The 56,372-nt window shown below is 60.0% G+C and carries 52 protein-coding genes; 20 read left to right on the top strand and 32 right to left on the bottom strand.

Features of this window, described 5'->3' with window-relative positions:
* Nucleotides 1–20: 20 nt before the first annotated feature.
* Nucleotides 21–3,137: a transglycosylase domain-containing protein gene (locus CKW29_RS05245; RefSeq protein WP_095145141.1), complete on the bottom strand. Its 3,117-nt coding sequence runs from the start codon at nucleotides 3,135–3,137 to the stop codon at nucleotides 21–23.
* Between the two features lie 657 nt (nucleotides 3,138–3,794).
* Between CKW29_RS05245 and CKW29_RS05240 the strand changes: the two genes are divergently transcribed.
* The 4 genes from CKW29_RS05240 to CKW29_RS05225 all read left to right on the top strand — a co-directional run bounded on the left by CKW29_RS05240 (nucleotide 3,795) and on the right by CKW29_RS05225 (nucleotide 8,245).
* On the top strand, nucleotides 3,795–5,216 hold the full coding sequence (locus tag CKW29_RS05240) for an amino acid permease (protein WP_095145142.1): 1,422 nt from the start codon (nucleotides 3,795–3,797) through the stop codon (nucleotides 5,214–5,216).
* 182 nt (nucleotides 5,217–5,398) lie between these two features.
* Nucleotides 5,399–5,779: a GtrA family protein gene (locus tag CKW29_RS05235; protein WP_095145337.1), complete on the top strand. Its 381-nt coding sequence runs from the start codon at nucleotides 5,399–5,401 to the stop codon at nucleotides 5,777–5,779.
* Nucleotides 5,776–6,729 (top strand): glycosyltransferase family 2 protein, encoded by a 954-nt coding sequence (locus tag CKW29_RS05230; RefSeq protein ID WP_095145143.1) that lies wholly within the window; start codon nucleotides 5,776–5,778, stop codon nucleotides 6,727–6,729. The genes CKW29_RS05235 and CKW29_RS05230 overlap by 4 nt, the downstream gene beginning before the upstream one ends.
* 25 nt (nucleotides 6,730–6,754) lie before the next feature.
* Nucleotides 6,755–8,245 (top strand): glucosyltransferase domain-containing protein, encoded by a 1,491-nt coding sequence (locus CKW29_RS05225; RefSeq protein WP_095145144.1) that lies wholly within the window; start codon nucleotides 6,755–6,757, stop codon nucleotides 8,243–8,245.
* Here CKW29_RS05225 and CKW29_RS05220 read toward each other — a convergent pair.
* Genes CKW29_RS05220 through CKW29_RS05210 form a run of 3 tightly spaced genes read right to left on the bottom strand, consistent with a single transcriptional unit; the run spans nucleotide 8,220 to nucleotide 11,033 of the window.
* Nucleotides 8,220–8,525 carry a putative quinol monooxygenase gene (locus tag CKW29_RS05220; RefSeq protein ID WP_095148014.1) on the bottom strand — a complete coding sequence of 102 codons (306 nt, stop codon included), beginning with the start codon at nucleotides 8,523–8,525 and terminating at the stop codon, nucleotides 8,220–8,222. The genes CKW29_RS05225 and CKW29_RS05220 overlap by 26 nt on opposite strands.
* Nucleotides 8,526–8,581: 56 nt before the next feature.
* A complete protein-coding gene (locus tag CKW29_RS05215; protein ID WP_095145146.1) occupies nucleotides 8,582–10,198 on the bottom strand; it encodes an FMN-binding glutamate synthase family protein in 1,617 nt (538 codons plus the stop codon).
* A gap of 34 nt (nucleotides 10,199–10,232) precedes the next feature.
* Complete coding sequence (locus CKW29_RS05210; RefSeq protein WP_095145147.1) at nucleotides 10,233–11,033, bottom strand: helix-turn-helix transcriptional regulator; 801 nt, start codon at nucleotides 11,031–11,033, stop codon at nucleotides 10,233–10,235.
* A gap of 148 nt (nucleotides 11,034–11,181) precedes the next feature.
* Between CKW29_RS05210 and CKW29_RS05205 the strand changes: the two genes are divergently transcribed.
* On the top strand, nucleotides 11,182–11,616 hold the full coding sequence (locus CKW29_RS05205; RefSeq protein ID WP_095145148.1) for an NUDIX domain-containing protein: 435 nt from the start codon (nucleotides 11,182–11,184) through the stop codon (nucleotides 11,614–11,616).
* A 24-nt stretch (nucleotides 11,617–11,640) separates the two neighbouring features.
* Entirely contained in the window at nucleotides 11,641–12,279 is a 639-nt protein-coding gene (locus tag CKW29_RS05200) for a LysE family translocator (protein ID WP_095145149.1), read from the top strand.
* A 29-nt stretch (nucleotides 12,280–12,308) separates the two neighbouring features.
* Here the strand turns inward: CKW29_RS05200 and metR are convergent, their stop codons facing one another.
* Nucleotides 12,309–13,226 carry a transcriptional regulator MetR gene (metR, locus tag CKW29_RS05195; protein WP_095145150.1) on the bottom strand — a complete coding sequence of 306 codons (918 nt, stop codon included), beginning with the start codon at nucleotides 13,224–13,226 and terminating at the stop codon, nucleotides 12,309–12,311.
* A 108-nt stretch (nucleotides 13,227–13,334) separates the two neighbouring features.
* Between metR and metE the strand changes: the two genes are divergently transcribed.
* Both metE and CKW29_RS05185 read left to right on the top strand, forming a co-directional pair.
* Complete coding sequence (gene metE, locus CKW29_RS05190; RefSeq protein WP_095148013.1) at nucleotides 13,335–15,644, top strand: 5-methyltetrahydropteroyltriglutamate--homocysteine S-methyltransferase; 2,310 nt, start codon at nucleotides 13,335–13,337, stop codon at nucleotides 15,642–15,644.
* Between the two features lie 199 nt (nucleotides 15,645–15,843).
* On the top strand, nucleotides 15,844–16,863 hold the full coding sequence (locus tag CKW29_RS05185) for an alpha/beta fold hydrolase (protein WP_095145152.1): 1,020 nt from the start codon (nucleotides 15,844–15,846) through the stop codon (nucleotides 16,861–16,863).
* Nucleotides 16,864–16,994: 131 nt separating this feature from the next.
* On the opposite strand, the gene CKW29_RS05180 is transcribed toward CKW29_RS05185, so the two are convergent.
* The 11 genes from CKW29_RS05180 to CKW29_RS05130 form a co-directional block, all read right to left on the bottom strand.
* On the bottom strand, nucleotides 16,995–17,324 hold the full coding sequence (locus CKW29_RS05180) for a GlpM family protein (RefSeq protein ID WP_172736522.1): 330 nt from the start codon (nucleotides 17,322–17,324) through the stop codon (nucleotides 16,995–16,997).
* 28 nt (nucleotides 17,325–17,352) lie between these two features.
* Complete coding sequence (locus CKW29_RS05175) at nucleotides 17,353–18,678, bottom strand: sigma-54 dependent transcriptional regulator (protein WP_095148012.1); 1,326 nt, start codon at nucleotides 18,676–18,678, stop codon at nucleotides 17,353–17,355.
* The gene (locus CKW29_RS05170) at nucleotides 18,675–20,576 is read right to left on the bottom strand and encodes a sensor histidine kinase (protein ID WP_095148011.1); all 1,902 of its coding nucleotides are present in this window, start codon (nucleotides 20,574–20,576) and stop codon (nucleotides 18,675–18,677) included. Before CKW29_RS05170 ends, CKW29_RS05175 begins: the two co-directional genes overlap by 4 nt.
* A 238-nt stretch (nucleotides 20,577–20,814) precedes the next feature.
* Nucleotides 20,815–21,549 (bottom strand): amino acid ABC transporter ATP-binding protein, encoded by a 735-nt coding sequence (locus CKW29_RS05165; RefSeq protein WP_095145155.1) that lies wholly within the window; start codon nucleotides 21,547–21,549, stop codon nucleotides 20,815–20,817.
* Nucleotides 21,546–22,217 carry an amino acid ABC transporter permease gene (locus CKW29_RS05160; protein ID WP_095145156.1) on the bottom strand — a complete coding sequence of 224 codons (672 nt, stop codon included), beginning with the start codon at nucleotides 22,215–22,217 and terminating at the stop codon, nucleotides 21,546–21,548. Before CKW29_RS05160 ends, CKW29_RS05165 begins: the two co-directional genes overlap by 4 nt.
* Nucleotides 22,217–22,963, bottom strand: coding sequence for an amino acid ABC transporter permease (locus CKW29_RS05155; protein ID WP_095145157.1), 747 nt, complete (start codon nucleotides 22,961–22,963; stop codon nucleotides 22,217–22,219). Before CKW29_RS05155 ends, CKW29_RS05160 begins: the two co-directional genes overlap by 1 nt.
* A 355-nt stretch (nucleotides 22,964–23,318) precedes the next feature.
* Nucleotides 23,319–24,233: a glutamate/aspartate ABC transporter substrate-binding protein gene (locus CKW29_RS05150; protein WP_046041277.1), complete on the bottom strand. Its 915-nt coding sequence runs from the start codon at nucleotides 24,231–24,233 to the stop codon at nucleotides 23,319–23,321.
* A gap of 365 nt (nucleotides 24,234–24,598) precedes the next feature.
* Nucleotides 24,599–26,134: a glycerol-3-phosphate dehydrogenase gene (gene glpD / locus CKW29_RS05145; RefSeq protein WP_095145158.1), complete on the bottom strand. Its 1,536-nt coding sequence runs from the start codon at nucleotides 26,132–26,134 to the stop codon at nucleotides 24,599–24,601.
* A 346-nt stretch (nucleotides 26,135–26,480) separates the two neighbouring features.
* Complete coding sequence (locus tag CKW29_RS05140) at nucleotides 26,481–27,236, bottom strand: DeoR/GlpR family transcriptional regulator (RefSeq protein ID WP_095145159.1); 756 nt, start codon at nucleotides 27,234–27,236, stop codon at nucleotides 26,481–26,483.
* 275 nt (nucleotides 27,237–27,511) lie between these two features.
* Nucleotides 27,512–29,017, bottom strand: a complete 1,506-nt coding sequence (gene glpK / locus CKW29_RS05135) for a glycerol kinase GlpK (protein ID WP_095148010.1) — start codon at nucleotides 29,015–29,017, stop codon at nucleotides 27,512–27,514.
* Nucleotides 29,018–29,095: 78 nt separating this feature from the next.
* Nucleotides 29,096–29,947 carry an MIP/aquaporin family protein gene (locus CKW29_RS05130; protein ID WP_095145161.1) on the bottom strand — a complete coding sequence of 284 codons (852 nt, stop codon included), beginning with the start codon at nucleotides 29,945–29,947 and terminating at the stop codon, nucleotides 29,096–29,098.
* Nucleotides 29,948–30,315: 368 nt separating this feature from the next.
* On the opposite strand from CKW29_RS05130, the gene ybaK reads away from it, so the two are divergent.
* Nucleotides 30,316–30,786 carry a Cys-tRNA(Pro) deacylase gene (gene ybaK / locus CKW29_RS05125; protein WP_095145162.1) on the top strand — a complete coding sequence of 157 codons (471 nt, stop codon included), beginning with the start codon at nucleotides 30,316–30,318 and terminating at the stop codon, nucleotides 30,784–30,786.
* 100 nt (nucleotides 30,787–30,886) lie between these two features.
* Nucleotides 30,887–31,669, top strand: a complete 783-nt coding sequence (locus CKW29_RS05120; protein ID WP_095145163.1) for a PhzF family phenazine biosynthesis protein — start codon at nucleotides 30,887–30,889, stop codon at nucleotides 31,667–31,669.
* Nucleotides 31,670–31,779: 110 nt separating this feature from the next.
* Here CKW29_RS05120 and CKW29_RS05115 read toward each other — a convergent pair whose 3' ends face one another.
* Nucleotides 31,780–32,889 carry an ABC transporter ATP-binding protein gene (locus tag CKW29_RS05115; protein ID WP_095145164.1) on the bottom strand — a complete coding sequence of 370 codons (1,110 nt, stop codon included), beginning with the start codon at nucleotides 32,887–32,889 and terminating at the stop codon, nucleotides 31,780–31,782.
* Nucleotides 32,886–33,806 (bottom strand): ornithine carbamoyltransferase, encoded by a 921-nt coding sequence (argF, locus tag CKW29_RS05110; RefSeq protein WP_095145165.1) that lies wholly within the window; start codon nucleotides 33,804–33,806, stop codon nucleotides 32,886–32,888. The genes CKW29_RS05115 and argF overlap by 4 nt, the downstream gene beginning before the upstream one ends.
* A 452-nt stretch (nucleotides 33,807–34,258) precedes the next feature.
* Between argF and CKW29_RS05105 the strand changes: the two genes are divergently transcribed.
* The gene (locus CKW29_RS05105; RefSeq protein WP_095145166.1) at nucleotides 34,259–36,367 is read left to right on the top strand and encodes a molybdopterin oxidoreductase family protein; all 2,109 of its coding nucleotides are present in this window, start codon (nucleotides 34,259–34,261) and stop codon (nucleotides 36,365–36,367) included.
* 97 nt (nucleotides 36,368–36,464) lie between these two features.
* Nucleotides 36,465–36,806, top strand: coding sequence for a Grx4 family monothiol glutaredoxin (grxD, locus tag CKW29_RS05100; RefSeq protein WP_095080024.1), 342 nt, complete (start codon nucleotides 36,465–36,467; stop codon nucleotides 36,804–36,806).
* 98 nt (nucleotides 36,807–36,904) lie between these two features.
* On the opposite strand, the gene bfr is transcribed toward grxD, so the two are convergent.
* On the bottom strand, nucleotides 36,905–37,378 hold the full coding sequence (bfr, locus tag CKW29_RS05095) for a bacterioferritin (RefSeq protein WP_095080025.1): 474 nt from the start codon (nucleotides 37,376–37,378) through the stop codon (nucleotides 36,905–36,907).
* A 200-nt stretch (nucleotides 37,379–37,578) separates the two neighbouring features.
* Nucleotides 37,579–37,797 carry a bacterioferritin-associated ferredoxin gene (locus CKW29_RS05090; protein ID WP_093423249.1) on the bottom strand — a complete coding sequence of 73 codons (219 nt, stop codon included), beginning with the start codon at nucleotides 37,795–37,797 and terminating at the stop codon, nucleotides 37,579–37,581.
* A 316-nt stretch (nucleotides 37,798–38,113) separates the two neighbouring features.
* Here CKW29_RS05090 and CKW29_RS05085 point away from each other — a divergent pair, with 316 nt between their 5' ends.
* Complete coding sequence (locus tag CKW29_RS05085) at nucleotides 38,114–38,716, top strand: peroxiredoxin (RefSeq protein WP_095145167.1); 603 nt, start codon at nucleotides 38,114–38,116, stop codon at nucleotides 38,714–38,716.
* 72 nt (nucleotides 38,717–38,788) lie between these two features.
* Here CKW29_RS05085 and rnt read toward each other — a convergent pair whose 3' ends face one another.
* Together rnt and pyrC are read right to left on the bottom strand one after the other, a co-directional pair.
* Entirely contained in the window at nucleotides 38,789–39,460 is a 672-nt protein-coding gene (gene rnt / locus CKW29_RS05080; RefSeq protein WP_095145168.1) for a ribonuclease T, read from the bottom strand.
* Complete coding sequence (gene pyrC / locus CKW29_RS05075) at nucleotides 39,457–40,503, bottom strand: dihydroorotase (RefSeq protein WP_095145169.1); 1,047 nt, start codon at nucleotides 40,501–40,503, stop codon at nucleotides 39,457–39,459. The genes rnt and pyrC overlap by 4 nt, the downstream gene beginning before the upstream one ends.
* 156 nt (nucleotides 40,504–40,659) lie before the next feature.
* Between pyrC and CKW29_RS05070 the strand changes: the two genes are divergently transcribed.
* Nucleotides 40,660–41,568: an OmpA family protein gene (locus CKW29_RS05070; protein WP_095145170.1), complete on the top strand. Its 909-nt coding sequence runs from the start codon at nucleotides 40,660–40,662 to the stop codon at nucleotides 41,566–41,568.
* 128 nt (nucleotides 41,569–41,696) lie between these two features.
* Entirely contained in the window at nucleotides 41,697–42,914 is a 1,218-nt protein-coding gene (locus tag CKW29_RS05065) for an argininosuccinate synthase (protein WP_095145171.1), read from the top strand.
* A gap of 112 nt (nucleotides 42,915–43,026) precedes the next feature.
* Here the strand turns inward: CKW29_RS05065 and CKW29_RS25980 are convergent, their stop codons facing one another.
* A complete protein-coding gene (locus tag CKW29_RS25980) occupies nucleotides 43,027–43,842 on the bottom strand; it encodes a hypothetical protein (protein ID WP_256577047.1) in 816 nt (271 codons plus the stop codon).
* A 392-nt stretch (nucleotides 43,843–44,234) separates the two neighbouring features.
* Between CKW29_RS25980 and CKW29_RS05055 the strand changes: the two genes are divergently transcribed.
* Nucleotides 44,235–44,861, top strand: coding sequence for a response regulator transcription factor (locus CKW29_RS05055; RefSeq protein ID WP_095145172.1), 627 nt, complete (start codon nucleotides 44,235–44,237; stop codon nucleotides 44,859–44,861).
* Between the two features lie 164 nt (nucleotides 44,862–45,025).
* Here CKW29_RS05055 and CKW29_RS05050 read toward each other — a convergent pair whose 3' ends face one another.
* From CKW29_RS05050 to metG, 8 genes are all read right to left on the bottom strand, one after another.
* A complete protein-coding gene (locus CKW29_RS05050; protein ID WP_095080031.1) occupies nucleotides 45,026–45,205 on the bottom strand; it encodes a PA3496 family putative envelope integrity protein in 180 nt (59 codons plus the stop codon).
* Between the two features lie 107 nt (nucleotides 45,206–45,312).
* Entirely contained in the window at nucleotides 45,313–45,951 is a 639-nt protein-coding gene (nth, locus tag CKW29_RS05045; RefSeq protein ID WP_095148009.1) for an endonuclease III, read from the bottom strand.
* Between the two features lie 25 nt (nucleotides 45,952–45,976).
* Nucleotides 45,977–46,567 (bottom strand): Rnf-Nqr domain containing protein, encoded by a 591-nt coding sequence (locus CKW29_RS05040; protein ID WP_095145174.1) that lies wholly within the window; start codon nucleotides 46,565–46,567, stop codon nucleotides 45,977–45,979.
* A complete protein-coding gene (locus CKW29_RS05035) occupies nucleotides 46,564–47,169 on the bottom strand; it encodes an RnfABCDGE type electron transport complex subunit G (RefSeq protein ID WP_095145175.1) in 606 nt (201 codons plus the stop codon). The genes CKW29_RS05040 and CKW29_RS05035 overlap by 4 nt, the downstream gene beginning before the upstream one ends.
* Complete coding sequence (locus CKW29_RS05030; RefSeq protein WP_095145176.1) at nucleotides 47,166–48,164, bottom strand: RnfABCDGE type electron transport complex subunit D; 999 nt, start codon at nucleotides 48,162–48,164, stop codon at nucleotides 47,166–47,168. Before CKW29_RS05030 ends, CKW29_RS05035 begins: the two co-directional genes overlap by 4 nt.
* On the bottom strand, nucleotides 48,151–49,365 hold the full coding sequence (gene rsxB, locus CKW29_RS05025; protein ID WP_095145177.1) for an electron transport complex subunit RsxB: 1,215 nt from the start codon (nucleotides 49,363–49,365) through the stop codon (nucleotides 48,151–48,153). Before rsxB ends, CKW29_RS05030 begins: the two co-directional genes overlap by 14 nt.
* Nucleotides 49,362–49,949, bottom strand: a complete 588-nt coding sequence (locus CKW29_RS05020; RefSeq protein ID WP_095145178.1) for an Rnf-Nqr domain containing protein — start codon at nucleotides 49,947–49,949, stop codon at nucleotides 49,362–49,364. The genes rsxB and CKW29_RS05020 overlap by 4 nt, the downstream gene beginning before the upstream one ends.
* Nucleotides 49,950–50,068: 119 nt before the next feature.
* Complete coding sequence (metG, locus tag CKW29_RS05015) at nucleotides 50,069–52,120, bottom strand: methionine--tRNA ligase (RefSeq protein ID WP_095145179.1); 2,052 nt, start codon at nucleotides 52,118–52,120, stop codon at nucleotides 50,069–50,071.
* A gap of 333 nt (nucleotides 52,121–52,453) precedes the next feature.
* Between metG and apbC the strand changes: the two genes are divergently transcribed.
* Nucleotides 52,454–53,548, top strand: a complete 1,095-nt coding sequence (gene apbC, locus CKW29_RS05010) for an iron-sulfur cluster carrier protein ApbC (RefSeq protein WP_095080039.1) — start codon at nucleotides 52,454–52,456, stop codon at nucleotides 53,546–53,548.
* A 70-nt stretch (nucleotides 53,549–53,618) separates the two neighbouring features.
* Here apbC and CKW29_RS05005 read toward each other — a convergent pair whose 3' ends face one another.
* Nucleotides 53,619–54,377: an SDR family oxidoreductase gene (locus CKW29_RS05005; RefSeq protein WP_095145181.1), complete on the bottom strand. Its 759-nt coding sequence runs from the start codon at nucleotides 54,375–54,377 to the stop codon at nucleotides 53,619–53,621.
* A 164-nt stretch (nucleotides 54,378–54,541) separates the two neighbouring features.
* Between CKW29_RS05005 and CKW29_RS05000 the strand changes: the two genes are divergently transcribed.
* From CKW29_RS05000 to CKW29_RS04990, 3 genes are all read left to right on the top strand, one after another.
* Entirely contained in the window at nucleotides 54,542–55,273 is a 732-nt protein-coding gene (locus tag CKW29_RS05000) for a HugZ family protein (RefSeq protein WP_095148008.1), read from the top strand.
* 66 nt (nucleotides 55,274–55,339) lie between these two features.
* Nucleotides 55,340–55,816, top strand: coding sequence for an FxsA family protein (locus CKW29_RS04995; RefSeq protein WP_095145183.1), 477 nt, complete (start codon nucleotides 55,340–55,342; stop codon nucleotides 55,814–55,816).
* A gap of 245 nt (nucleotides 55,817–56,061) precedes the next feature.
* A complete protein-coding gene (locus tag CKW29_RS04990; RefSeq protein ID WP_019827816.1) occupies nucleotides 56,062–56,355 on the top strand; it encodes a co-chaperone GroES in 294 nt (97 codons plus the stop codon).
* Nucleotides 56,356–56,372: the final 17 nt, after the last annotated feature.

Genomic DNA, 56,372 nt, shown 5'->3' with positions numbered 1-56,372 from the left:
GAGGCGGTGTTTTTGTCTGCTCAGGGCTTGGCACTGGCCATCGTTGGCTGACACTGTGTATTGCTTCCCGGTTGCAGGTAAGGGTTGAGAATGGGTGCCATCCCCTTGAGCACCTGCACCGGCAGTGCCGAGGTGAACTTGAAGTCCTGGGCCGATGCACCCGGGACGTAGGCGGTCAGGGTGCCGAAGTGGTGGTCGCCGATGTAGAACACAAAGGTCGCCGTGCGGTTGATCGCCTTGGAGCTGAGAATCCGCCCGCCAGAGCCGACGGCTTCGATGCGGTTGTCGCCGGTGCCGGTCTTGCCGCCCATGGCCAGCGGTGTGCCGTCAGCCAGCTTGAAACTGCCCGCCACGCGTCTTGCCGTACCGGCGTCGACCACTTGCGAGAGCGCATCGCGCAGGGCGGTCGCGACTTCCGAGGGCATGACTCGCTTGCCCTTGTCAGGGTCGTTGATCAATCTGGTTTCATAGGGTGTGTCGACGGCGAAATGCAGGGTGTCGATACGCAAGGTTGGCATGCGTACGCCATCGTTGAGAATGGTCCCGACCAACTCAGCCAGAGCGGCGGGACGGTCGCCGGAACTGCCAATGGCCGTGGCCAGTGACGGCACCAGGTGATCGAAGGGGTAACCCACTTGTTGCCAGCGCTGGTGGATGTCCAGGAACGCTTCGATCTCCAGCATGGTGCGGATACGGCTGTCGCGAGCGCTTTTGTGCCGGCTCTTGAACAGCCAGCTGTAAACCTCCTGGCGCTCGAATTGGCTGGCTTTGACGATCTGGCTGAACTTGGCGTCGGGGTTGTCGATCAGGTAGCCAATCAGCCACAGGTCCAGTGGGTGAACCTTGGCGATGAAGCCTTGGTCGGGCAAGTCATAGGAGCCGGGGCCATAGCTGTTGTAGAGCCGTTCCAGGCGTTCGTCGGTGAGACTTTCCTTGGTCTTGGCGGTTTTCAGGTGGGAGCGCACGAAGCTGTTGAAACTCTCCTGAGTGGCTTCGGGCAGCAGGTAGCGGTGCACGGCGGCCAAGCGAATCGGGGTCGGGTGCATGCTGTCCAGGAAGGTATCAAGGCGAGCCTGGGTATCCTTTTTCTGGTACTTCTTCCAGAACTTGAGCAGGAACGAAGTGCCCTCGCGGTCGGCGAACTGGGCCAGGTATTCCTGGCGCCGCGGGTTCACGTCATCCTTGAGCAACTGGCCGCTGTTGTCAGGCCCCGAATAGGTGGTGTAACGCACCAGGTCGCGCATCAGCCGGATAAAGGGCAGGTTGATCGACTCGCGAAGCGCATCGCGCAGGGTCGGCAGGCGGCCGTTGTCCTCTTTGCGGAAGTTGTGGAAGGTGTGCAATCCGCCCCCTGTGAAAAAGGCTTCGCCGGGGCTGGCCGAGTATTTGCGGTCCAGCGCGGCGCTGAGCATTAGCGGCAGGCTGCGGTCGGTGTTCTGGATCAGGTAGTCGACGGCCCAACGGCTCAGCCGGTCCTGCTCGGCGACTTCGACCGTTTTCAGTTCGGCCGGGGTCTTGGTTGCGTAACGGTCATGCAGCTCGGCCATGATTTGCAGGTAAGTGGTCAGCACGCGCAGCTTGGCGGTGGACCCCAGTTCCAGTTTGCTGCCTTCGTTGATGTCGAAGGGCTGGTCGGTGCTATCGGTCTGCACCCGCACCCGCGATCCGTCGGGGGTCAGTTCCAGCAAGGTAAAGCTGTAGCGCACTTGTGCGGTGCTGGTGGGGGTGAGCAGGCGTTCGCCGAACAGGCCGATTTCGGCGGCAAAGGTCGGGTCGGCGAGGCGCTTGAGGTAGGCGCTTGCCTGGGTTTGCAGATCGCCCTGCAAGGTGCTGGTGGCGGACAGATCGAGACGGTCCAGGTCATACAGCGGGCGGTTGAGTATCGAGGCCAGGCGACTGCGCGCAACGCTGATGCCTTTGTTGGTTTCAATCGGCTGGATGGTCGGTTGTTGCAACCAGTCACGGTAGCTCACCTTGCTGGCGAGCGCCGCGGTGGTCAGCGCGCTGTCGATCACGCCGTTCTGGGCCAGCAGGCGGATATGGCTATCGGTGAGGTCTGCCAATTCTTCTCGCCCCTTGGTCAGGTAGTACGATGGCCGGCGCTGGGCGATCATCAACGACAACACCTGACGCAGGGCCAGACCGCGTTGCGCCAGGCCTGCCGAGTCAGCGGCATCGCTGGCCAGGGCCTGGTTGACTTGATTGAAGTCGGCGCCGTACCAGACCCGCAATCCTTCGGCCATGCCATGCACTTCGCCATGGCCAGGCACGGCCGACAATGGCACGCTGTTGAGGTAGTCGCGCACGATGTTCTGCCGGGCTACCAGGGTCTGCGGGCCACCTTGATAGGCGCGCACGCTGGCGGAAATCATCTGGCGGATTTTTTCGCCGCCCGACACGGTCAGGCCGTCAGGCGAGTGGCGGTATTTTTCCAGCTGGGTGGCCAGGGTACTGCCGCCGGCTGTCTGGCCGGGCAAGTGAAGCATTTTGGCAACCTGCGACCAGGCGGCCTTGGCAAAGCGCGGCCAGTCTACGGCGGGGTTGGCCTTGGGCTGTTTAGGGTCCAGCAGTTCACGGTTTTCGATGAACAGCAGGCTATGGGTCACCAGCGGCGGGATCGTCGCGAAGCTCGAGTACAACTGTTGCGGGTACTTGAATTGATAGAGCGGGGCAGCGGTGCAATCGGTGATCGACAAGCCGGCCTGGATTTTCTCGGCATAGGGCACGAAAAAGCCGTTGAGGCTGTACTTGAGCAACTGGGGTGAAAAGCGGGTTTGCGCGGTTATCACGTAGTCACGCTTGAGCAGGCGGGGCAAAAACTCGCCCAGGGCGCTGTAGCCCAGGCGTTTGTCGAAAGGGCCGGCACCGGGGTAGAGAATCGAGTTGCTGGGGCCTGGCTGCATCGAATAACTCAACGAGGCTGCAAACCGGCTGAACTCGCGAGCCTGGAACCTGGAGGTGCGGACCTCCTTTTCGATGGCAAAGCCGAGCACGATCAGAATGATCACCAGCAATAGCCAGAATGACCCCCAGGCATAATGGCGGCGGGGTGATTTTTTCGGCGGTAAAGGCGCTTCGTCCACGCTGTCAGTTGGCACCACAGTTTTACTCGAATCGGTTTGCCACAAAGCGCCCATAGTCGACTGATCCATTCACGCAGATTTATCGGACTTGCCTGAAGCTTAGACGCTGGTTGGCGCGGGTGAAAAATTTGTGAAGGGATAAAGTGTGATGGCAGGTATTGGCCTCTGCGTGGTCAGCGAGCTTACTCGCGCTGGACGGCGCAGCCGTCCCGATACAGCCATTGAAGCGTGCCAGGTAATCCGCATTCAGCTGCATTGCGGTGGTTGCGCCACCGAGCGGGAGCAAGCTCCCTCGCCACGGGGGTAAGTGCTGCCTGAAAGTAGTGAGCCTGAGCCACAGGGATAGTCCTAGCCTGAAAGTACTGAGATAGAGCCATCAATCTGGTAAATACGGCCTAGGTAGGGGCATGACGTTGCACCATGGCTGTGCAATACTCGGCGCCGCTTTGCTGGCGAGTTAATGCCAGTTTCCAGGTAATGCACCTCCGTAAATGCCGCTTTCGCCGAGATTTCTTTCTGAATATTGGTTTTTATTGAGTGAAAACACCTGTTGATGGCTCTTTATACTGCACGTCCCGCTGATCTTGCAGGATTTGTCCTACAAGAAGGCTCTGCTCACGAAGTGGATCCGGTATCACGGCGCACAGGCTTACCGGTCTGTACGTCGACGCTCGGTGGTCATATCCAATAACAAGACGAGGATGTCCCCCTATGCCTGTTGGCAATCACCAGCCCCACGGCGAGACCGCTCAAGGCGGCCCGCTCAAACGCGAACTCGGCGAACGGCATATTCGCTTGATGGCGCTCGGCGCCTGTATCGGTGTCGGCCTGTTCCTCGGTTCGGCCAAGGCCATTGAGATGGCGGGCCCGGCAATCATGCTGTCTTACATCATCGGCGGTCTGGCGATCCTGGTGATCATGCGCGCCCTGGGCGAGATGGCGGTGCACAACCCGGTGGCGGGTTCGTTCAGTCGTTACGCCCAAGACTACCTTGGCCCGTTGGCGGGCTTTCTCACCGGCTGGAACTACTGGTTCCTGTGGCTGGTGACCTGCGTCGCGGAAATTACCGCGGTGGCGGTGTACATGGGCATCTGGTTCCCCGATGTGCCGCGCTGGATCTGGGCGTTGGCGGCGTTGGTGAGCATGGGTTCGATCAACCTGATCGCCGTGAAGGCGTTCGGTGAGTTCGAGTTCTGGTTCGCCCTGATCAAGATTGTCACCATTATCGCCATGGTGCTTGGCGGTATCGGCATCATCGCCTTCGGCTTCGGCAACGACGGCGTCGCGCTGGGGATTTCCAACCTGTGGGCCCACGGTGGCTTCATGCCTAATGGTGTGCAGGGCGTGCTGATGTCCCTGCAAATGGTGATGTTCGCCTACCTGGGTGTGGAGATGATCGGCCTGACCGCCGGTGAAGCGAAGAACCCGCAGAAGACCATCCCGAATGCGATCGGCTCGGTGTTCTGGCGCATTCTGCTGTTCTACGTTGGCGCGCTGTTCGTGATCCTGTCGATCTACCCATGGAACGAAATCGGCACCCAGGGCAGCCCGTTCGTGATGACCTTTGAACGCCTGGGCATCAAGACCGCTGCCGGCATCATCAACTTCGTGGTGATCACGGCCGCACTGTCGTCCTGCAATGGCGGTATCTTCAGCACCGGGCGCATGCTCTACAGCCTGGCGCAAAATGGCCAGGCCCCGGCCGGTTTCGCCAAGACCTCGAGCAACGGCGTACCTCGTCGTGCCTTGCTGCTGTCGATCGGCGCACTGCTGCTGGGTGTGCTGCTGAACTACCTGGTGCCGGAAAAAGTCTTTGTCTGGGTCACTGCCATCGCGACCTTCGGTGCGATCTGGACCTGGGTCATGATCCTGCTGGCACAACTCAAGTTCCGCCAGGGCCTGAGCCCGTCCGAGCGTGCCGCCCTCAAGTACCGCATGTGGCTGTACCCGGTAAGTTCCTACCTGGCGCTGGCGTTCCTGGTGCTGGTAGTCGGCCTGATGGCGTACTTCCCGGACACCCGCATCGCGCTGTACGTAGGGCCTGCGTTCCTGGTGCTGCTGACCGTGCTGTTCTATGCGTTCAAGCTGCAACCCACGAACCTGTCGCAAGGTGCAGTGCGCTCGGCTTCCTGAGTCGCTGACACGCTGTCCTGACCTGTTTCGCCCAAACGCCCGGTGCACTGCATCGGGCGTTTTTGTTTGCAACGAAGGGATGTCCGCCGGTCTGTTTGCCGCCGGGAAAGTAGACAAGCCGGGAAGCAGTGCCAAGCTGGATGAACTATCCGGTGCCGGCAGGCAGGTTGGAAACCAACGTCATGCTCAGAACGCCTGCGTTTCGCGGCTTTTCCAGGTTCGCTTCCATTGGCCTGCTCAATACGCTGATTCACTGGACGGTTTTTTTCGTCCTGTACGGGCTGCTGGGGCTGCGCCAGGCACCCAGTAATCTGGCGGCTTTTTGCCTGGCGGTGACGTTCTCTTTTTACGCCAATGCCCGATACACCTTTCAGCGCCGGGCAACCCTCCCGCGTTATCTACTGTTTGTGACCTTCATGGGGGCGCTGAGCTTTGGCGTGGGCTACGGCGCGGACCACTGGCGGTTGCCCGGGCTGCTGACCCTGATGGTGTTTTCGGCCATCAGCCTGGTCTGCGGTTTTCTCTTTTCCAGGTTCCTGGTCTTTCGGGAGCCCGAGGCATGAAAATCTCGTTGATCGTCCCGGTGTTCAACGAGGAGCAGGCGATCAACCTGTTCTATCAGGCCGTTCGTCAGCAATTGGTACTGGCCGATGGCGTGGTCGAGATCGTGTTTATCAACGACGGCAGTTCGGACCGCACCGCGGAGCATGCCAAAGCGCTCGCGCTGGCGGACGAGCATGTGTTGCTGATCAACTTCTCGCGTAACTTCGGCAAGGAACCGGCGCTGTTTGCCGGGTTGGAATACGCCACTGGTGATGCGGTGATTCCAATGGATGTGGACCTGCAGGACCCCATCAGTGTGATCCCCTTGTTGATAGCCGAATGGAAGAAGGGGGCGGATGTGGTGCTCGCCAAACGTCACGGGCGCGCCGCCGACAGTTATCTGAGACGCCACAGTGCGGCGTTGTTCTATCATCTGCTGAACCGGATTGCGTACACCCGGATTGAAGAGAACGTCGGCGATTTTCGCCTGATGGACCGCAAGGTGGTGAACGTGATCCGTACGCTGCCGGAGCACCGATTGTTCATGAAGGGAATCTTGTCGTGGGCGGGGTTCAACACGGTGGTGGTCGAGTATGAACGGGCCGGGCGTGTGGCGGGGACCACCAAGTTCAACTTCTGGAAGTTGTGGAACCTGGCACTGGAAGGCATTACCTCGTTCAGTACCGTCCCGTTGCAGTTGTGGACCTACGTGGGCAGTGCGGTTTCCCTGTTCGCCCTGGTCTATGCGCTGTACATGGTTCTGGACAAGATTTTCTTTGGCAACAGCGTGCCCGGCTACCCGTCGCTGATGACCGCTATTCTGTTTCTGGGCGGTGTTCAGCTGATTGGCATTGGCATATTGGGTGAGTACATCGGCCGGATTTATATCGAATCCAAGCATCGTCCGCGTTATGTGATCAAGGACATTGTCGGCCGCCCGGGCAACGTGAGCCCTGCGGAGCGTCAGTGAGGTCCGGGCCAGGACAGGAGCGCGAATGAACGTGGCCAACATTGCGAACAAGGAACTGCCCTGGCGTGATGTGTTGGCGTTCTTTGTGTTGGCTGCGTTTATGTACATCTTGCCGTTGATCCTGGCGGACTATTACTACATCGACGACAACTGGCGATCATTGTCCGCCGGTACGGCCTGGGCAGAACAGGGCCGCTGGGTGGCCGAGTTGTTCTACCGCGGCCTGACGTTTTCCTCGGGTGCTCCCCATGTCTTCCCGTTGCCCCTGCTGATAGCCGTCATTGCCATTGCCCTGGCCATGACTCGCCTGACATTTCACTACTACCCCCGGCCCACGTTGTCGTGCTGCCTGGTGGTACTGCCGCTCTGGTACAACCCGTTTTTTCTACAGAACCTGTCCTATCAATACGATGGTCCGACCATGGCGTTGAGCCTGGTGGCCATGGTCTACGCCATTACCGTTAGTGCGAAATCGGTGCTGTGGCGGGTGTTGGTTCCTGGCGTCCTGGTCACCCTTGGCATGGGGTTTTATCAGCTCAGCATCAACGTGTTCCTGGGGCTGTGCTGCATAGAACTGGTCAGGGCGGCCAGTGAAGGCCGCTCATGGCAGGACATTCGTGGGTTGTGCCTGATGAAGGGCGCACAGTTGATCTGTGGGGTGTTTTTTTACTCTGTGACGACGCATCAGTCGATCATTGCCGAGCGCTTGCCGATGCAGTCCCTGAGCGCCAACGGACTCGTTCAGGTGGGCGTGAATATCAACACCGTGGCGGACAAGGTTGTGCTGTTGTTCGAGGGTGGCAATCGCGGGTGGCTGTGGGCGGTGCTGCTGTGTGCGGCGCTCGGCGCGGTGCAGGTCACGGTTGCGTTGTGCAAGCGACCAGACCGCCTGTGGCGCAAGGGATGTCTGGGCCTGCTGTGCCTGCTGACACTGCCGCTGCTGCTATTGCTGGTGTGTGGTGCAACGCTGTTGTTCAGGGACTTCAATGAAGGCGCCAGGACCCTGTTGGGCTTTGGTGTCTTGTGGGTGTTTGTCTACTACTTGAGCCGGCGCGGGCTGGAGGCTGTCGACTCACGGCTGGGGTTGTTGCTGGCCATTCCCTTGCTCAGCATGTTGGTACTGTCCTTTGCCTACGGGCGAGTACTGACGGTGCAGAAGGAGTTCGCCACCAGTGCGCTGTTTTCACTGGGCCATGACATCGCTTCCAACCGCCCGTTGCGCGAGGCCAAGCGCATCTACATGGCGATCAATTATTCCGACCGTTGGCTGGCGAAGGCGAGCGGATCATTCAAGGTCATGCCGGTGCTGGGGTACATCCTGAATGTCGACTTCTACATGTTGGCCGAGAACCTGCCCAGGGTCGGCATCAACAATGTGTTTCCCGAGAAGGAGCGACTCAACGCGACCCTCGTGGGATACCAAGGGTTCGCGCCGGTGGTCGACAGCCAGTTTTACAATATGTATCTGGTGGGCGATTACGGCTTCATTGTCATGAAGGAACCGCCACGTCCGTAAACGCGTCCATCAGCACCACGATGCAGTCCCAGGCCTGATAACGATTGATCTGCGGTACCAGCCGGCGGAAGTGCTCCGACTGGCAATGGGCATCCAGGGCGGCCTGATTCGGCCATTGTTCGATGAAGATGAAATGCCCAGGGTCTTTCTGATCGACGAACAGATCGTAGGCGATGCAATCCGCTTCCTGACGGGTTTTCTCCACCAGTTCGGCGTACCACGGGCGGACGGTTTCGAGGTGTTCGGGTTTGATGAAGTCCTGGGCAATCACTTTGAGCATGGGTTCTTCCTTGATGCTGGGCCCGTCCTCTGGGAGGACGGGCGTTGGGTGAGGTTTCAGGCCGCCACGTCATTGGCCTCGAAGCTGTCGGCCCGTGCCATTTGCCACATCCGCGAATAGAACTCGCCGTTCACTTCGCCAGTGAGCAACTCACCGGGTTTGAGGAACACGTGCAGCTGGGAAAACAGTTTGATCTCGGTGGCGGACATACGTCGCACCAGGTGCTTGGCTGACAATTGCGAGGGGTGTTCGAGCCCGGCGGCGGCGAGCATTTCGGCCAGTGCCTTGAGGGTGCTGCGGTGGAAGTTGAAGACCCGCTCGGCCTTGTCCGGTACCACCAGGGCGCGCTGGCGCAGGGTGTCCTGGGTGGCGACACCGGTTGGGCATTTGTTGGTGTGGCAGCTTTGCGACTGAATGCAGCCGATGGCGAACATGAAGCCACGGGCTGAGTTGGCCCAGTCGGCGCCGATGGCCAGGACGCTGGCAATGTCGAAGGCGCTGACGATCTTGCCGCTGGCACCGAGCTTGATCTTGTCCCGCAGGTTCAGGCCCACCAGGGTGTTGTGCACGAACAGCAGGCCTTCGCGCATCGGCACGCCGATGTGGTCGGTGAACTCCACCGGTGCGGCGCCCGTGCCGCCCTCCTTGCCGTCGACCACGATGAAGTCCGGCAGGATGCCGGTTTCCAGCATGGCCTTGGCGATGCCCATGAACTCCCACGGGTGGCCCAGGCAGAACTTGAAGCCCACCGGTTTGCCGCCGGAGAGTTCACGCAGTTGCTGGATGAAGTGCATCATTTCGATCGGCGTAGAAAACGCGCTGTGGCGCGACGGTGATACGCAGTCCTGACCCATGGGGACGCCACGGGTGTCGGAGATTTCCCGGGTGACCTTGTGCTTGGGCAGGATGCCGCCGTGGCCGGGCTTGGCGCCTTGGCTCATCTTGATTTCGATCATCCGCACTTGCGGGTCCTGTGCCTGGGCGGCGAAGCGCTCCGGGTCGAAACGTCCGTCGGCGGTGCGGCAGCCGAAATAGCCGCTGCCCAATTCCCAGGTCAGGTCGCCGCCGTGTTCGCGGTGATAGGGGCTAATGCTGCCTTCACCGGTGTCATGGGCGAAGTTGCCGAGTTTGGCGCCCTGGTTCAATGCCCGAATGGCGTTGGCGCTCAGCGAGCCGAAACTCATCGCCGAGATGTTGAACAGCGACGCCGAGTACGGCTGGCGGCACTGCGGGCCGCCGACGGTCACCCGGAAACCGCTAGGGTCGCTCAGGGGCGCGGGGCGCATGGAGTGGCCAATGAACTCGAAACCGGACTGGTACACATCGACCAGCGTGCCGAAAGGTTTGTCGGCACTTTCATTTTTGGCGCGCGAGTAGACCAGTGAACGCTGGGCCCGGGAGAAGGGCAGGGCGTCGCTGTCGGATTCGAGCAAGTACTGGCGGATTTCCGGGCGAATGCCTTCCACCAGGTAGCGGATATTGCCCAGGATCGGGTAGTTGCGGCGCACCGCGTGGGGGCTTTGCAACAGGTCGAAGATACCCAGCAGGCTCAGCAGGCCGGTGACGATGGAGATCGGCCACACCCAGTCGTGTTCAAGAAACGGCAGGCTGGCGAGGGTGAAGATCACGCAGAGGGCAAAGAAGGCGTAGCGGCTCAGGAGTGACAGGCTCATACGGGTTCCTTGGGTTCGGAATCATCAGGTTTCGTCAGGCATTTTGTGCCTGGAGAAAGATCGAAAACAGCTCGGACTGGGATTTGATCCCCAGCTTGCTGTAGATGTGTTTCTTATGGACTTTCACGGTTTCAGCGGAGATTTCCAGCTTACGGGCGATTTCCTTGCTGGAGCAACCGCTGAGCATCCAGCGGCCGACATCCAGTTCCCGGGCCGTCAGTTGTGCGCCCTTGATCTGTTTGAGCGAGTCTTCGAGACGGATGCGCCAGTCACCCTGGCGGGCCGTTGGATCAGGGACCGATGCCGCTGCGGATTCGTAGGGCAGGCGCTGGCGCAGCAGGCTCAGGACCCATGGCTGGATCAGCGACAGCAGGGCAATCTGCTCGCTGCCAAAGCGCTGTTTGCTGCCCAGGGAAAGGCACAGCGTGCGGTCTCCCTCCAGCTGGCAATTGAACTGGATTTCATCGGCCACCACATTCAAGCGGAAGTAGCGCTGGTAGTACTCGGTCAGTTCGAAGTGCTCCGGCGCTACTTCGGCCAAGCGATAGAGGCCGGTGCGCGATTGCTCGCGGCAGGCGATGTAGAACGGGTCCAGCAGGAACAACCCCATGAGGTAGTCCTGAAACAGCGGGTCGGGGCGGCCGTCCTCGCTTGGGCATTCGGCGAAGACCCGGGGGCGTTGGTCGCCGTCGTACAACAGCACCACCCAGCTGTCGAAGCTCACGTACTGATCCAGCAAGCGCAGCAGTTGAGTCCAGAAGTTGGGCTTGTCCAGAGCGTCGATCAGTTGCCCGATCGAGCGGTGCCAGGCGATGTCTTCCAGCGATTGATTCATTGAGCGTTCCCTATCGGGTTACCCCGGCCAGGCGACATACTGGCTCACCCGGACTGTCCGGGCAATCTCGCTGCCGGCAGACGGGGCGTGACGCAGACGCGGCGCGCATGTGATCCTTGGCGTTTTTCTCTAGGGCCATCGTTGATCCATGACGCTTTCATCTTCTGCTTCGCCTCGCATTATCCGCATCGCCGCTGCCCTGCTGATCGGCCCCGACGGCCGAACCCTACTGGTGCGCAAGCGCGGTACCCAGGCCTTTATGCAGCCGGGCGGCAAGATTGAAGCCCATGAGTTGCCCGTGAATGCCCTGGCCCGTGAACTGGAGGAAGAGTTGGGGTTGGTGATCAATCCGGCGCACGCCAGGTTCCTGGGACAGTTTTCAGCCCCCGCGGCCAACGAGCCGGGATTCATCGTACAAGCCGACATCTTCCAGCTGGCTGTCGACGTGCCGGTGTCCCCGGCCGCGGAGATCGAAGAGGTGATCTGGATCGATCCTGCCGGCGACGGCGAAGTGGTCCTGGCGCCATTGACAAGGGACCTGATCCTGCCGTTTTATCGCAGTTCTCTGCAGGCTTCGGCCTGATCGCTCACGGACAAGGATTGCGCCATGATTGCCACCCACGACCTGTTGATTTTCGCTGCGGCTTCCCTGCTGCTGGTGCTGACGCCCGGGCCGAACATGATCTACCTGATCTCCCGTTCGATCTGTCAGGGGCGCAAGGCCGGCGTGACGTCGTTGCTGGGGGTGGTGGCGGGATTTTTCGTGCACTTGTTCGCGGCGGCGGCAGGTTTGACCGCAGTGTTCCTGGCGGTGCCGATGGCCTACGAAGCGCTCAAGTGGGCAGGTGCGCTGTACTTGCTGTGGATGGCCTGGCAGGCGGTCAAGCCGGGAGCACGTTCGCCGTTCGAAGCCCGGCAACTGCCACCGGACTCGTCGCGCAAACTGATGCTCATGGGCTTTTTGACCAGCGCGCTGAACCCGAAAATCGCAGTGTTCTATCTCTCGGTCTTCCCGCAGTTCATCAACCCTGAAAACGGCTCGATCTTCTTCCAGAGCATCGCCCTGGGCCTGACCCAGATCAGCGTGAGCTTTACCGTGAACCTGTTGATCGCCCTGTTCGCGGCGGGCATCGCCTCCTGGTTCGTCAACAACCCGACCTGGCTGGCGGTGCAGCGTTACTTCATGGGCTTCGTGCTGGCGGGCCTGGCGGTACGGCTGTTGTCCGAGCCGCGGCGGATGGTCTGAAGCTGCAAGCTTTAAGCTTGCGGCTGCTTCTAACGTACCGCACTCACCCCATCCAGGGTCGAGAACGAGGTGTCTTTGGCCGTCAGCAAGAAGTCGCGCATGTACGGCGCGTCGAGCATGTCGGCGCGGATGCCGGCGTACAGCGTGGCAAACAGACCTTTCTCACCCAGCCGCTTGGCCTTCACATAGCCACGTGAGCTGTATTCATGCAGTGCCCAATGGGGCATGCCGCAGACGCCACGGCCGCTGGCCACCAGTTGCATCATCATCACGGTCAGTTCCGAGGTGCGCACTTGCGCCGGCTCGATGTCGGCTGGCTCCAGGAAGCGGGTGAAGATGTCCAGCCGGTCACGCTCTACCGGATAGGTGATCAGGGTTTCAGTGAGCAGGTCTTCGGGCACGATGTAGGGCTTGTTCGCCAGCCGATGCTGGTTGGCCACCGCGAGCATCGCTTCGTAGGTGAACAGAGGTACGTAGGTGATCCCGGTCAGCTCCAGCGGGTCGGACGTCACCACCAGGTCCAGGTCGCCACGGGCCAGGGCAGGCAGCGGGGCGAAGGAAAAACCGGAGGCCAGGTCCAGTTCGACTTCCGGCCAGGCATCGCGGAACTGGTCGATGGTCGGCATCAGCCACTGGAAGCAACTGTGGCATTCGATCGCCATGTGCAGCCGTCCGGCGGTGCCGCCCGCCAGGCGCGCGATGTCGCGCTCGGCGCCACGCAGCAGCGGCAGGGTGGCGTCGGCCAGTTGCAGCAGGCGCAGGCCGGCGCTGGTGAAGCGCACCGGCTTGGTTTTGCGCACGAACAACGGCATGCCCATGCGCTCTTCCAGCTCCTTGAACTGGTGGGACAGGGCTGACTGGGTCAGGTGCAGGCGTTCGGCGGCTTCGACCAGGCTATCGGCTTCGCGCAAGGCGTGCAGGGTCTTCAGGTGACGGATTTCGAGCACCGTGGCCTCCATGAGTAAATTTTGTGATCAACACGAAAAGGTTGAGTTTGTCTCATGATGGGTCGGCTGTCGACAATAGCGCCATCATTTACTCAGGAGTTACTCGCCATGGCCTTGGCCCACACCCTCGGTTTTCCTCGCATTGGCGCCGACCGCGAACTGAAAAAAGCCCTCGAAGCCTATTGGAAGGGTGATCTCGACCAGGCCGCGCTGCAAGCCGTTGGCCGTGAACTGCGAGCCAGGCACTGGCAATTGCAGAAGGACGCCGGCATTGACCTGCTGCCGGTTGGCGACTTCGCCTGGTACGACCAGGTGCTGACCCATTCCCTGAGCTTCGGTGTGATCCCCGAGCGTTTTGACCGTACCAAGGATGAGCGCGGCCTGCCGACCCTCGACACGCTGTTCGCCATGGCCCGTGGCGCCAGTAGCGCGTGCTGCGGTGAACACGGCAAAGCGCAGTACGCCCAGGAATTGACCAAGTGGTTCGACACCAACTACCACTACCTGGTCCCGGAATTCAGCGCTGACCAGCAGTTCAAGTTGAGCTGGGAACAGTTGTTCGATGAAGTCGAAGAAGCCAAGGCCCTGGGGCACGACGTCAAACCGGTGATCATCGGCCCGCTGACCTACCTGTGGCTGGGCAAGGCCAAAGGCAATGACTTCGACAAACTCGACCTGCTGGAACGCTTGCTGCCCATTTATGGCGAAATCCTTGGTCGCCTCGCTGCCCAGGGCGTGGAGTGGGTGCAGATCGATGAACCGATCCTGACCCTGGACCTGCCGCAAACCTGGAAAAATGCCTTCGAACGCGCTTACCACATCCTGCAGTATTCACCGCTGAAAAAACTGCTGGCGACCTACTTCAGCGGCCTGCAAGACAACCTCGGTCTGGCCGTCGGCCTGCCGGTGCAGGGCCTGCACATCGACGCGGTGCGCGCGCCGGATCAGCTCGGCCAGGTGCTGGACCGCCTGCCGATCTACAAGATTCTCTCGGTGGGCCTGGTCAACGGTCGTAACGTCTGGCGCTGCGAACTGGAGCCCGTGCTTGCACAACTGCAATTTGCCCAGGAACGCTTTGGCGACAACCTGTGGGTCAGCAGTTCCTGTTCGCTGCTGCACAGCCCGGTGGACCTTGAGCGTGAAGATAAACTCGATCCCGAGCTGAAAAGCTGGCTGGCGTTTGCCGTGCAAAAGTGTGGCGAAATCGCTGTGCTGCGCGATGCCCTGAACGATCCGCAAGCGCCCAAGGTACAAGCGGCTCTGGCTGAAAGTCGTGCGATTGCAGCTAGCCGCGCCGAGTCGCCACGCATTCACAAGGCTCAGGTGCAAGCACGCATCAGCGCCATCGGTGCGGCGGATAGCCAACGTCAGTCGCCGTTCGCCAAACGCATCGAACAGCAGCGTGCGCGACTGAAGTTACCGGCGTTCCCGACCACCACCATCGGCTCGTTCCCGCAGACCGCTTCGATTCGTCTGGCGCGTCAGGCCTTCAAGCAAGGCAAGCTGTCGGTCAACGATTACACCGACGCCATGCATCACGAAATTCGCCACGCCGTGCAGATTCAAGAACGTTTAGGGCTGGATGTGCTGGTGCACGGTGAAGCCGAGCGCAACGACATGGTCGAGTACTTCGCCGAGCAGCTGGATGGTTATGCCTTCACCCGTTTCGGCTGGGTCCAGAGCTACGGTTCACGCTGCGTCAAACCGGCGATCATCTACGGCGACCTCAGTCGTGCGAACGCCATGACGGTGGACTGGATCACTTACGCCCAGAGCCTGACTGGCAAGGTCATGAAGGGCATGCTCACCGGCCCCGTGACCATGCTGATGTGGTCGTTCCCCCGCGAAGACATCTCGCGCAAAGTCCAGGCGCAACAACTGGCCCTGGCGCTGCGTGACGAAGTGGTCGACCTGGAAGCCGCCGGCATCAAGATCGTGCAGATCGACGAGGCCGCATTCCGTGAAGGTTTGCCGCTGCGCCGGTCGCAATGGCAGGAGTATCTGGATTGGGCGGTGGAAGCCTTCCGCTTGAGTGCCAGCGGTGTGCGCGACGAAACCCAGATCCACACCCACATGTGTTACAGCGAGTTCAACGATGTGATCAAGGCTATCGCTGCCATGGACGCGGACGTGATCACCATCGAGACCTCGCGCTCGGACATGGAGCTGCTGGAGGCCTTCAAGGCCTTCGACTACCCGAACGACATCGGCCCGGGTGTCTACGACATCCACTCGCCGCGGGTACCGGACACCTCTGAGATCGTCGCGTTGATGCGCAAGGCCGTTGAGCGTGTCCCGGCCGAGCGGCTGTGGGTCAACCCCGATTGCGGCCTGAAAACCCGCGCCTGGCCGGAGACCGAGGCGGCACTGGTGAACATGGTGGCGGCGGCCCGTCAGTTGCGCAGCCAGTTGGCTTGACGTCCTGCGGTGCCTTGTCAGGCGCCATCGCGAGCCGGAGCGCTGCCCACGCGTTACCTGCTCGCGAAAAACAAGCGCGCGGTCATTGAAAATGACCGTTCGGCGGCCTTCATCAAATTGTCACGCAACTGTGGCAGCGCGCTTGAACAAACATCATCAGACTCGCGCTCTACTGGAGTTCTGCGTTTCGGTGTTTTTCATGCGGGTGTTCATACTGCTGGTCGGACTGTGGTTCGGCCTGCCTTCCTTTGCGGCGTCGCGCTGCGACGTCAATGTAGCGACCCAGCGGGTCGATCTGCCACAGGTGAGCCTGGCGTACCAGAGCATCGGTCGCGCGTCCGATCCGGCGTTGCTGCTGGTGATGGGCTTGGGCGGGCAACTGATCCACTGGCCGGACGAGGTGGTGCAGGCGCTCTGTGAGCAGGGTTTTCGGGTGATTCGCTACGACAATCGCGATGTCGGCTTGTCGACCTGGCGCCAACCGCCCGCCGACGCCAACCTGGCCTTCGAAGCGCTGCGCTACAAGCTGGGTTTGCCGGTATCGGCACCGTACACCCTCACCGACATGGCGGAGGACGGCCTTGGCCTGATGGATGCCCTGCAGGTGGAGCAATTCCATGTCCTGGGCGCGAGCATGGGCGGGATGATTGCCCAGCATATGGCGGCGATGGCGCCGCAGCGGGTGGAAAGCCTGACGCTGATCATGAGCAGCTCCGGGGCCGAAGGGTTGCCGGCACCGAACGCGGCGCTGGTGCAATTGCTCTCGCGCCGCAGTGCACCGAACCGTGAAGTGGCCCTGGAGCAGCAGGCTGATCTGCTGGCCGCGCTCGGCAGTCCGAACATCGCCGATGATCGCCAGGCGTTGTTGCAACAGGCCGCGCAATCCTATGACCGGGCGTTCAATCCCGAAGGCGTGAAGCGCCAGATCATGGCCATCCTCGCCGAGCCGAGCCGGGTTGCGCTGCTCAATCAGTTGCGGGTGCCCACCCTGGTGGTGCACGGCACGGCCGACCCGTTGCTGCCGGTGATGCACGGCATTCACCTGGCGGCCCATATCCAGGGCAGCCAACTGAAGCTGATCCCGGGGCTGGCCCATCGTTTCCAGGAGGCGTTCAAGGCGCCGTTGCTGGCGGCGGTGTTGCCGTATCTGCAGCAACACCGGGAAGACATCTCGCACTGGGCGCAGATTGATCCATTACCGGGTGTGAATATGCTTTAAGACAACGCCACCCGAAGGAGCGAGCGCGCTCGCGATGGACGTTAACGATAACGCGAGCTATCTGGATAAACGCGCGTGGTCCTCACGCTTTTCGTCGGAACGCCGCCCGGAGCAAGCTCGCTCCGACAGTGTCAGGCATGCACCCGCACCCAGACGCTGACCAGGACGGTGGCGGCCATCAACCAGGCCACGGCGGCCACGGCCAGCGAAGCCTCTAGGCGCATTTTGTCCACCATCACATACAGGGTCGCCAGGTACACGAAGTACGGAATGATCGACCACATGCCAAACACGATGGTGGTCTTGAGGTCCTCCAGCGAGCGGCCTTTGCCGACGATGTAGTGGGCGATCAGGGCGAAGGTCGGGAACAGCGGCACCAGGCCTGCGATGTAGTAGTTCCTGGTCTTGGCCAGTGCGGCGAGAATAACCACCACCGCGGCGCCCAGCGCAGCTTTTAACAGTAGATCCACACGTATTCTCGATTCGGGGTTAGTGACTCAGGCCGTATTTCTTGACCTTGTCGAATAGGGTGGTCTTGGCCATTCCCAGCTCCAGGCTGGCCTGGGTCAGGTTGCCGCCACTGCGCTGCAAGGCGTCGTTGAGCAGGTTGCGTTCGAAGGCTTCCACCGCTTCGGAGAAGGCCAGGCCCTGGGCGGCGCCGCTGCCGGATTTCTTGAAGGCCGGCAAGCCGAGGGCAAAGCGTTCGGCGACGTTGCGCAGTTCGCGCACGTTGCCCGGCCAGTCGTGGCTCATCAGGTTGGACAGGGTCTGGTTGTCCAGTTCCGGCGGGCTGCGGTCAAAGCGCAGGGACGACTGCTGCAGGAAATGCTCGAACAATTGCAGGATGTCTTCGCGACGTTCGCGCAGCGGCGGCAGTTCCAGGGTCACCACGTTCAAGCGGTAATACAGGTCGCTGCGAAACTGACCGGCGCGGCCCAGTTCGTCGAGGTCGGACTTGGTGGCGGCAATCACCCGGCAGTCGACGGCCACGCTCTGGTTCGAACCCAGTCGTTCCAGGGTGCGCTCCTGCAACACCCGCAGCAGCTTGATCTGCAGCGCCAGTGGCATGCTTTCCACTTCGTCGAGGAACAGCGTGCCGCCATCGGCGTGCTCGATCTTGCCGATCCGTCGTTTTCCGGCACCGGTAAAGGCATTGGCTTCGTGGCCGAATATTTCGCTTTCGAACAGGTTTTCCGGCAGGCCACCGCAGTTCAGCGCGACAAACTGCCGGGACTGCCGGCGACTGAAATCGTGCAGGCAGCGGGCAACCAGTTCCTTGCCGGTGCCGGTTTCGCCTTCGATCAGCACGTTGGCCGAGGTGTCGGCGACGTTGGCAATCAGCTCACGCAGGTGTTGCATGGCGGGCGAGCGACCGATGATTCGCCCCTCCAGCGAGTCGCGTTCGGCCAGTTGCCGGCGCAACGACGTCACTTCACGGGCCAGGCTGCGCTGCTCCAGGGCGCGGCGCGCAACGTCCACCAGGCGTTCCGGGGAGAAGGGTTTCTCCATGAAGTCGTAGGCGCCTTTCTGCATGGCGTCGACGGCCATCGAAATGTCTCCATGGCCGGTGATCAGCACCACCGGCAGGCTGCGGTCACGGGCCTTGAGTCGGCCCAGCAGCTCCAGGCCATCAATGCCCGGCAGGCGAATGTCGCTGATGACGATACCGGCGAAGTTGTCGCCGACCTGTTCCAGGGCTTCTTCGGCGCTGCCGACGCCTTGGCAGGGAATGTCTTCCAGGGCCAGGGCCTGCTGGCAACCGAGCAGGACATGGGGATCGTCTTCGACGATCAGCACACTAAGATTGTTGTTCATATTCGCTCGGCGGGAAGGGGGCTTACCCACGGTAAACTGAGGACAAAAGCGGTACCACCGCTGGCCGGGTGCTCGACACCCAGGCTGCCGCCCGTGGCGGCCGCCAGGCTTGCCGACAAGGTCAGGCCCAGCCCCAGGCCTTGTTCGCCGGGTTTGGTGGTAAAGAAGGGTTCGAACAGATGTTTGCGGGTCTCGGCGTCGATGCCGTGACCGTTGTCGCGTACGCACAGGCGATACTTGCCGTCGACGATGTCGCCTTCGAGCCACAGCTCGGGCGCGGGCTGGGCGTGCATGGCGTCCAGGGCGTTGCCGATCAGGTTGACCAGGATCTGTTCCAGGCGGGTCTGGTCAATCTGCACCTGCTCGTCACTGAACGCACGGTGCACTTGCAACGGCGCATTTTCCAGGCGCGGGCCAAGCACTTGCAGGGCGGCATCGATCGCTTTGCCGAGGCTGGCCTGGCCCTTGTCTTCACCACGGCGGGCGAAGGAGCGCAGGCTGGCGGTGATCCGGCCCATGCGGTCGATCAATTCGTTGATGGTTTTCAGGTTGGCACTGGCGGTGTCCAGTTGCCCGCGCTCAAGGAACCGCACGGTGTTGCCGGACAAGGTGCGCAGGGCTGCCAGCGGCTGGTTCAATTCATGGGCAATGCTGGTGGACATCTGGCCGATGGCGGCGAGCTTGCCGGCCTGTACCAGTTCATCCTGCGCGTGGCGCAGGGTTTCTTCGGCCTGGCGCCGTTCACGGATCTGACTCTTGAGCCGATCGTTACTGGCCCGCAGGTCGGTGGTGCGTTCGGTAATCCGACGCTCCAGTTGATTGTTGGCTTCTTCCAGCGCCTCGCGAGCCGCCAGACGGGTCGCGACCACCTTGCGTCGCTCATTCCAGGCAATCAGCAGGAAGGCACACAAGGCGAACGCCACGGCCACCAGAATCCCCTGGTTAATGGCCTCGCGTCGCAGGTCTTGCAGCGGCGTGAGCAGGGTGAAATTCCACGGCGTGTCGCTCAGCGGCCGGGTCTGGGACAGGTAGCTGATGGCTTCTTCATCGGAGGCCACTTCGGCGTTGGCCGGGAAGGTCAACTTCTCCACGCCTTCGGCCAGTCGTTCGCGGGCCAGCGGTTCCAGTTCGTTCAGCGGGAACCAGTAGTACTGCAGGCTGCGGGCCAGGCGCTCCTTGGTGTCCTCGCTGAGCGGACGCACCGCCTTGAGTCGCCGCGCCGGGTCGCTGGAGAGAATGATGATGCTGTTCTCGTCGCTGACAAAGGCTTCCAGGCGGGCGCGCTGCCAGCGTTCTTCCAAGGCTTCCAGGCGTACCTTTACCACGGCGACGCCGATGATCTTGCCCTGTTCTTCCAGGCCATGGGCCAGGTAGTAGCCGGGTTCGCCGTTGGTGCTGCCGATGCCATAGAAGCGTCCGGGCTGACCCCGCACGGCATTCTGGAAGTAGGCACGGAAGGACAGGTCTTCCCCCAGGTAGCTGTCGAAATCGCGCCAGTTGCTGGTGGCCAGCACTCGGCCGGTGGTGTCCATCACGTAGATCGCCCGACTGCGGCTGCGCCGGTTCAGGCCTTCGAGGTAAGTGTTGACCGTTTGCCGGAGCTCTGGCGTCGGGTCGGCCAGCAGTTGGGAAACGCTCGATTCGAGCTCCAGCAGGCTGGGCAGGTAGGTGTACTTGCTGATTTCGCTTTCCACGGCACGGGCGTGCAGTTCCAGCTGGCGTTGGCCGTTTTCGCTGAGGCTGCGAACACCGTAATGCTCGCTGACCCAAAAGCCGAGGTAGCCTAATGCGGCCATCAACAGGATGACCAGCGGCGGCAGAAACAGATGGCGAATCAGACGGGGTTTCACGGCGAGTGATGGCGGTGCGGCGCGATAATGGCTAGGGTCGCATTTCATCACAGATGCCTTGGGTCAACCAGTGTGGCAGCGGGCTTGCCTGTTGGTTGGGTCGAACGCAGAACTTGTGGCGAGGGAGCTTGCTCCCGCTCGGCTGCGAAGCAGTCGTAAAACCGGTCAATGCGGTGTGTCAGTCAACATGCATTTGCAGGTTTTGGGGTCGCTACACGACCCAGCGGGAGCAAGCTCCCTCGCCACAAGGGCAAGCCTGCCCTCCTAATTGAGGGCAGTGCCGGTTTTAGTGTTGCAGGATCTTGTTGAGGAAGTGCTGTGTACGTTCGGCGCGGGCGTTGATGTCGCCGAAGAACTCCTCTTTCTTGCAGTCTTCGATGATCTTGCCGGCGTCCATGAAGATCACCCGGTCCGCCACTTTACGGGCGAAGCCCATTTCGTGGGTCACGCACATCATGGTCATGCCTTCGTGGGCCAGTTGCACCATGACGTCGAGCACTTCGTTAACCATTTCCGGGTCGAGGGCCGAAGTCGGTTCGTCGAACAGCATGACAATCGGATCCATCGCCAGTGCACGGGCAATCGCCACACGCTGTTGCTGACCACCCGAGAGCTGGCCCGGGTGTTTGTGGGCGTGAGCCGACAGACCGACGCGCTCAAGCAGTTGCAGGCCTTTCTTGGTGGCTTCTTCCTTGCTGCGGCCCAACACCTTGATCTGCGCGATGGTCAGGTTTTCGGTGATGGTCAGGTGCGGGAACAGTTCGAAGTGCTGGAACACCATGCCCACGCGCGAACGCAGTTTCGGCAGGTTGGTCTTCGGGTCGGCGATGGAAGTACCGTCGACCACGATGTCGCCTTTCTGGAACGGTTCCAGGGCGTTGACGCACTTGATCAGGGTCGATTTGCCGGAGCCGGACGGCCCGCAGACCACGATCACTTCACCTTTTTTGACCTCGGTGCTGCAATCAGTCAGCACCTGGAAGTCCCCATACCACTTGTTGATGTTCTTGATAGAGATCATACGGCGAACCTTTTTTGCAGACGCTTGACCAGCTGCGAGGCGGCAAAGCTGATGATGAAGTACACGAGACCTGCGAAGATCAGGAACTCATTGGAGCGGCCAATGATGTCGCCACTGGCGCGCGAAGCATTGAGGAAGTCCACCAGGCCGACCGCGTAGACCAGCGAGGTGTCCTGAAACAGGATGATGCTCTGTTGCAGCAGCAGCGGGGTCATCTTGCGGAACGCTTGCGGCAGGATGATCAAGCGCATCATCTGGCCGTAGCTCATGCCCAGTGCCTGGGCAGCGCCCATCTGGCCCTTGGGAATCGACTGCACGCCAGCACGGACGATTTCGCAGAAGTACGCCGCTTCGAACATCATGAACGCCACGATGCACGAGGCGAACGCGCCGATCGGTGTGTCTTCGCCAGTGATCCAGCGCAGTACGAATGGTACCGCCAGGTAGAACCAGGTGATCACCAGCAGCAGCGGGATCGAGCGGAAGTAGTTGACGTAGGCACCGGCAATGTTCGACAGCAGTTTGCTGTGGGACAGACGCATCAACGCCAGGATAGTACCAAGGATGATCCCGCCGACGACGCCCAACGCCATCAGTTGCAGGGTCATGACCATGCCGTTCCACAAACCCGGCAGGGACGGGATGATGCCCGAGAAGTCGAATTCCATCATTTACCCCCTACGGAAATCAGGCCCGGTACGGCGACTTTCTTCTCGACCAAACGCATCAGCAGCATCAGGCTCATGTTCAGGGTGAAGTAGATCAGCGTTGCCAGGGTGAAGGCTTCGAACAGGTTGGCGGAGAACTCGGCGGTCTGCTTGGTCTGCGCGAGCAGTTCCATCAGGCCGATCAGCGAGGCTACGGAGGTGTTCTTGAATACGTTCAGGAATTCCGAGGTAAGCGGCGGAATGATGATCCGGTAGGCCTGGGGCAGCAGCACGTTCCAGTAGATCTGTGGCAGCTTGAAGCCCATGGCGCGGGCCGCGGATTCCTGGCCGCGAGGTAGCGCCTGGATACCGGTACGCACCTGTTCGCAAACGCGGGCCGTGGTGAACAGGCCCAGGCACACAACGACGCTGAGGAAGGCCGAGGTGGTCGGGTTCAGGTCCTGCTTGTACCACTCCTGCAGGTCCGCCGGCAGCAGGTCGGGTACCAGGAAGTACCAGATGAACAGCTGAACCAGCAGCGGCACGTTACGGAAGAGTTCGACGTAGCAGGTGGCGATGCCCGATACGATGCGGTTCGGCACGGTACGCATGACGCCCAGGATCGAGCCCAGTGTCAGGGCAATGATCCAGGCCGCGATGGCGATGCCGATGGTCCAGGCCAGACCGGACACGTACCAGTCGAGATACGTCTCGCTGCCCACGCCGGTGGACTTGAAGAACACGCCCCAGTCCCAGTTGTAATTCATTAGGGTCTCCCCTCGGATTCGATCAATGTACAAATACCCGCTTGGGGGAAGCTCCGTTCCCGCCCGACCCAGGTGGCCTGTGTGGTCAGTTCTGTTAGCTCAACTTCGGCGCCAGAGGTCCATATCCTGCATTGCTGTTCCTCGCCATAGCGGGCTATGACTCGTCACAGCGCCTTGGCTATGAACTTCTGGCATCCGAATTTGAGCCAACGAACTAACCGTACAGGCCACTCCGATCAGGCACACACGCTCGGCTCGACAGCCACCGGTTCGAGTGTTTCCAAAAAATGCCAGCAGGGAGTGACAACCTCCTGAGAGGGCCGCGGCCCCCTCAGGAGATAAGGTTAGTCAGAAATCAGGACTTCTTGTCGTCAGCCGCTTTATCGGTCGGTTTGGCGATCAGGGCCTTGAGCTCGTCGCTCATCGGGAAGTTCAGGTTCAGGCCTTTTGGCGGGATCGGTTGCATGAACCATTTTTCGTAGATCTTGTTGATCTCGCCCGATGCGTAGGTGGCCTTGATGGCGTCATCCACAGCCTTTTTGAACGGCTCGTCGCCTTTGCGCACCATGCAGCCGTAGATTTCGTAGGACTGTGGAGTGCCGGTCACGGCCCAGTCGCTTGCCTTCTTGGCCTTGGCCGCTTCACCCGCCAGCAGGGCGTCGTCCATCATGAAGGCCACTGCGCGGCCGGTTTCCAGCATCTGGAACGACTCGCCATGGTCTTTGGCGGAGATGACGTTCATGCCCATCTGCTTGTCGGCGTTCATCGCCTTGAGGATGCGCTCGGACGTGGTGCCGGCGGTGGTCACGACGTTCTTGCCGGCCAGGTCAGGGAAATCCTTGTACTTGGAGTCTGCCTTGGACAGCAGGCGAGTACCGATTTCGAAGATGCCCACGGAGAAGTCAACTTGTTGCTGACGTTCCACGTTGTTGGTGGTGGAGCCGCACTCGAGGTCCACGGTGCCGTTCTGCACCAGCGGGATACGGGTTTGCGAAGTCACCAGGTTGTATTTGACCTGGAGGTTCGGCATGTCCAGGTCTTTTTTCAGCGCTTCAACGACTTTCAGCTGAATATCGTGGGAGTAGCCGACCGGTTTGCCGGAAGCGTCTGCAATGTAGGAAAACGGAATGGAAGCGTCGCGATGGCCCAGGGTGATGGTGCCGGACTCTTTGATCTTCTTCAGGGTGCCGGTGAGTTCGGCGGCGAAAACTGGCGTGCTGATCAGAGCGGCAGCAATGGCTGCGCCCAGGATATGGGGAACGATGCGCATCAAATTTTCCTCGACATTGTTATTTTATGGAGCCAGTTCTTCGGCTCTCTTGTGCAGCGGAATGCCTGGAGGGCTCCTGAAGTGTTGGCACCTCAGGCATTCGTCCAAGAGTGTAGAGCATGAGTCGTGCCAGGCTAGGGCTTTCAAGTTAACTTGTTGATTTATAAGGATATTAAATATTTGTGGCGACGATGTTCGAGGAGGAAGGTCCGGTTAACCGAATCGACCGCAGAGTCGCGTTCGGAAAACCGAATGCATTTCCGTCGGTATTGCCCACTTTGCCCGGGAGCGATCAGGGGGCATCAGAATGTACAAAGCCCCTGGACCTATCGGTGCCAGGGGCTTTTGATCCATCGAATCGGCAATCAGGCCGCTTCGATCTTCCGACGGTTCATTTCAACCGTGTCCAGGTATTGCTGAACCTTCGCTTGCTCGTCCTGGGTGGTGAACAAGCCCAGTTTGCTGCGGCGCCACAGGATATCGTGAGCGGTGGTAGCCCATTCTTCGCTGCACAGGTAATCGACTTCGCGGCTATAGAGACCGCCGCCCAGGTGTTCACCCAGGTCGTTCAGGTTCTGCACGCCTTCGAGCATGCGCCAGGTGCGGCTGCCGTAGGTGGTGGCCCAGCGTCGGGAGATTTCCGTTGGTACCCAGTCGAATTTGTCGCGAATCAACGCACTCAAGGCCTGGGGGGTGGTCATGTCTTCACCGCCTGGTAGGGTCGCACTGGCGGTCCAGCTTGGCTTGATGTCCTTGAAGTAAGGGGCCAGTTGCGCCATGGCCGATTCGGCCAACTTGCGGTAAGTGGTCAGCTTGCCGCCGAACACTGACAGCAGTGGGGCTTCTTCGCCGCTGCCGGACAGCGCCAGGGTGTAGTCCCGGGTCACGGCCGACGGGTTGTCGGACTCGTCGTTACACAGTGGGCGAACACCGGAATAGGTGTGCAGGATGTCCTCGCGGCTGATCTGTTTCTTGAAGTGCGCATTGACGACCTTGATCAGGTAGTCGGTCTCGCCCTCGGTGATTGCGACTTTGGCCGGGTCGCCCGTGTATTCACGGTCCGTAGTACCAATCAGGGTGAAGTGATTGAGGTACGGGATCGTGAACACGATGCGCTGATCTTCGTTTTGCAGGATATGCGCGTGTTCGCCTTCGTACAGTTTTGGCACGATCAGATGGCTGCCCTGGATCAGGCGGATGCCGTAAGGCGATTCCATCTTCAGGTCGTCGCGAATGAATTTGGCGACCCATGGGCCGGCAGCGTTCACCAGCGCCTTTGCGCAGATCGAGAACAGGCTGCCGTCGGCACGCTCCAGATGCAGGTGCCACAGGCCTTTACTACGACGGGCGCTGACGCAACGGGTCTGGGTGTGGACGTGGGCACCTTTTTCTCGGGCAGCCATGGCGTTGAGTACTACGAGGCGGGCGTCGTCGACCCAGCAGTCGGAGTACTCGAAGCCCTTGGTGATTTCGCTTTTCAGTGCGCTGTCGGCGCCGAATTTCAGGCTTCTGGAGCCGGCGAGTTTCTCGCGCTTGCCCAGGTGGTCATACAGGAACAGGCCGGCACGGATCATCCACGCCGGACGCAGGTGCGGGCGGTGAGGTAGCACGAAGCGCATCTGCTTGACGATGTGCGGTGCCTTGGCCAGCAGCACTTCCCGTTCTGCCAGGGCCTCGCGCACCAGGCGGAATTCGTAGTGTTCGAGGTAGCGCAGGCCGCCGTGGATCAGCTTGCTGCTGGCGGACGAGGTATGGCTGGCCAGATCGTCCTTTTCGCAAAGGAACACCGAGAGACCGCGGCCGGCGGCATCCGCTGCAATCCCGACACCATTGATCCCACCACCGATAACGGCAATGTCATAGATCTCGGCAAGTGGGGGCGTCAGGGTGGAAGTGCGCATTGGCTGGCCTCGGACTCTTTTGATTATCTGTATTTGAATTCGAACATTAATGTTCATTTGCGAAAATGTTAGCTCATAAAGGCGGGCACGGCCAGTCGGCTTCGATTGAAAAAACTCATCGAAGGGCCGCTAAAGGAAAATTTTCGAACATTAATGTGAGGTGCAGCTCTTTTGTGGCGAGGGAGCTTGCTCTCGCTGGGCCGGTCCGCGTTCGGGCACGGCAGCCCCAGAACCATTCAATCGAACTCATTCAGATGCACCCGACCCGCCGCCGGGTGTGCGACGGCTTCGCCGCCGAGCGGGAGCAAGCTCCCTCGCCACAGGGGAGCTTTACCGTCGGGTGGGATTAAACGACTTCCAGGCGAATCTTGTGGTGGTTCAGCAGTTGCGCCAAGGCAGGTACCGGCTGCTGGTCAGTTACCAGGCAGTCGATCAGGCTGATGGGGCCCAGGCGAATCATGGCATTGCGCCCGAACTTGCTGGAGTCGGCCGCCAGGATCACTTGCCGGGCGTTGGCGATGATCGCCTGGGAGACCCGCACTTCCTGGTAGTCGAAGTCCAGCAGGCTGCCGTCCTCGTCGATGCCGCTGATGCCCACCAGAGCATAATCGACCTTGAACTGGTTGATGAAGTCGACACTGGCCTGACCGACAACGCCGCCATCGCGGCGTACGTTGCCGCCGGTGAGCAGCACATCGAAGTCGTCCTTGGCGCTGAGCATCGAGGCGACATGCAGGTTATTGGTGATGATCTTCAGGTGGCTGTGGTTGAGCAGCGCCCGAGCGATGGATTCGGTGGTGGTGCCGATATTGATGAACAGCGAGGCGTGGTCGGGGATTTGCCGGGCAATGGCTTCGCCGATGCGCTGTTTTTCGTCGCGCATCTGGTCGGCGCGCATGGCATACGCGGTGTTTTCCACGCTTGAGTCATAGGCTGCTCCGCCATGGTAGCGACGCAACAGGTTGTCTTCGGCCAGTTGATTGATGTCGCGGCGGATGGTCTGCGGTGTCACAACGAACAGTTGGGCCATTTCCTCAATGCTGACGTAGCCGCGTTCGCGGACCAGTTCGAGGATTTGCTGCTGACGGGGAGGCAGATTCATGGGGCTTCCTTTGGGCTGCCGTGCAAAATTTGCCCATGATGACGCAGGAATCTGCTCCCTACCAGTTTCCAAACAACGTGAAAGCTACTTCGTGCTGGACGCCTTTGGCGTTACGCAAGCAATCCTGCGTTACAAACAGGCTCGGACTGCTCATTTACAACCTCGTAAAGTCGTGTGCGACCGCAGCCGGTCCTCGCCTGTTTTTGCCTTGTCTTTCCTTCGCTCGCTACGCTTTCACGCTGCTTGGACATACCGATACGAGTGCTCAGTCTGGCTTACTCAGCACCTTCGTGCGGCTCCCAGTCGCGGGTGCGGCTGACGGCTTTTTTCCAGCCGGCGTAGAGTTTTTCCTTTGTTGCTTCGTCCAGTTGCGGGTCGAACTCTCGTTCGATCACTGCCTTGCCACGCAGTTCTTCCAGGCTGCCCCAGAAGCCACAGGCCAGGCCGGCCAGGTAGGCGGCGCCGAGCGCGGTGGTTTCACGCATTTGCGGGCGCTCGACCTGGGTGCCGAGAATGTCGGCCTGGAACTGCATCAGGAAGTTGTTGGCGACCGCGCCGCCGTCCACTCGCAGGGCCTTGAGGCGTTCGCCGGAGTCCTGTTGCATGGCGTCGAGTACGTCGCGGGTCTGGAAGGCAATCGACTCCAGGGCGGCACGAATGATGTGGTCCACCCGTACGCCGCGGGTCAGGCCGAATAAAGCACCGCGGGCATAGGGGTCCCAGTATGGAGCGCCCAGGCCGGTAAAGGCGGGCACCAGGTACACGCCGTTGCTGTCCTTGACCTTGTTGGCGAAGTACTCGGTGTCGTGGGCGTCGTTGATGATCTTCAGTTCGTCGCGCAACCACTGCACGGTGGAGCCGCCATTGAATACCGCACCTTCCAGCGCGTAAGCGACTTCACCCCGGGGGCCGCAGGCGATGGTGGTGAGCATGCCGTGGCTGGATTTCACCGCTTTGGTGCCGGTGTTCATCAGCAGGAAGCAGCCGGTGCCGTAGGTGTTTTTCGCCTGGCCTGGTTCCACGCACATCTGGCCGAACAGGGCAGCCTGCTGGTCACCGGCGATACCGCCGATGGCGATGCCGCTCTTGGTGTGCCCATAGATTTCCGACGAAGACTTCACCTCTGGCAGCATCTCGCGCGGGATGTCCAGCACCTCCAGCATCTTCGCGTCCCACTCCAGGGTGTGGATGTTGAAGAGCATGGTGCGCGAGGCGTTGGTGTAGTCGGTGACGTGGGTCTTGCCGCCAGTGAATTTCCAGATCAGCCAGCTGTCGACGGTGCCGAACAGCAACTCGCCCTTGCGCGCCCGCTCGCGGCTGCCCTCGACGTTGTCCAGGATCCACTTGAGCTTGGTGCCGGAGAAGTACGGGTCGGTGACCAGGCCCGTGGTGTCGCTGATGTATTGCTCGTGACCGTCGCGCTTGAGTTGCTCGCAGATCTCGGTGCTGCGGCGGCACTGCCAGACGATCGCGTTATAGATCGGGCGGCCGGTGGTCTTGTCCCAGACCACGGTGGTTTCACGCTGGTTGGTGATGCCGATGGCGGCCACCTGGTCATGGTGCAGGCCGGCTTGTGCCAGGGCCTCGACCATCACCGCGCTTTGGGTGGCGAAGATTTCCATCGGGTCGTGCTCGACCCAGCCGGCTTGGGGGTAGTGCTGGGCGAATTCGCGTTGTGCGGTGCAGACCACGTTGGCGTCACGGTCGAAGATGATCGCGCGCGAGCTGGTCGTACCCTGATCGAGGGCAATGATGTAGTTCTTATTCTGTGTGTCGGTCATGTCGATTGCCTTGGACGAAATAAGGGAGTGGATGGGGGGCGCGTGGTCAAGGATGGGCAGGAACGCGCGCCGCCGCTTTCAGGAAACTCGTGGTTTGCCGTCAATGGCTGGTTCTGCATCCTTTGTAGCAGGTTCGGCGCCAGGCAGATGACGGGCAATGAGCCCGCGATAGGCCGCGGCACCGAGGCAGGCACCGACAATCGGTGCAAAGACAGGAATCAGGAAGTAAGGAATATCGCGGCCGCCAGTGAAGGAAATTTCACCCCAGCCAGCGAAAAAAGTCATCAGTTTCGGACCGAAGTCACGTGCCGGGTTCATCGCGAAGCCGGTCAGCGGGCCCATCGAACTGCCGATCACCGCGATCAGCAGGCCAATCAGCAGCGGTGCCAGCGGGCCTTTCGGCAGGCCATTGTTGTCGTCGGTCAGGGACATGATCACGCCCATCAGGATCGCAGTGATGATGACCTCGACGAGGAACGCCTGACCTGTCGACAGGGCAGGGTTGGGGAAGGTGGAGAACACGGATGCCAGTTCAAGGCTGGCCTGGCTGCCACGGACCATTTGATGGCTTTGTTCGAAATCGAAGAACAGGTTGCTGTAAAGCGTGTAAACCAACAAGGCGGCGCAGAAGGCGCCAGCGACCTGAGAGAGGATGTAGAACGGCAGTTTGCGTTTTTCAAAGTCGGTGAAAATGCTCAGGGCAATACTGACGGCCGGGTTCAGGTGCGCGCCGGAAACACCCGCGGTCAGGTAGATCGCCATGCTCACGCCAACCCCCCAGATAATGCTGATTTCCCACAGGCCAAAGCTGGCACCGGCGACTTTGAGCGCGGCAACGCAACCGGTACCAAAGAAGATCAGTAAGGCAGTGCCCAGGAACTCGGCCATGCATTGGCTCGAGAGCGAAGGTTGCTGTAAAGCAGTTGTCATTGAAAACCTCGGTTTTTGTTGTTGTCTGGCGCTGTTTCCGAAAGGACTGAGCGCGATTTTCACCGAGGCAGGATCCCCATCCTGGTCTCGGCTTGCTGCCGGGTGTTGCTAGGAATCTTCGCATATATTCAGATTCGAAAAAATATAGACAAGAAACGCTGCTGTCAAAGGTCGAAAGTGAACTGTCAGTCACTTTTAAACTGACGGCTTGATGAATGACTGCGGGTTCGAGGTGTGGAACAGTCCTGGTCTGGCTCTCCAGGTTGGCGCCTGCGGAGGGATAAAACGCTGGCCATGAAGCCTTTTGCTGTCTGATGTCCTAGAATCCGGCGCAACATTTTTGTTGTTTTGCCACGCTTGGAGCTGCCATGACCCCCGCATTGGATCTGCTGAAAAAAGTTCGAGCCGAACATCGCGTGCACAGTTATGAACATGATCCGAAGGCCGCCTCGTATGGGCTGGAGGCTGCGGAAAAGCTGGGGCTGGACCCCGCGCAAGTGTTCAAGACGTTGCTGGCGGCGAGTGAAAAGGGCGAGTTGCTGGTCGCTGTGGTGCCAGTCGTCGGAAGCCTGGACCTCAAGGCGCTGGCCCAGGCCGCGGGGGTGAAGAAAGTCGAGATGGCTGACCCTGCCGCCGCGCAACGGGCGACCGGCTATTTGTTGGGTGGCATCAGCCCGCTGGGACAAAAGAAGCGCCTGCGCACCTTCATCGATAACAGTGCCCAACCTTTTGCAAGTGTTTATGTCAGTGCCGGGCGGCGGGGCCTGGAGGTCGAGTTGGCGGCGTCGGTGCTGGCCGAGCACACCCAAGCCAAGTTTGCCGATATCGGTCGCGGCTGACGGTTGCGCTGTATGGTGAAAATTGGCCGGCTCTGTCTCTGCCCGGCTGGCGACGGTTACTGCATGCTCGCGTCCGACTTATCACAAGGAGGTCCGCGCCATGCAGTTAGCGTTTCATCAGGTCGATGCGTTCAGCGAGCGCCCGTTCAGTGGCAATCCGGCGATGGTCTATCGGCTCGATACCTGGCTCAGTGATGAGCTGATGCAACAAATCGCCGCCGAACACAACCTCGCCGAAACGGCGTTTGTGGTGCGCGAAGCCGAGGGTTGGCGTATCCGCTGGTTCACGCCTGCTACCGAAGTACCTTTGTGTGGGCATGCGACGCTGGCCAGTGCCTATGTATTGTTCGAGGTCTTTCACGAGCCGGCCGAGCGCCTGGACTTCATCAGCCAGTCCGGCCCCTTGAGCGTGACTCGGGAAGGCGAGCGGCTGTGGCTGGACTTTCCTGCCATCGATGCGCGTGAGGTGCAGGACTATCAGCAAGTGGCGCGGGCGCTGGGGGTGCAACCGGTCGAGGTGCTGGGTTCAAACGAATTGTTGGTGGTGCTGGAGTCAGAGCAGGCAGTCATCGATTGCCAGCCTGACATGGCTGCGCTGGCAAAGCTGCCTTGGTTGGGGGTGATCGTGACGGCCCGTGGAGCACAGCATGATTTCGTGTCGAGGTATTTTGCCCCGGCCATCGGTATCAACGAGGACCCGGTCACTGGATCGACCCATTGCCTGTTGATCCCCTATTGGGCGCAGCGTCTGGACAAAACCAGGCTGACGGCGTTTCAGCGTTCGGCGCGGGGAGGGGAGTTGTTCTGCCGCCTGGAAGGCAGTCGGGTGAAAATCGGCGGTCATGCGACGCTGGTGGCCAGCGGGACCTTGATGTTGGATTGATGATCTGCTCCCGCGTGGGAATGCAGTTCGTGACGCTCCGAGTCACTGGACGCGGAGCATCCCTTGAGGCATTCCCACGCAGAGCGTGGGAACGATCAAGCGAACTCTGTTCAGCTGGCAGTGCTGTACCGCCGAACCCCTGACTCGATCTGCGCAATCTGCGCGGCCATGCTGCCGGGCGCCTGGAACAGCACCAGGTGTTCAGCCGCCACACGAATGCCGACTTCGGCTCCGACCAGATGGTCGGCGTGGCTTGGAAAGATCGACTCCAGTTGGCTGCCCGTCGGCAGTTGCAGGCGATACAGGGTCGAGGCGCCGAGGAACGACTTACCCACGATCCGCGCTCTCAACGGGCTGTCGGGGGCATAGACAATGTCGTCGGGACGCAGTAACACGTCCACGGCACCGCCGATTGGCCAGGTGTAAGCACGATTACCGCGCAGTTCGCCGAGCTCGGTTTGCACCGATTCGGGGGTCTGCAACTGGCCGCGAATGAAGTAGCCCTGGCCGATAAAACTGGCAACGAAAGGTGTCAGTGGTTCGTGGTACAGGTTGTAGGGCGTGTCCCACTGTTCCAGTCGACCTTCCTTGAACACCCCGACCTGGTCGCTGACCGCGAAGGCTTCTTCCTGGTCGTGCGTCACCAGAATCGCACTGGTGCCCCGGCTCTTGAGGATATCCCGGACTTCGTGGCTCAACTTGCGTCGCAATTCGCCATCGAGGTTGGAAAACGGTTCGTCCAGCAACAAGAGTTGTGGCTCTGGCGCCAGGGCCCGGGCCAGTGCGACCCGTTGCTGCTGGCCGCCAGACAGTTCGTGGGGGAAGCGCTTGCCCAGGTGCTTGAGATTGACCAACTCCAGCATCTCGGCGGTGACCCGTTCTTTGTCCGGGTGCTTGCGAATGCCGAAGGCAATGTTGTCGGCCACGCTCAGGTGAGGAAACAGGGCATAGTCCTGGAACACCATGCCGATCCGGCGTTTCTCCGGGGCGAGGGTAAAACCGGCGCTGGAGATGGTTTCACCCGCCAGCTGGATTTCCCCTTCGTGAATCGGCTCGAAGCCTGCAATCGCGCGCAGGGTTGTGGTTTTGCCGCAACCGGATGAACCGAGCAGGCAGCCAATGTCACCGGCATTGAGGTGCAGGTTGAGGTTCTGAACGACCCGCTGGTCTTGATAGCCGCAGGCCAGGTTGCGCAGGTTCAGCAGTAATGGATGGCTCATGCGTGATGGTACGCAGGCTCGACGAGAAACTCGAGCAAGGCCTTTTGTGCGTGAAGACGATTTTCTGCCTGGTCCCAGGCGACCGAGCGCGGGTCGTCCAGCAGGTCGAGGCTGATTTCTTCGCCACGGTGGGCGGGCAGGCAGTGCATGAACAGGACATCCTCTGCGGCGAGATCGAGCAGGGTGCGATTGACCTGAAACGGCGCGAACAATGTGAGGCGCTTGGCGGTTTCTTCTTCCTGGCCCATGGAGGTCCAGACGTCGGTGCTGACCAGATGGGCGCCCAGCACGGCAACCTTCGGATCGCGGACGATGGTCACGCGGTCACCTGCTCTTGCCACGAATTCCGGGTTGGGCTCGTAGCCCTCGGGGCAGGCGATGCGCAACTGGAAGTCGAACTGGATGGCGGCTTCTATATAGCTGTTGCACATGTTGTTGCCGTCGCCGATCCAGGCGACGGTCTTGCCCTGGATCGAGCCGCGATGCTCAAGGAAGGTTTGCATGTCGGCCAGCAGCTGGCACGGGTGCAGGTCATCGGACAAGCCGTTGATTACCGGTACGCGCGAGTTGGCGGCAAATTCGGTCAGGGTGCTGTGGGCGAAGGTGCGGATCATCACCGCATCGAGCATGCGCGACATGACGATGGCGCAGTCGCCGATCGGCTCGCCGCGCCCCAGTTGGGTGTCGCGCGGCGAAAGGAAAATCGCCTGGCCACCCAGCTGGATCATGCCTGCTTCGAACGACAGGCGGGTGCGGGTCGAGGACTTCTCGAAAATCATGCCCAGGACGCGGTTTTTCAACGGCTCGAACAGTACGCCGCGGTTACGCAGGTCTTTGAGCTCAATGCCTCGACGGATCACGCTGACCAGCTCTTCGGGCGTGCAATCCATCAGGGAGAGAAAGTGCCTTGCGCTCATCATTGACTACCTTTTTGCAACGGACCGCAGATACTCAAAGCCTTGTTTCATTGGAAAACGGGCGAGACCTGCGGCGTAAGCCGCACGGGGCGACGAAATAGGGGAAGGCGCGATATTGACATTAAATGTCGCGTCTTACCAATAGGCTACAGTTTTTAGGGGATTTCAGAGGGGCTACGGGACGATCGCGGTAGCGCTTTTGAAGCCTGTTTCCTGACAGCAGCCAGTCCTTTGTACACTGCCCTCGCGCGCCTTGGCAATCGAGCGAGACGTTCAAGGTGTCGCCCTGGTCGGTTTCTGACTGATAGGGCCCGGTGCCCGGGGCCGCTATCGGCAGGCCTGATGGCTGGCGATTCACAAGACGAACGTCGCTGGCGCGGCGGCCGGTCACGGCCCATAGTTTTGTTCCCGCAACCGTGCGTTGGTTGCCCCGAATAAAACAGAGACTGGCCATGACCAAGACTCTCAATTACCGTGCGTGCCACCTGTGTGAAGCCATTTGCGGCTTGACCATCGAAACCACGGCAACCGACGATGCCGGCCTGCAGATCACCTCAATCAAGGGCGACGCGCAAGACAGCTTCAGTCGCGGCCATATCTGCCCCAAGGCGGTGGCCTTGCAGGATATCCAGAACGATCCCGATCGCCTGCGCCACCCCATGCAGCGCGTGGGCAGCGAGTGGCAAGCGATTGCCTGGGAAGACGCGTTTGCCCTGGTGGCTGAACGCCTTGCAGCGATTCAGGAGCGCCATGGCCAGAACGCTGTCGCGGTGTACCAGGGCAACCCCAGCGTGCACAACTATGGGTTGATGACCCACAGCAACTATTTCCTCGGCCTGCTGAAAACCCGCAACCGCTACTCCGCGACTTCGGTCGACCAATTGCCCCATCACCTGACCAGTCACTTGATGTATGGCCACGGGCTGCTGTTGCCGATTCCCGACATCGATCACACCGACTTCATGCTGATCCTGGGCGGCAACCCGCTGGCCTCCAATGGCAGCATCATGACCGTGCCGGATGTGGAAAAGCGCTTGAAGGCGATTCAGGCACGGGGCGGCAAAGTGGTGGTGGTCGACCCGAGGCGCAGCGAGACAGCTGCGATTGCCGACCAGCATCTGTTTGTCCGCCCGGGAGGCGATGCGGCGCTGTTGTTCGGCTTGCTCAATACCCTGTTCAGCGAAGGCCTGACGCGCGACAGTCATTTACCGGTCGATGGGCTGGAGGAGGTTCGCCAGGCGGTCAGCGGCTTCAGTGCTGAAGCGATGAGCCCGCTGTGCGCGGTACCGGCCGGGCAGATTCGGCAACTGGCCCGGGATTTCGCCGCCGCCAGGACTGCGGTTTGTTATGGTCGCATGGGCATTTCCACCCAGGCGTTCGGTACCTTGTGCCATTGGCTGGTGCAGCTGATCAACCTGGTCACCGGTAACCTGGATCGGGTCGGAGGCGCACTGTGCACCGAGCCGGCTGTCGATCTGGTGGCGTCGACCTCGGGTGGGCATTTCAATCAGTGGCAAAGCCGGGTGTCCGGGCGTCCGGAGTACGGCGGTGAGTTGCCGGTGTCGGCGCTGGCCGAAGAGATGCTCACCGAAGGGGAGGGGCAGGTGCGTGCGCTGGTGACCGTGGCCGGTAACCCGGTGCTGTCGACCCCCAATGGTCGACAACTGGAACAGGCGCTGGACGGGCTGGAGTTCATGGTCAGCATCGACCTGTACATCAACGAGACCACGCGCTATGCCGATCTGATCCTGCCGTCGACCTCGGCGCTGGAAAACGATCACTACGATACGACGTTCAATATGTTCGCCGTGCGCAATGTCAGCCGCTTCAACCGGGCCATCCTGCCCAAGCCCGAGGGCGCGCTGCACGACTGGGAGATTTTCGTCGGACTGGCCAAGGCGTTTGCGGTCCGGACCGGCAAAGAACTCAAACCCACGATGCCACCGGCGCAGATGATCGATTTTGGTTTGCGCGCCGGCCGCTATGGCGATGCCTCGCCGTACAAGCTGTCGGTGGCGAGCCTGTTCGATCACCCCCACGGCATCGACCTGGGGCCGCTCAAGGCCAACCTTGGGCCGCGCCTGAAAACCGCCAATCAGCGCGTGCAGGCCGCGCCGCCAGCGATCCTGGCGGACCTGGCGCGATTTGCCGCGCAACAGCTACCGGTCGCTGATGAGTTGTTGTTGATCGGTCGTCGCCATGTGCGCAGCAACAATTCGTGGATGCACAATTATCACCGCCTGGTGAAGGGTAAGCCGCGTCATCAGTTGCTGATGCATCCAGAGGATCTTGCCAGCCGTGGGCTCAACGACGGTCAGCGGGTGCGGGTCAGCTCGCGGGTCGGGGCGATCGAGGTCGAGGTGCTGGGCAGTGTCGAGATGATGAAGGGCGTGGTCAGTCTGCCCCATGGCTGGGGGCATGCGCGGCCTGGTGTGCAGATGACCATCGCCATGGGGCAACCAGGCTCCAGTGCCAATGACCTGACCGATGAGCAGCAACTGGATGAGTTGTCCGGCAATGCGGCGCTCAATGGGGTGCCGGTGACGGTGGCAGCCGCGTAGGCATGTCTGTCGGGGAGGCCGAGCATCGCGCCCGGCTTTCCGTTACAATGCGCCACCGTGCCGACAACTGAGTCGGAAAGTTCAGCCGAGGTGCTTCATGGATATCATCGAAACTATTAAAGAGCAGATTGCCAACAACACCATTCTGCTTTACATGAAAGGCTCGCCGAATGCGCCACAGTGTGGCTTTTCCGCGAAAGCCGCTCAGGCGGTCATGGGCTGTGGTGAGAAGTTCGCTTACGTGGACATCCTGCAGAACCCGGAAATTCGTGCCAACCTGCCAAAATACGCCAACTGGCCAACCTTCCCGCAACTGTGGGTAGGTGGCGAACTGGTCGGCGGTAGCGACATCATGATCGAAATGGCTGCAGACGGTTCGTTGCAGGCACTGATCAAGGACGCTTCGGCCAAAGCCGCTGCGGCCAAGACAGAAGCTTGATCCACCAGTAGGGGCCGCGGCCCCTGCAGGTAATAAAAAGCCCCGCCTCTCGTAAGAGGGCGGGGCTTTTTAGTGTGGCGGGTTTAACGAGTGATAACTTACTCGTCGCCCATCTGCGATTGCAGATAGTTCTCCATGCCCACTTTGTCGATCAGGCCCAGTTGGGTTTCGAGCCAGTCGATATGTTCTTCTTCGGATTCAAGAATGTCTTCGAGCAGTTCACGGCTGCCGAAGTCGCCGACGGTTTCGCAATGGGCAATCGCGACCTTGAGGTCGGCATGGCCGGTACGCTCGATACGCAGGTCGCACTCCAGCATTTCCTTGGTGTGCTCGCCGATCTGCAGCTTGCCCAGGTCCTGGACGTTGGGTAGGCCTTCGAGGAACAGGATGCGCTTGATCAGCTTGTCCGCGTGTTTCATCTCGTCGATGGATTCGTGGTACTCGTGCTTGCCAAGCTTGTTCAGGCCCCAATCTTCATACATGCGCGCATGCAGGAAGTACTGATTGATTGCGACCAGCTCATTGGCAAGAATCTTGTTGAGGTGCTGGATGACTGTGACGTCGCCTTTCATGATGGGGTCCTGCCCTTTAATTACCGTATATAAGGCAGAGTTTGAGCTGGCAAGTACTTAGTGTCAAACCTAAGTTATTGAATAATATATGAAAATTAATCGGAATAAGAATGTTTGTGTTCCGCATCCGAACGCTAAGCGATTGAATTATGGGCATAAAAAAACCGGACGCTGGGTCCGGTTCTTTGGAATGCTCTATTTCACGCTGCAGAAAACTCTACAGGGTAGGGGATGGCTGCCTGGCTCAACTGCAGGTCGGCGAGGGTTTCGCGGACTACTTGCTTGGCAAGGCAGGCACATTTGCCGCATTGACTGGCAACGCCGGTGGCTTCGCGCACTTCACGGTAGCTGCAGCAACCTTCGTAGATTGCATCGCGGATTTTACCGTCGGTGACGCCAGTGCAGAGGCAGACATACATAAGGTGAGAACCGTCGCTGGTTAGGGCTCAATTGCGATGGATCTTAATGTTAACGAGAATGATTGTCAAAGTGCTTTCCCGACGCTGTGTGGCGGATCCACGTTCGGCTGACGAACGGTACAAAGCGTGCCCTGAGTTTGTCTGCAACCCCCCTGCCGAGTTTTTGGGCTCATTGGAAAAACCGTTGAGGACAGGTCAAAAACGCAGTGTATGATGGCCGGTCCTCGCGAAGGGCAGTCGATTCATCAACCTGTCGTTTAATCCCGACAGACTGGCTCGATACCGTTCATCACGCCACCACACCAGGAAATTTTCAATGAGCGTACTCGTAGGCAAACAAGCCCCTGACTTCACCGTTCCGGCCGTACTCGGCAATGGCGAAATCGTCGACAGCTTCAACCTGTCGTCGGCCATCAAAGGCAAATACGGCCTGGTGTTCTTCTACCCGCTGGACTTCACCTTCGTCTGCCCGTCCGAGCTGATCGCTCTGGACAACCGCATGGCTGACTTCAAGGCGCGTAACGTTGAAGTGATCGCTGTTTCGATCGACTCGCACTTCACTCACAACGCCTGGCGCAACACCTCGGTCAACGCCGGCGGCATCGGTCAGGTCAAGTACATCATGGCTGCTGACATGAAGCACGACATCGCCAAGGCCTACGACGTTGAGTCCGAAGGTGGCGTGGCGTTCCGTGGCGCGTTCCTGATCGACGACAAAGGCGTTGTCCGCTCGCAGATCGTCAACGACCTGCCGCTGGGCCGTAACATGGAAGAGCTGATCCGTCTGGTCGACGCCCTGCAATTCCACGAAGAGCACGGTGAAGTTTGCCCGGCCAACTGGAAAAAAGGCGACAAAGGCATGACCGCTTCGCCAGAAGGCGTTGCTGCTTACCTGACCGAGCACGCTGCGGCACTGTAAGCCAAGCGTCAGGTATAAAAAAACCGGCCTCAGTGGCCGGTTTTTCATGGGCGCAAGAAACCTGCGACTCGATCAGTCGTTGAAGTCTTCCCAGCCGCCCATTTGTTTCCAGCGGTTGACGATGCCGCAGAACAGATCAGCGGTCTTCTCGGTGTCGTAGCGAGCCGAGTGGGCCTCGCGTCCGTCGAAGTCGATGTCGGCTGCTTGGCATGCCTTGGCCAGTACGGTCTGGCCGTAAGCCAAACCGGCCAGTGTGGCGGTGTCGAAGCTGGAGAACGGGTGAAACGGGTTACGCTTCATATCCAGGCGCGCGACCGCAGCGTTGAGGAAGCCCAGGTCAAAGCTGCTGTTGTGGCCGACCAGGATGGCCCGTTTGCAGCCGTTGGCCTTCAACGCCTTGCGCACACCGCGGAAGATATCGGTCAGCGCGCTCTCCTCACTCACCGCCATGCGCAGTGGGTGATCGAGCTTGATCCCGGTGAACTCCAGTGCAGCAGCTTCAATGTTGGCGCCTTCGAACGGCTCGACACGGAAGAAATAGGTGTGATCAGGGTACACAAACCCCTTTTCGTCCATGCTGATGGTTGTCGCGGCGATTTCCAGCAAGGCGTCAGTGGCACAGTTGAAACCACCGGTTTCAACGTCGACGACGACGGGCAGGTATCCACGGAACCGGGCTGCCATCGGGTGGCGCGAACCGCCGCCCTGGCCTTCCTGTTCGTCGTCGTAATGGTCTTCACTCACGCGTGTTCCTCCAGCAGGCGCCAGCGCAGTTTTTCACCGGCGCGCAGCGGGATGACAGTCAGCTCGCCGAACGGCAGGCTGGTTGGGGCGGTCCATTCTTCGCGGACCAGGGTGATGCGGTCGGTGTTCGCCGGCAGGCCATAGAAGCGCGGGCCGTTGAGGCTGGCGAAGGCTTCGAGCTTGTCCAGCGCGTTGCGCTGTTCAAAGGCTTCGGCATACATCTCGATCGCGGCATAGGCGGTGTAGCACCCGGCACAGCCACAGGCGGCTTCTTTGGCATGCTGGGCGTGGGGCGCCGAGTCAGTACCCAGGAAGAACTTATCGCTGCCGCTGGTGGCGGCATCCAGCAGGGCGACCTGGTGGGTGTTGCGCTTGAGAATCGGCAGGCAATAGAAGTGCGGGCGAATCCCGCCGACCAGCATGTGGTTGCGGTTGTACAGCAGGTGATGGGCGGTGATGGTCGCGCCCACGTTGGCCGAAGCCTCGTTGACGAACTGCACGGCATCGCTGGTGGTGATGTGTTCGAACACCACCTTGAGCGTTGGAAAACGCTCCACGACACGACGCATGTGCTCGTCGATGAAGATCTTTTCGCGGTCGAAGACATCGACGTCGCCACGGGTGATTTCACCGTGGACCAGCAAGGGCATCCCGACTTCGGCCATGGCCTCGATCGCAGGGAAGATCTTGTCGATGCTGGTCACGCCAGAATCCGAGTTGGTGGTCGCACCGGCCGGATACAGCTTGGCGGCGTGAACGAAACCGCAGGCCTTGGCCGTGCGAATTTCGTCGGCGGTCGTGCGGTCGGTCAGGTAGAGCACCATCAGCGGCTCGAAGCGGCTGCCGGCCGGGCGCGCAGCGAGAATGCGCTGGCGATAGGCGTCGGCTTCAGCGGCGTTTCGCACCGGTGGTACCAGGTTAGGCATGATGATGGCGCGACCAAAGGTGCGCGCGACATCCGCCACTGTATTGGGCAACACAGCACCATCGCGAAGATGAATATGCCAGTCGTCGGGACGTAGCAGGGTCAGGTGGTCGGACATTGGGGATTCCAGGCGGGTAAAACTCATGGGAATGCTACCGGAAAAGACTCTTGCAGGCACCCGCTATCAAGTTTTGTCGCACGCTTCCGATATTACAAAGGCATGCCGTAAACATATATATCGGTCTTTTTGTTGCAGAAGTCAGTGGAGCCTCCCGTGCGCCAGCGTTATCTAGCCTTGCTCAGTGTGTTTGCCAGCCTTCCCGCCATGGCGCTCACTTTCCAGACACGCCTGGAGAGCATTGAGTGGAAGGTCGAGGGTGACCAGTTCGAATGCCGCCTGACGCAGCCGGTTACCGATTTCGGCTCGGGTGAGTTCGTGCGGCGAGCGGGCGAGCAGGCGACGTTTCGCTTGAAGGCCAATAACCCGATGCTGGCCGGTGGCTCGGCGACCTTGCTGGCCGCCGCAGCGCCGTGGCAGCCCGGGCGGGGTGATATCAACCTGGGCTCGGTCAGGCTGGGCAGCGGCGACGTGTTGTTCAACAGTTCGCAGCTTCAGGCCGGGCGCCTCATCGGCGGCTTGATGGACGGGCGCAGTCCACTGGTTCGGCATTACGCGCGTGATGGCCGGGTGTCGGAAGTACGCCTGCTGCCGGTCAGGTTCAGCAAGGCCTATGCCGATTACCAGGGCTGTGTCGCCAAGTTGCTGCCCATGAATTATGACCAGGTGAAGCAGGCCCAGGTCGGTTTTCCGGGCGGCGGTATCGAACTGGACGCACAGGCCAAGGCCAGGTTGCAGGTGATGCTGGCGTTCATGAAGGCTGATCCGACGGTCAATCACATCGAGGTCGACGGGCATTCCGATAACAGCGGCAACCGTCTGACCAACCGTGACCTGTCCCGGCGCAGGGCGCTGGCGGTGATGGATTACCTCAAGGCCAATGGTATTGCCGAGTCGCAGATTACCCTGCGTTTCCACGGTGAACGGTACCCCCTGGCGCCCAATACCAATACGGCCAATCGGGCGAAAAACCGTCGGGTCAATGTGCAACTTGAGCGGGTCGAGCCCGCGCAGGATCCTGCCCCGCAAGTCAGCTCCAGCGGCAGCACGGGCACGGCATCCTGAACGGCTGAAATCGTCGCCCACTCGACATAATCTGTCGCTTCGTCGTCATAAGCTGTCGCGCCTCTGTAAATTATCCTCTCGCAGCGTTAGACTTATCGGCTTTCCGTAGAACCCCGTGGAGTGATGGCATGGCGGACGTAAACAAGGTCGTTCTGGCGTATTCCGGCGGCCTGGACACTTCGGTGATCCTCAAGTGGCTGCAGGATACTTATAACTGTGAAGTGGTGACCTTCACCGCCGACCTGGGTCAGGGCGAAGAGGTCGAACCGGCCCGCGCCAAGGCACAGGCCATGGGCGTAAAAGAAATCTACATCGACGATCTGCGCGAAGAATTCGTGCGGGATTTCGTGTTCCCGATGTTCCGCGCCAACACCGTTTACGAAGGCGAGTACCTGCTGGGTACTTCCATCGCTCGTCCGTTGATCGCCAAGCGCTTGATCGAAATCGCCAACGAAACCGGCGCTGACGCCATTTCTCACGGCGCCACGGGCAAGGGCAACGATCAGGTACGTTTCGAACTGGGCGCGTATGCACTCAAGCCAGGCGTGAAAGTCATCGCTCCATGGCGCGAGTGGGACCTGCTGTCCCGCGAGAAGCTGATGGACTATGCTGAGAAGCACGCGATCCCGATCGAGCGCCACGGCAAGAAAAAATCCCCGTACTCGATGGATGCCAACCTGCTGCACATCTCCTATGAAGGCGGCGTGCTGGAAGACACCTGGACCGAGCATGAAGAAGACATGTGGCGTTGGACCGTCTCCCCGGAGAAAGCACCGGACAAGCCGCAGTACCTGGAACTGACTTACCGTAACGGTGACATCGTTGCACTGGACGGCGTCGAGATGAGCCCGGCTACCGTGCTGGCTACCCTCAACCGCATCGGTGGCGAACACGGTATCGGCCGTCTCGATATCGTCGAGAACCGCTATGTCGGCATGAAGTCCCGTGGCTGCTACGAGACACCTGGCGGCACCATCATGCTGCGTGCTCACCGCGCTATCGAATCGATCACCCTGGACCGCGAAGTGGCTCACCTCAAAGACGAGTTGATGCCCAAGTACGCCAGCCTGATCTACACCGGCTACTGGTGGAGCCCTGAGCGCCTGATGCTGCAACAGATGATCGACGCTTCCCAGATGCACGTGAATGGCGTCGTTCGCCTGAAACTGTACAAGGGCAATGTGATCGTTACCGGCCGTAAGTCTGACGAGTCGTTGTTCGACGCCAACATCGCGACCTTCGAAGAAGATGGCGGCGCGTACAACCAGGCTGATGCAGCCGGCTTCATCAAGCTCAATGCGCTGCGTATGCGCATCGCGGCGAACAAAGGCCGCAAGCTGTTCTGATGCTGCCTTGCTAGTCACGAACTGTGGCCCCGCGTGGTGCGGGGCCACAATTCGAGTGAAGAATTTTGTGTGTGTCGGTCGTGCGTCGAGTCCCTGTCACTGAAGTTGACGCTCAGTGGTCTGAAATTCCCCTGTCTTCCTTCTCTCTTGCGTTGATCTGTAGCGATTTTTCCTGATTCGGGTAGTCGGGTGGATTTGAGTTCTGATCAATGACTGTCACTGATAGTGTGCTCAAGTTGTAAACTATGTAAAAGTTGTTTGTGGGGTCGGATTTTATATCAGGGGCCTTGAGTGAGACTTCGTTGACTATGTGCGCGGATTCATGGCAGCTAAGAAATATGATGGCTTTGTGTTGAGGGTGTTTGCTTTTATTGACTTCGGAAACCAGGTGTCTGAATTCTTTTTTCTTGTGAATCCAGCGGGCATCCATGATGCGAATGTTCTGTATCGATTTCGGTAAAGAGATTTGATGTTGAACACTCAGATTGTCACGGGCAGCGATATCCGGAGGGTCTTGCATGCTTTGAAGCAGATAGTCAGACCTGGCTTTCAGTAATGCACGACGGCGCCGTTTTTTTGAGCGTTCTGCGTGCTCTTTCCTTGTTGGCGGTTGCAGGCTTTGTTCGTCTGTCTTGGCAAGGTGGTCGTCTCTGTTCATTTCTGATCGTGCAGTATCGTCAATGACCTTTAAAAATTGCTTGCTCTTTTGGAAGTCTGAGGGTGCGTACAGTGATTTGTAGTTAAAGTTTAAAGTATAGAAGAATAGGAAGAGCAGGTAGAAGGGGAAGCTGATCAGGAACCAGATGTAAATCTCCCGGTCTTCCCCGTCGAGGAAAGGGAGTGATACGGCTGCGGATGTTTCGGAGATAGTCGCGAATATCGCGATGATGGTCATCGGGTTTGTTATTTTTATTTGATGTTCTGTCATGTTGGATTCTCGCAAATACTGTGTTGTAGGATTACTCATGTGTGGAGCTTGTTAAGTTAGGGGGTGTTTTTTAGAAGGGTGTGTGTGTTTGGTGGTGAGTTGTAATGGTTGTTTTATGATAGATGAGTGCTGAAGAAGGTACAGCAGTGTTTTCAGTATGGCGGGTTTTGTGTTGTGTGCTGAGCAGGGAATTCCAAAGAAAACTGGCTTGTGGGTCATCAAGTAAACTTTAAGAGACATAGTTTTTTGTGGGTTTTTGTAGGAAGCGTCCTTGATGTTTGTAGGGAATGTCTCTCGGCGTGGATGGTTGGGCAGGTCACCATCCCAAGGTTGAAACGACTAGGCTATTGTGAGGGTTCTAAACATTCGAACAGCGAAAATTGGACTTGCCCATGAATAAAGTGCTGATCGTGGATGATCACCCCGTCATTCGTCTTGCTGTACGTATGCTAATGGAGCGTCATGGCTACGAAGTCATTGCTGAAACGGATAATGGCGTAGACGCGTTGCAACTTGCTCGTGAACATCTTCCGGATATTGTAATACTGGATATAGGCATCCCGAAACTTGATGGCCTGGAAGTCATTGCGCGATTGTCTTCGACTCCCTCGTCTGCGAAAGTGCTGGTCCTGACGTCTCAGGCTCCGGGACATTTTTCGATGCGCTGCATGCAGGCCGGGTCTGCCGGGTATGTCTGCAAGCAGCAGGATCTCACCGAATTGTTGAGCGCTATCAAGGCCGTGCTGTCGGGGTACAGCTACTTCCCGAATCAAGCGTTGCACACTGTCCGTTCAAGTTTGGGGAATGCCAGTGAGGCCGATATGGTGGATCGGCTTTCCGGGCGGGAGATGATGGTGTTGCAGCAGCTGGCGCGAGGCAAGACCAACAAGGAAATTGCCGATGGGATGTTTTTGAGCAATAAAACCGTCAGCACTTACAAAACCCGCCTGCTGCTCAAGCTGAACGCGCGCTCGCTGGTCGATTTGATCGAGCTGGCACAGCGTAACGGCCTGGTTTGAGAACGTGGGGCTCGAGTGGCTTTGGCAAGCGCTCGGGAGCCAGGGAGGTTGTTGAACGGCTTCAGTCCTCCGGGGAGGAACCCAGAGAAAACTGTTCAGGTGATGGGTGAGGGCAGTGAGTGATAGCTAAATGAAAAGCCTCCCGTCAAGGAGGCTTTCAGGTGTTAAAGATCAAAGTCGTAGTCGGCCAGTTGTTTTTGCAGGCGGCGCTCCTCCAGGAGGTTATCGATGGTGCGACGCTTGCTCAGATTGGTCTTTGCCACCTCTGCCACGGGCTCAACATCATCGGCTTCAACAGGGGTGAAGTCGTCTTCTACGTCCAGTTGTTCTTTGCCAGTGCTCATAAGATTAACTCCAGGCTAAGACTGCCATTGGCGCTTCTTATATCGACAATCTCCTGGCGGGTAAAAAAGATTTTTTCAATCGATAAATCAATAAAAGCAATAGCGCCTCAATCGTCGGAGGTTTTGTGCTTGTATTCACACAGGTCTTCGATCCGGCAACGGCCGCAGCGAGGCTTGCGGGCCAGGCATACGTAGCGCCCATGCAGGATGAGCCAGTGATGGGAGTCGAGCAGATACTCCTTGGGAACAAACTTCATCAGTTTGGCTTCCACTTCCAGCACATTTTTCCCGGGCGCCAGGCCTGTCCGGTTACTGACCCGGAAAATATGGGTGTCTACCGCCATGGTCAGTTGTCGAAAGGCGGTGTTGAGCACCACGTTTGCGGTCTTCCTGCCCACACCGGGCAATGCCTCCAGTTCTTCGCGGGTTTGCGGGACTTCGCCGCCATGGCGCTCCACCAGCAACCTGCACGTCTCGATGACATTCTTCGCCTTGCTGTTGTACAGGCCGATCGTCTTGATGTAGTGCGACAGGCCCTCAACACCGAGTGCATGGATTGCCGCAGGGGTATTGGCGACCGGAAACAGCCTGGCCGTGGCCTTGTTCACGCCGACGTCCGTGGACTGGGCGGAGAGGATCACCGCAATCAGCAGTTCGAAGGGGGAGGCATAGGCCAGCTCGGTTTTCGGTTCCGGATTGTCTTCGTGAAGCCGGCGGAAAATTTCCAGGCGTTTTGCGGCATTCATGGGCAGAGCAGTTCCTTGAAGACGTTCAGTGTGAAGTTGAGGGGCCAGGCCAGGCCCGTTTGGCTGCCAGGAGCAGTCCCAACAGAATAAACCCGCCAGGTGTGATGATGGCCAGTCGCAGGCCGCCACCTTCGATCAAAACCCAGCCTGGTCCATTCGAGTCCGTGATCCCGACCAACCATGGCAGGTGACTGGCGAATGAGCCGTGGCCCAAGCCTTCGCGCAAGGCACCCAGAATAACCATCGCGGCGGTGAACAGGGCAAACAGCCGCAATCGATCAGGCATGAGGGACCGGGTGAAAAATCCGCTGTGCTCCAGCACCACGCATTGCAGGGCCAGCAACCCGACATAAATACCCAACTGCTGGTGCAGTTCAAACGCCCAGCCTTGCAGGGCCAACGCAGCAAGGCTGGTCAACGCCGCCGCGAGCAGCGTACCGGTGATCAACTGCAGGGACGGCAGGATCCGGGGGCGCAGCAGGCTCATCTTCATGCCATAGACACTGATGACCAGCAGGGACAGCAGTGCCAGGCTCAGGGCGCTGACCAGTGTGTCGCTGGCACCGATCAACGGGGTGAGCATCAACGAGCTCTGTAATGCCCTGGCGTTGTTCATTGTCCGCTCCCGATCAGTTGGGGCTGATGTTCGTCGAAGTAACGTAGTGCATCGTGCACGGCACCGATCACCGCTCGGGAGGTGATGGTGGCACCGGCCAGTTGATCGAACCTGCCCTGATCCTTTTTCAACGCCCAGCCACTGTCGGTCGGGTCCTGACGGGACTTTCCGATAAAGCCCCGTAGCCACGGATTGGGCTGAGTGGCGATTGCGCCTCCCAGCCCTGGTGTTTCCGCTTGCTTGATGGCTTTTACGCCCAACAGTTTGCCGCGAGGATCGATGACGATCAGCAGGTCGATCGCCGCTTCATGGCCCATTGACCGGCTCAACAGCATGATTGCACTGGTTTTGCCCTCGAGGGTCGCCAGGTACCCGCCCAGCAACGTGCTGTTACTCAGGGCAACGTCTTTCAGCGCCAAGGGGTGGTCCAATGGCTGATTGTCGTAACTGCCTGTGGGCAGCATGTCGAGCAGGCGCTGGTTTTCGATCAGGCGCAGTTGGCTGGAAACATGGGGGGTGAGGGCCTGGTGCACAAGGAGCGTTGCACCGGCTCCCAGTCCGGCCACGAGCATCAGGATCAGTACGCTGAGGTATCTGTTCATGGCGTACGAGGCTCTGGTTGTCCAGCGAAGAGACGCTCCAGGGCCGGCACGCACAGGTTCATCAGCAGCACGGCAAAGGCTACGCCGTCGGGATACCCGCCCCAGGTGCGGATCAGGTAGGTCAGCACACCGACGCCGACCCCAAACAACAGCCGCGCCTTGGGGGCCCTTGCCCCCGACACCGGTTCGGTGACGATAAAGAATGCGCCGAGCATGCTCGCGCCGGTCAGCAGGTGGAACAGTGGAGAGCCATGGGAGTCCGAGCCCGAGCCGTTCCAGCACAGCAGGCTGATGATGAAAAGACTGCCCAGCATCCCGACCGGGGCGTGCCAAGTGAACACCCGCTGTTGCAACAGAAACGCGCCACCGGCAAGAAAGGCCAGGTTCACCCATTCGATGCCGGTGCCACCGACATGCCCAAACGCCGGATTGCCAGCGAAGAGCTCGTCCATGGTCAGGCTCTTGTTGATGCGCAGGCTGTCCAGCGCGGTGGCCTGCGCCCAGGCATCAGGAAGGGAGGAATCGCTGAAAGCGAAGCCGAAAATGCGTTGCAGGCCTTCAAGCAGGCCCATCCCTTGGGATGCTGGCCATTGGGTCATTTGTTGCGGGAAACACACCAGCACCAAGGCAAAACCGAGCATCGCCGGGTTGAACGGGTTTTTACCGACGCCGCCATACAGGTGCTTGCCGAAGATCATCGCGAAGGCCGCTGCGCTCACTGTCAGCCACCATGGGCAATACGGCGGTAATGCCAAGGCCAGCAGGGTGGCGCTGACCAAGGCGCTGCCATCGCTCAAGGATGGCTTGAGCGGGTACTTGCGCAGACGGAGCACGGCGGCTTCCACCGCCAGCGCGCTGCCACAGGCCAGCAGCAAGTTGATCAGAACTCCCCAGCCAAACCACCAGAACAACACCAGCACGCCGGGCACGGTGGCCAGCAACACCCGCTTCATCGCCTGTTGCAGGCGATCGTCGACCGGTTCAAGGGGCGACATAGTCGTTCACCCGACGTTCTGCTTCGCACAGCCTGGCGCGAGCCTGGGTCAGCAACGCTGTCGGCGTATCGACGCTGCGCTCGAGTTTAGCGAGGTCGGCGCGGGCGTAGGCCAGTTCGGTTTTCAGATGGCGCAGCTGCGGGTCGATCGGCCGTTTCTCAACGCGTACCAGATCCGGAGCCGGTTTTTCGCTGGCGTTTTCCGCCGCGTGCAGTGCCTGTTCAGCCTGGTTCAGCGCCTCACCGAGCGCGGCCAGTTGCTCGGCCGGGGCGTCGCCGGCCTGGGCTTTTTTAAGTTCGGCACGGCGCATGGCCAGCTGGATTTTCGCCCGTTTGAGCTCGGCGTCGTTGGCGGGCGGTGCGACCTTTGCGGGCACCGGCGTTGCGCTGGCCTCCAGGACCGCCAAGGCCTGCTCGGCGGCTTCGAACTGCTGCTGGAGAACGATTAACTGCGACTGTTGCTCGAAGGTCGGTGGGTGACCAAAGGCTTTCAGTGATTTGTGCAGTTGCGCCCGGCTCATCGCCACATCGATCTTGGCTTTTTTCAGCGCGGCATCGGCGGCTGCGGCTTTTTGCGCCTGCACCCGGGCGATGGCGTCTTGCACCGGGTTGTTGCCGGTCGTGCCGGGTTGCGCGGCTTTTTGCGCGCGAGCGGCGCGTTCAGCGAGCTTCTGTTCTTCTTCGTGGCGCAGGCGCGCGTTGCGCTGCTCGAAGCGTTGCCGGGCATGGTCGCGCTTGACGCTTCGGGCGTCTCGTTGTTCCGGGGTGAAGGCCAGACCGCCGACAATGGGCACCACCTGTGGCGAGGGCAAGGGATGCATCTCGATGCAATCCACCGGGCAGGGTGCTACGCATAAATCACAGCCCGTGCATTCGTCGATGAGCACCGTGTGCATCAGCTTGGCCGCGCCGACAATCGCGTCGATCGGGCACGCCTGAATGCACTTGGTGCAACCGATGCACTCGGCTTCACGGATAAACGCAACCTGTGCCGGTGCCGTGCCACGAGTGGTGTCGAGCTCCAGCTCAGGGACGTTCAACAGTCTGGCCAGTGCGGCAAGGGTTTCGCGGCCACCTGGCGGGCACTTGTTGATGGCTTCACCGTTGGCAATGCCCTCGGCGTAGGGCTTGCACCCTGGGTGACCGCACTTGCCGCATTGAGTCTGTGGCAGAAGGGCGTCGATGCGTTGAATCAGACTCATAGTTTGATCAGTCCGCTGAAACCGAGAAATGCCACGGCGATCAATCCGGCGCTGATCAGGTCGATCGGCAAGCCGCGAAAGGGTAGGGGCACATCGTTATTGAGAGTGCGTTGGCGCAAATCGCTGAACAGGCTCAGTACCAGCCAGAACCCCAGCCCGGCACCGAGGCTCAACGCGGCGTGACCGGCAAAACCATTGTCATTCTGCAAACCGAACAGGCTCAGCCCCAGCACGCCCGCGTTACCCAGCAACAACGGCCACAGGCCTTCGAACGGTAGCTGAGGCAGCACGCGCGCCAGCACCTTGAGCAGCGGCGTGATGAGCAACACGCTCAGTGGCAAAAACACCATCAGGTGCAGGGACGCAAGCCCAAGCGGCTCGAGCAGCCAGTGATACACCCCATAGCCCAACACGCCATTGAGCAGCATCAAGCCTGTGGTCGCAATGCCCAGGGCATGCACTTGATGTCGTTCGGCCGCAGGATCGCGCGTCGACTGCAACAGTGGATCGACGCCCAGCGGCCAGTACAACAGGAAGTTGTTGATCAGGGCGGTGCTGATAAGCGTAAGTAGAATGTCGGTCATGGGTGAGCCGGGTTGAGCGAGGGCCTGTGCTTAAAGATTAGGCAGTATCCGGCGGCGCAGATATGAAAATCCCACCGTCGCGCGTCAGCGTGACGGTGGGATCGGTCCAGCCAGGCGAATTACTTGATGCGCTGGCCCGGCTTGGCGCCGCTGTCCGGGCTCAACAGGTAGATCTCTTCGCCGCCAGGGCCGGCAGCCATGACCATGCCTTCGGAAATACCGAAGCGCATTTTGCGTGGCTTGAGGTTGGCGATCATCATCGTCAGGCGACCTTCCAGCTTGGCCGGGTCCGGGTAGGCACTCTTGATACCGGAGAACACGTTGCGTTGCTCGTCACCGATATCCAGGGTCAGGCGCAACAGCTTGTCGGCACCGTCCACGGCTTCAGCCTTGAGGATCAGGGCCACGCGCAGGTCGACGGCCGCAAAGGTGTCGAACTCGATTTCCGGCGACAGCGGGTCCTTGGCCAGTTCGCCGTTACCTTGTGGGGCAACAGCGCCGGTGTCGGTCTGGCTGGCGGCCAGGTCTTCTTTCGACGCGTCGGTCATGGCCTGGACCTTGACCGGATCGATGCGGGTCATCAGCGGCTTGAACTCGTTCAACTGATGGTTGCCGAGCAGGGTGGTGTGATCGTTCCAGGTCAACGGGGCGACGTTGAGGAATGCCTCGGCGTCGGCGGCCAGCAACGGCAGGACCGGCTTGAGGAAAATCACCAGCTGGCGGAACAGGTTGACGCCCGTGGCGCAGATCGCCTGGACTTCGTCTTGCTTGCCTTCCTGCTTGTTCAGCGACCACGGTGCCTTGTCGGCGATCCAGGCGTTGGCGCGGTCGGCCAAGCCCATGATTTCCCGCATGGCACGGGCAAAGTCGCGGGCTTCATAGGCGTCGCAGATGCTTGGCGCAGCGGCCAGAAACGCGTCGGTCAGCTCCGGTGCGGCATTTTCAGCCACCAGTACGCCGGCGTTGCCCTTGTGGATGAAGCCTGCGCAACGGCTGGCGATGTTGACGACCTTGCCCACCAGGTCGGAGTTGACCTTCTGCACGAAGTCTTCGAGGTTCAGGTCCAGGTCGTCGACGCCACGGCCCAGCTTGGACGCGTAGTAGTAGCGCAGGTATTCCGGAGACAGGTGGTCCAGGTAGGTACGGGCCTTGATGAAGGTGCCGCGGGACTTGGACATTTTCTGGCCGTTGACGGTCAGGTAGCCGTGAACGTTGATGCCGGTCGGCTTGCGGTAACCCGCGCCCTCGAGCATGGCCGGCCAGAACAGGGCGTGGAAGTTAACGATGTCCTTGCCGATGAAATGGTACAGCTCGGCGGTGGAGTCCTTGGCCCAGTAGGCGTCGAAGTCCAAATCCTGCCGGCGCGCGCAGAGGTTCTTGAAGCTCGCCATGTAGCCGATCGGTGCGTCCAGCCAGACGTAGAAGTATTTGCCGGGCTCGTCCGGGATTTCGAAACCGAAATACGGCGCATCGCGCGAGATGTCCCATTGTTGCAGGCCGACATCCAGCCATTCGGCGATCTTGTTCGCGACCGCGTCCTGCAGGGTACCGCTGCGGGTCCATGTCTGCAGCATGGCCTGGAAGTCTGGCAGCTTGAAGAAGAAGTGCTGGGAATCCTTGAGCACCGGGGTGGCGCCAGAGATCGCCGACTTTGGATCCTTCAGGTCAGTCGGTGCGTAGGTCGCGCCGCATTTTTCGCAGTTGTCGCCGTACTGGTCTTCAGTGCCACATTTCGGGCAGGTGCCCTTGATGAAGCGGTCGGCCAGGAACATTTTCTTTTCCGGGTCGAAATACTGGGTGATCGAACGCGTGGCAATGTGCCCGGCGTCGCGCAACTTCAGGTAGATCTGGCTCGACAGCTCACGGTTTTCTTCGGCGTGAGTGGAGTGGAAGTTGTCGAAGTCCACCAGGAACTCGGCAAAGTCGGCGCTGTGTTCAGCCTGGACGTTGGCGATCAGTTGTTCCGGGGTGATGCCTTCTTTTTCGGCGCGCAACATGATGGCCGAACCATGGGCGTCGTCGGCGCAGACGTAAGTGCATTGATTGCCGCGATGCTTCTGGAAGCGCACCCACATATCGGTCTGGATGTACTCAAGCATATGGCCAAGGTGGATTGAACCATTGGCATAGGGCAGGGCGCTGGTGACGAGGATCTTGCGTGGCTCGGACATGGGGCTCGGCTACTTGATGAAACGGAGGTCGGCCACTATAAAGCGCCGGCGAAGTTTTTTCACCCTCAAGGCCTGTTTCCGGACGTATCGATTGCCAAAACCTGTGGCGAGGGAGCGTGCTCCCGTTCGGCTGCGCAGCAGTCGTAATCAGACGGATGTGATCTATCTGTCGAACCGGGTAGCCGGAATTGGGGCGGCTTTGCCACCCAGCGGGAGCAAGTTCCCTCGGCACAGGATTTCCTGGGCAACAAATAATCTACAGGCATGCCGCCTCGGTCGCGGAACAGGTACGATACCCGTCATCTTTTCCAAGTCTTGTTATCGGAGTTACCCATGAGCGCCGTCAATCGCGCAGCGGTGGAAGCCGTCCTTCGCCAGTACACCGACCCATACCTGAACCAGGATCCGATCAGCGCCGGTTGCCTGCGTGGTATCGATATCCAGGGCGATCGTGTCAGCGTCCAGCTGGAGCAGGGTTATGCCGCGGGTCTGTTCAACAGCGGCTGGGCGCAGATGCTGCAGATGGCAATCGAAAGCCTGGACGGCGTGGCCTCGGCCCGCGTCGAGATCACCACCCGGATCGCGGCACACAAGGCGCAGGCGCAGATCCCCGGGCTTGCCAACGTCAAGAACGTGGTCGCCGTGGCATCCGGCAAGGGCGGCGTGGGCAAATCCACCACCGCCGCCAACCTCGCGCTGGCCCTGGCCCGTGAAGGCGCCAGGGTCGGGATTCTTGACGCGGATATCTACGGTCCGAGCCAGGGCATCATGTTTGGTATCCCTGAAGGTACCCGGCCCAAGGTCAAGGACCAGAAGTGGTTCGTGCCCATCGAGTCCCATGGCGTCGAAGTGATGTCCATGGCGTTCCTGACCGATGACAACACCCCGATGGTCTGGCGCGGCCCGATGGTGTCCGGCGCCTTGCTGCAATTGGTGACGCAGACCGCCTGGGGCGACCTCGACTACCTGGTGATCGACATGCCGCCAGGCACCGGTGACATCCAGTTGACCCTGGCACAAAAGGTCCCGGTGGCCGGTGCGGTCATCGTCACCACGCCGCAGGACCTGGCATTGCTGGATGCACGCAAAGGCGTGGAAATGTTCCGCAAGGTCAACATCCCGGTGCTGGGCGTGGTGGAAAACATGGCTGTGCACATCTGCTCCAACTGCGGTCACGCCGAGCACCTGTTCGGCGAAGGCGGTGGCGAGAAGCTGGCCAGCCAGTATGGCGTCGAGTTGCTGGCCTCGTTGCCGTTGTCGATGGTTATCCGCGAGCAGGCCGATGGCGGCAAGCCAACGGTGATCGCAGAACCCGACAGCCAGATCGCCATGGTCTACCAGGAACTGGCCCGCCACGTGGGCGCGCGGATTGTCCTGCAGGAGGCTTTGTCGCCAGCCATGCCGAGTATCAGCATCAGCGACGATTGATGCAGCAACACGAGGGGAGTGTTTTTGTGGCGAGGGAGCAAGCTCCCTCGCCACAGAAGCGGCGTGAGCTTTAAATGCGCAACCCGCCATCCATTTCCAGAATCCGGCCGGTGTAGTAGTCGTTCTCGAAAATGTAGGCCGCCGAATGGGCGATTTCTTCCGGCTTGCCCATGCGCTTGAGCGGGATACCGGCGGTCATTTTGTCCAGGGCTTCAGGCTTCATGCCCAGGGTCATTTCGGTTTCGATGAACCCCGGTGCGATGCCGGCCACGCGGATGCCGTAGCGTGCCAGTTCCTTGGCCCAGGTCACGGTGGCCGCAGCGACACCGGCCTTGGCGGCGGAGTAGTTGGTCTGGCCGACGTTACCGGCGCGCGAGATCGAGGAGATGTTGATGATCGCGCCGGACGATTTCAGTTCGATCATCTTCGCCGCCACTTCACGGGTGCACAGGAACACGCCGGTCAGGTTGACGTCGATGACGGCTTGCCATTGGGCCAGGCTCATTTTGCTCATCTCGCCGTCCTTGACCTTGATCAGCAGGCCGTCGCGCAGGATCCCGGCGTTGTTGATCAGGCCGTGGATCGCGCCGAAGTCTTCGGCCACCTGGGCGACCATGTGGGTCACCTGTTCTTCATTGGCGACGTTGCACAGGTAGGCGCGAGCCTCGACGCCGGCGGCTTTGCACGCGGCAACGGCCTGGTCGAGCTTCTCCTGGTTCAGGTCGACCAGTGCCAGCTTCGCGCCCTTGGCGGCGAAATACTCGGCCATCGAGCGGCCTAAACCCTGGCAGCCGCCAGTGATAATGATTACTTTGTCAGTGAGTTGCATTCGCATGCCTTAATTGCAGGTCTGAGTGGATTCCTTTTAGAGAGCCTCTCGATCTGCGCCTGACGTGGCCTGGCTGCACATGAGAACTGCCCCGAAGGCATTGCTGGAACTTTCTCCAGAAGCCTGTCCGTTTTTTCGACTAGTTCTATATAAGGAGTCATAAATTGAGCGTTGAAGCTGCCAAGCATGCACGAGAATTGCTGCTCAAGGAATACCGCGGGGTGCTCTCGACACTCTCCAAGGCGATGCCCGGTTTTCCGTTTGGCTCCGTGGTTCCATACTGCCTGAACGAGCAGGGCCGCCCACTGATATTGATCAGTCGAATCGCCCAGCACACCCACAACCTGCAAAAAGACCCTAAATGTTCACTGCTGGTGGGTGAGCGCGAGGCCGAAGACGTACAGGCCGTGGGGCGACTGACCTATCTGGCCGAGGCGCGGATGATCGAGGACGCCGCCGCGATCGAAGCGGCCGCCGAGCGCTACTACCGCTATTTCCCGGAATCGAGGAACTATCACAAGGCCCATGATTTCGACTTCTGGGTGCTGGAGCCTGTTCGTCATCGCTACATCGGCGGTTTTGGCGCCATTCACTGGGTCAACGAACTGACCCTGGCCAACCCGTTTGCCGGCAAGGCAGAGGCGAGCATGATCGAGCACATGAACGCCGACCACGCCAAGGCCATTGCCCATTACGTCGAGCTGGCCGGTCTGCCGAAGACATCTCCGGCCGAAATGGTCGGTATCGACCCCGAAGGCATGCACCTGCGGATTGGCCAAGGGGTGTACTGGTTGCCGTTCCCGACGCTTTGCAATACGCCGACACAAGTGCGTGAAGCCCTGGTTTTACTGGCTCGCGCCGAGCACTGGCCAACAAATGAGACGAGCGAGGCTTGAAATCACGAAATGGCGACGTCATCTAAGGCTTACTTGCAAGGCATTCTTGCGTTGAGGAACCTTTTGATGCGCCCTTTTCTATTGCTCTTTCTGCTGTTTCCGGTGCTGGAGCTGTTCGTATTCGTAAAAGTCAGTGCGGCCATCGGGTTTTTCCCGGCGCTGCTGCTGATCATCCTCGGCTCGATGTTCGGGGTGTTTGTACTGCGTATCGCCGGCCTGGCAACCGCGTTGCGTGCCCGTGAAAGCCTGAGCCGTGGCGAACTGCCCGCCCAGACGATGCTCGAAGGCCTGATGCTGGCCCTGGGTGGCGGCCTGTTGATCATCCCAGGCTTCATCAGCAGTGTGCTGGGCCTGGTCATGATGCTGCCGCTCACCCGGCGCCTGCTGGCCAACAAGATGCGCCAGCGCGCCGAGGAGCAAGCCATTCGCCAGCGCGCCTTTGCCGATGACCTGCAACCGCGTGGTGGCCCGGTTCCGCGGCAACCGTTGGGGCGTGAACCTGACGTGATCGAGGGTGAATTCGAGCACCGTGATTCCAAGTAAACCCATCCACCACACGGCACCTTCGGGTGCCGTGTTCGTTTTGCCGGGCCGTGCAGTAAAAAATTTCGCTGTGCTGCCCTTGTAATGAGCTTGCGCGCCCTTATGTAACGGTCACCGCAAGGTTTCTGGCGATGATCGCCAGACAGACTTCCGCGTCTCGCTCGACGAGCCGCAACCGGCCACGCCGGAAATTAACCCGCCGGGACTACACCGGCCGCTGAAACCACAATTAGGAGAGATCGACAATGAAGCTTCGTCCTCTGCATGACCGCGTCGTCATCCGTCGCAGCGAAGAAGAAAAGAAAACCGCTGGCGGTATCGTTCTGCCAGGTTCGGCTGCTGAAAAAGCCAACAGCGGCGAGATCCTCGCTGTCGGTACCGGCCGCGTGCTGGACAACGGTGAAGTGCGTGCGCTGGCCGTGAAAGTGGGTGACAAGGTTGTGTTTGGCCCGTACTCGGGCAGCAACACCGTCAAAGTCGACGGCGAAGACCTGTTGGTAATGGCTGAGAACGAGATTCTCGCTGTTATCGAAGGCTGATACCCCGCTCATTTTCC

The organism is Pseudomonas sp. Irchel s3a18 (genome assembly GCF_900187535.1).
Taxonomy (GTDB): domain Bacteria; phylum Pseudomonadota; class Gammaproteobacteria; order Pseudomonadales; family Pseudomonadaceae; genus Aquipseudomonas.
Note: the sequence above shows the minus strand (reverse complement) of the source record. Positions and strands in the feature narration are given on the sequence as shown.

Bases quoted from the DNA above. Each gene is read 5' to 3' on its own strand.
- CKW29_RS05090 (WP_093423249.1), bottom strand. From the start codon at position 37,797: ATGTATGTCTGCCTCTGCACTGGCGTCACCGACGGTAAAATCCGCGAT.
- CKW29_RS05210 (WP_095145147.1), bottom strand. From the start codon at position 11,033: ATGAATCAATCGCTGGAAGACATCGCCTGGCACCGCTCGATCGGGCAA.
- CKW29_RS05155 (WP_095145157.1), bottom strand. From the start codon at position 22,963: ATGAATTACAACTGGGACTGGGGCGTGTTCTTCAAGTCCACCGGCGTG.
- CKW29_RS04995 (WP_095145183.1), top strand. From the start codon at position 55,340: ATGCGCCCTTTTCTATTGCTCTTTCTGCTGTTTCCGGTGCTGGAGCTG.
- CKW29_RS05205 (WP_095145148.1), top strand. From the start codon at position 11,182: ATGACGCTTTCATCTTCTGCTTCGCCTCGCATTATCCGCATCGCCGCT.
- CKW29_RS05040 (WP_095145174.1), bottom strand. From the start codon at position 46,567: ATGAACAACGCCAGGGCATTACAGAGCTCGTTGATGCTCACCCCGTTG.
- CKW29_RS05055 (WP_095145172.1), top strand. From the start codon at position 44,235: ATGAATAAAGTGCTGATCGTGGATGATCACCCCGTCATTCGTCTTGCT.
- CKW29_RS05170 (WP_095148011.1), bottom strand. From the start codon at position 20,576: ATGAAATGCGACCCTAGCCATTATCGCGCCGCACCGCCATCACTCGCC.
- metG (WP_095145179.1), bottom strand. From the start codon at position 52,120: ATGTCCGAGCCACGCAAGATCCTCGTCACCAGCGCCCTGCCCTATGCC.
- CKW29_RS05005 (WP_095145181.1), bottom strand. From the start codon at position 54,377: ATGCAACTCACTGACAAAGTAATCATTATCACTGGCGGCTGCCAGGGT.
- CKW29_RS05235 (WP_095145337.1), top strand. From the start codon at position 5,399: ATGCTCAGAACGCCTGCGTTTCGCGGCTTTTCCAGGTTCGCTTCCATT.
- CKW29_RS05245 (WP_095145141.1), bottom strand. From the start codon at position 3,137: ATGGGCGCTTTGTGGCAAACCGATTCGAGTAAAACTGTGGTGCCAACT.
- grxD (WP_095080024.1), top strand. From the start codon at position 36,465: ATGGATATCATCGAAACTATTAAAGAGCAGATTGCCAACAACACCATT.
- CKW29_RS05085 (WP_095145167.1), top strand. From the start codon at position 38,114: ATGAGCGTACTCGTAGGCAAACAAGCCCCTGACTTCACCGTTCCGGCC.
- CKW29_RS05240 (WP_095145142.1), top strand. From the start codon at position 3,795: ATGCCTGTTGGCAATCACCAGCCCCACGGCGAGACCGCTCAAGGCGGC.
- apbC (WP_095080039.1), top strand. From the start codon at position 52,454: ATGAGCGCCGTCAATCGCGCAGCGGTGGAAGCCGTCCTTCGCCAGTAC.
- CKW29_RS05230 (WP_095145143.1), top strand. From the start codon at position 5,776: ATGAAAATCTCGTTGATCGTCCCGGTGTTCAACGAGGAGCAGGCGATC.
- CKW29_RS05115 (WP_095145164.1), bottom strand. From the start codon at position 32,889: ATGAGCCATCCATTACTGCTGAACCTGCGCAACCTGGCCTGCGGCTAT.
- CKW29_RS05150 (WP_046041277.1), bottom strand. From the start codon at position 24,233: ATGCGCATCGTTCCCCATATCCTGGGCGCAGCCATTGCTGCCGCTCTG.
- CKW29_RS05130 (WP_095145161.1), bottom strand. From the start codon at position 29,947: ATGACAACTGCTTTACAGCAACCTTCGCTCTCGAGCCAATGCATGGCC.
- CKW29_RS05030 (WP_095145176.1), bottom strand. From the start codon at position 48,164: ATGTCGCCCCTTGAACCGGTCGACGATCGCCTGCAACAGGCGATGAAG.
- bfr (WP_095080025.1), bottom strand. From the start codon at position 37,378: ATGAAAGGCGACGTCACAGTCATCCAGCACCTCAACAAGATTCTTGCC.
- CKW29_RS05120 (WP_095145163.1), top strand. From the start codon at position 30,887: ATGCAGTTAGCGTTTCATCAGGTCGATGCGTTCAGCGAGCGCCCGTTC.
- metE (WP_095148013.1), top strand. From the start codon at position 13,335: ATGGCCTTGGCCCACACCCTCGGTTTTCCTCGCATTGGCGCCGACCGC.
- CKW29_RS05020 (WP_095145178.1), bottom strand. From the start codon at position 49,949: ATGACCGACATTCTACTTACGCTTATCAGCACCGCCCTGATCAACAAC.
- pyrC (WP_095145169.1), bottom strand. From the start codon at position 40,503: ATGTCCGACCACCTGACCCTGCTACGTCCCGACGACTGGCATATTCAT.
- CKW29_RS05185 (WP_095145152.1), top strand. From the start codon at position 15,844: ATGCGGGTGTTCATACTGCTGGTCGGACTGTGGTTCGGCCTGCCTTCC.
- CKW29_RS25980 (WP_256577047.1), bottom strand. From the start codon at position 43,842: ATGACAGAACATCAAATAAAAATAACAAACCCGATGACCATCATCGCG.
- CKW29_RS05200 (WP_095145149.1), top strand. From the start codon at position 11,641: ATGATTGCCACCCACGACCTGTTGATTTTCGCTGCGGCTTCCCTGCTG.
- CKW29_RS05225 (WP_095145144.1), top strand. From the start codon at position 6,755: ATGAACGTGGCCAACATTGCGAACAAGGAACTGCCCTGGCGTGATGTG.
- CKW29_RS05175 (WP_095148012.1), bottom strand. From the start codon at position 18,678: ATGAACAACAATCTTAGTGTGCTGATCGTCGAAGACGATCCCCATGTC.
- CKW29_RS05215 (WP_095145146.1), bottom strand. From the start codon at position 10,198: ATGAGCCTGTCACTCCTGAGCCGCTACGCCTTCTTTGCCCTCTGCGTG.
- CKW29_RS05140 (WP_095145159.1), bottom strand. From the start codon at position 27,236: ATGAATCTGCCTCCCCGTCAGCAGCAAATCCTCGAACTGGTCCGCGAA.
- ybaK (WP_095145162.1), top strand. From the start codon at position 30,316: ATGACCCCCGCATTGGATCTGCTGAAAAAAGTTCGAGCCGAACATCGC.
- rsxB (WP_095145177.1), bottom strand. From the start codon at position 49,365: ATGAGTCTGATTCAACGCATCGACGCCCTTCTGCCACAGACTCAATGC.
- glpD (WP_095145158.1), bottom strand. From the start codon at position 26,134: ATGCGCACTTCCACCCTGACGCCCCCACTTGCCGAGATCTATGACATT.
- argF (WP_095145165.1), bottom strand. From the start codon at position 33,806: ATGAGCGCAAGGCACTTTCTCTCCCTGATGGATTGCACGCCCGAAGAG.
- CKW29_RS05065 (WP_095145171.1), top strand. From the start codon at position 41,697: ATGGCGGACGTAAACAAGGTCGTTCTGGCGTATTCCGGCGGCCTGGAC.
- CKW29_RS05160 (WP_095145156.1), bottom strand. From the start codon at position 22,217: ATGGAATTCGACTTCTCGGGCATCATCCCGTCCCTGCCGGGTTTGTGG.
- glpK (WP_095148010.1), bottom strand. From the start codon at position 29,017: ATGACCGACACACAGAATAAGAACTACATCATTGCCCTCGATCAGGGT.
- CKW29_RS05035 (WP_095145175.1), bottom strand. From the start codon at position 47,169: ATGAACAGATACCTCAGCGTACTGATCCTGATGCTCGTGGCCGGACTG.
- CKW29_RS05050 (WP_095080031.1), bottom strand. From the start codon at position 45,205: ATGAGCACTGGCAAAGAACAACTGGACGTAGAAGACGACTTCACCCCT.
- CKW29_RS04990 (WP_019827816.1), top strand. From the start codon at position 56,062: ATGAAGCTTCGTCCTCTGCATGACCGCGTCGTCATCCGTCGCAGCGAA.
- CKW29_RS05165 (WP_095145155.1), bottom strand. From the start codon at position 21,549: ATGATCTCTATCAAGAACATCAACAAGTGGTATGGGGACTTCCAGGTG.
- CKW29_RS05220 (WP_095148014.1), bottom strand. From the start codon at position 8,525: ATGCTCAAAGTGATTGCCCAGGACTTCATCAAACCCGAACACCTCGAA.
- nth (WP_095148009.1), bottom strand. From the start codon at position 45,951: ATGAATGCCGCAAAACGCCTGGAAATTTTCCGCCGGCTTCACGAAGAC.
- CKW29_RS05105 (WP_095145166.1), top strand. From the start codon at position 34,259: ATGACCAAGACTCTCAATTACCGTGCGTGCCACCTGTGTGAAGCCATT.